The organism is Rhodanobacter ginsengisoli (genome assembly GCF_042657065.1).
Lineage (GTDB): Bacteria > Pseudomonadota > Gammaproteobacteria > Xanthomonadales > Rhodanobacteraceae > Rhodanobacter > Rhodanobacter ginsengisoli.
The window spans coordinates 113,191-168,161 of record NZ_JBHSNF010000002.1 but is presented as its reverse complement, the minus strand read 5'-3'; the positions used below and the strand labels follow the sequence as shown (position 1 = coordinate 168,161).

Genomic DNA, 54,971 nt, shown 5'->3' with positions numbered 1-54,971 from the left:
ATTGCATTATGGAGGAGCAAAAGAAGGCCTTTGCCGCTAAGCAGTTCCCGTCAGGAACCTTTTCAACCGATCAAACCGGGAAGGTGCTTCGCCTTCTCGGCGTGCGGGACCTACAAGGTATCAATGCCTTGGACCCTGCAGCCAAGCTCGACTTTGGCGATGCAGATATAACGATCGTCTATGGGCCGAATGGGTGCGGTAAGTCAGGCTTCGCACGGTTGCTTAAGCTGGCGACGGGCTCAAGAAAGAACACGCCCATCTTGCGAGACATCAACTCGAATGCTGAGGTGGACCAACAGGCTGTCTTCGAAATAGCAGAGAACGGGAACTCATTGACCCAGACTTGGACTGCTCTGTCGGGGCCGCTAGCCAAGCTAAAGCAAGTCCATGTGTACGACAGTGTCGTTGCGAGAAGCTATCTAGTAGATAAGGAAGAAGCTACTTATGAGCCTAGGCGCCTTCGGTTCCTGAGCGCTCTTTCTGATGTCTGCGACCAAGTCAGAGATGAACTGCGTGATCGCGAAAGTAAGCTCCTTTCGAAGCTTCCCACCATACCCGCCCATCTATCGCAAAGTAAGTTGGCATCGGTGCTCAGTACCTTGAGGGTGTCCGAGACGCACGAATCCTTCAAAAAGAAGGTCATTAAGAAGAAGGATCATGAGGAGAGGCGAGCGCGACTACAAGATGCGGTTAAGACCGCCGATCCGTCGGCTCGACTTCTTCAAATTGCCGCTTCCTTGAAGGTGGTTGAGGGGGGTGCTGCAAAGCTCAAATCGTTTGAAGAAGCGCTGTCTAAGGCATCAATATCCAAGGTATTGGACAGTCAGAAGAAATCACTAGATGCGCGCAAGGCAGCGGATGACCTCGCCAAATCAACGCTTACTGGATCGTCCTTGGAAGGCGTTGGCGGTAGCACCTGGAAGATTATGTGGGAGGCGGCGCGGGCGTTCTCCGTTACGCTGTCTCCGGTTCCTTTAGCATTTCCACCGACTGAGGGCGACCCCTGTCCACTTTGCCAAGCTTGCATCAGCAAGGAGACCGAGAGCAGGCTTGCGGCGTTCGAGGCCTTCGTTAAAGGCGAAGTTGAGAGCAACGCGAAGGCGGCAGAGCAAGAGCATGCGGACCTTATTAAAAAGCTCCCGGCGTTGCCTGCCGAAGCGGAATGGTTAGCAATGTTTCCTGTCGGTGAACAAGTCGTAGCATCCGTCTTTGCAATCATTAAAGGCGCCCTCGAAAAGGCTGGTGCTTCAAACTTTGAGGCGCTAAAAGAGGGCATTGACCGGGTGGGAATCGCCTCGCTTCACCAAGAGCTGGAGGCGTATAAGAGTCGCCTTCTAGAAGAGCGGGAGCTACTTAATGCTGCTTCGGACGCAGAAGGTCTCGCAAAACTTCTGGGTGAGTTGAGCGAACTTCAAATGGTGGATTGGTGCCACGACAACCTCCAGGCCATCTTGGACGAACTGGATCGGATCAAAAGAATTGACCTCATCAAGAAGGCATCTAAGCGCACTAACACTGCCGAGATAACGAAGAAGAAGACTGCCCTTGCTAAGGAAGAGCTTGTTGGCGGATATCAAGATAGGTTTGTCAAAGAGTTGAAATTCTTTGGAGCCAACCGCATTGCGGTTAAACCAAATGAGACGTCCGGAGCCAAAGGGAAGGTCAAATTCGTCCTCAACATTGCAGGCGCTGAGAAGGCCTCTCTTGAGGAGGTGTTGAGCGAGGGTGAGGCTCGGGTCGTCTCGCTTTCGAATTTTCTGGCGGACACGAGCATATCGCCTATAACATCTCCTTTTATTTTCGATGATCCAGTCTCATCGCTGGATATCGAATTTGAGGAGCGGGTGGCTCAACGTCTCATTGAGTTAGCAAAGATTCGACAGGTTATCGTGTTCACCCACCGGCTATCCTTGGCGTGCATCCTGCGAGATGCATACAAGCGGTATGCAGCGACTCAAAAGAGCACGGGAGACGGTAAGGCGATCTCCCTCAGGGAAGTCGTACTGTGCCGAATCGAGAAACGAATCGGACTTACTGCCGGATTAAATACGCTTAGTGGTTCCATCCCTCAGGGCCTTGAAAGTCTTCTTTCTCGCGTCAAGCAAGCCAAGGTTAAGGAGGAGGGTGGCGATTACGCTGGCTACCAGTCCGATGTGAAGAGCATCTGTAGTGATATGCGCATGCTCTGTGAGCGTTCCGTCGAGGAGGTCCTGCTCCTCGGTATTGTGACCCGCTTTAAGCGGGGCATAAACACTAAGGACAAACTTCACCCGCTCACGAAAATCAGTCCTGAGGACTGCTCTTTTGTTGATGATCTAATGACGAAGTACTCCGTCTATGAGCATTCGCAATCATCAGAGCTTCCTTCGACGCCACCTGCGCTAGACGAGCTGAAAGGTGATATCGAAGCGCTCAAGTCGTGGTCTGCCGAGTTCAAGAAAAGGACTGCCACTTAAAGCTATTAGAGCTAACGGGGCCAGGTTCACTTATCGGATGTAGAGGAAGACAGCCCGATGAAATAAGGGGTCAGGTTCATTTTCCGGCTGGGGATAAATGAACCTGACCCCTTTCTTATACAGGGTGACGTGAAGGGGAGTACCTGCAAGCCGGAGGTGCGGGCGACGTGGCATCCCCGCAAGCGTTCCGGCAGGCGATTGTCCGCGCAGCCGGTGGAGCGGGACGCCTGCGGAAGGGTTCCGCTTGGGGGGGGGGCTGTTAACTCCCTCTGTCCCTTTTAAAGCCTGCCGTCTACTAGTGCTGCCTAGGCATTTCAGGGCCACGATCACTCTCCCGTGAGCCCGTATCCCTCGGGCCGGTGTCTTTGGGTCCCGTATCCTTCGGGCCGGTGTCTCTGGGGCCAGTATCTTTCGGGCCAGTATCCCTGGGGCCGAAGTCGCGGAAGTCACTTGGGTGATCATGAGGTTCATGATCGCCGCGTGAGACGTTATTCGATTGATTTGTCGGGCTTGCCGGAGTGCTCGCTTTAGCTTTCGCGTTCGCTTCCGCGAGGGCCTTTGCAGCGGCCTTCTTTCTCTGAATATCAACGCGTGCCTGGATGATGGCCGCTTTCAGCTCGGACAGCCGCCCCCTCAGGCGCGAGAGCGAGCGGCGCTGGTCAGTTAATCGGCCCAGTTCATTGCCGCGGGTTACGTAGTCCGTGAAACTGTCCTCCAAGGACTGTTGTTCCTTCTTGCCACGTACTACGTCTTTTCCTTTTAGGCCAGCCTCGCTTTTCGATAGGTCGCCCGCTGACAAGGCTTTCGTAGCGCCTGATATAGCGTCCTTGACCATTTTCGCACCGAGCTTGGCGTGCTTCTCTCCTGTCTCCCTGGAGGCACCGGCTTCAATCTGCGCTGTTCTTGCTCGCGAATCTGCGAGCTGCTGGTCAACGCTCTTAATGGCGCGATCCGCGATTTTCTCAAGCTCCGACAACGTGGGAAGCCCCTGGCGCTGTGGGTGATCCACGCCTGCGGCATTCCCCACCACGGGAATGCCTAGTAGGGCGGCCAAGACTGCAATGCGGCAATAGGAGTACATGGTGACCATCCTCGGTGCCGCTACCCCAGCACTCGATTTGCCCGTGTTCCCCTGCTGAACCGAAGCATGCTCTCTTCTGGTCTTGGCACGCAAGAACTAGCAAAACAGGGGCGAAAACAGGGGTCAGAGTGCACTTTCTGGAAGTGATCGCCACCAAATAAAGGGGACGTGGCTAATTAAATCCGGTCGCCGTCTGGCAGGGCGGGCCGCCTGCCTGACTCCGGCTCTGCTCTTGCCTGGCGTCGCCATGACGCTGGCGGTACGCCCATGGATCGCTTGAAGGCGCGTGAGAACGATGCCTCGGATTCATAACCCACGTCCTGGGCCACGCTTAGGACGGTGGCCCCGGTGTCGCGCAGCAGCGCGGCTCCGGCCTGCATACGCCATTGGGTGAGGTATTGCATGGGAGTCTGCCCGATCATGTCCGCGAAGCGTTCGTGGAATGCGGAACGGGACAGCCCGACGCGCCGGCCAAGCTCGGCCACGTTCCAGGGTTCAGCCGGCTTGGCATGCATGAGCGCCAGCGCATGTCCCACGTGCCGGTCGCGCAGTCCGGCAAGCCAGCCGCTGCTTTCGTCCGGCAAGGTTCGCAGGTAGTGCCTGACGGCATCGATGAAGAGCATCTCGCTTAGGCGCTCCAGCATTGCATTGCCCCCCGGGCGGGGGCATGAAGCTTCGGTCGCCGCCTGACGCATGCATTGCAAGGCCCAGTCCTGACCGGAGCCGGAGCGCAGATGCATGAGCTGGGGCAGCGAGGCGATCAGTGGATTGAAGGGCCGCAGGTCGCAGCCCAGGAAGCCGCACACGAGGACCGTCCCCGGCGGATCTTCATGGAGTTTGCCGAGCCGTATTTCGCGGGCGTCCAGGTGCAGTTGGAAAGGGCGCGGCTCATCCACGCGCGCGAAATAGCCCTCCGGATTCGCGGGCGCACGCATGCCCGGCGCGCTCGAAATCACGTGGGGATTACCGTGCGGGAAGAGGATGACGTCGCCCGCATCCAGGCGAACCGGTTCACCGCCGACCACGGAACCCCAGCCCGATCCCGAGATCACCGCGTGGAATTCGATTACGTGCTCGGAGCCCGGCATGACGGCCGCCGCGATCTCGCGCGAGGGCGGAGCTTCGGCCGCCCACGCGCCCGTCCCGTTGACGTGGAAGTAGAGCGCGCCGCGCAACCGCACGCTGCGCAAGACGTCCGAGAGCAGATCCTGGTTCATGTCGTGTTGGCGGCCGGGCCGAGCTGACTGGGGCGATGGGTGACCATTGTGGACCCGTGATCAAGCGTCGGCGACTGCCTGCAGGGCGGTCGATCCGCCCCGGGCTGCAGGATGTCACCCGTCAACGTTGCCCGCGAAGCGTGGCCGTGACCCGGCTTGCCCATCGGTGGGCTGGCAGGTCCCTTGTGCCGAGAGGTCGATACAAGCATGAGTACATCATCATTCGTGGCGGAAGACGTCGTTCGCCGTCATTTGCGGGCTTTTCTGGAGCAGCGGGGCATCGACGCCATCGTCGGCGACTATGCCGACGACGCATGCTTCATCTCCGAGAGCCGGGTATACCGCGGCACCCGCGAGATACGGCAGTTCTTCGAGGATTTCATCGCCGGGCTGCCGCCGGATGTGATCGGACAGTTCCTGCTGCGCAGCGCCCGGTTCGTCGACCACGTCGCGTACATCACCTGGAGTGCTGGTACGGCCATGCCGCTTGGCACGGACACCTTTCTCGTGCGAGACGGGAAGATCGTGTTGCAGACGTTTGCCATGTACGCGTCGACGAACGCGTGACCGCCCATGAATCCGATCATCCTCAACAAGAAAGGTAAGCATATGAATGCGCGGGTTTCTTTTCTCTACGGCGTGGCTGTCTACGGCGCGTGCCTCCTGACCCTGCTTTACCTGATTGGCTTCACCGGCAACCTGTGGGTGCCTGCGTCGGTCGACCACGGACACGCCGCGCCATGGCCCGAGGCGGTCTGCGTGGATCTGTTCCTGCTCGTCCTGTTCGGAGTGCAGCACAGCGTGATGGCGCGCGGGTCATTCAAGCGATGGTGGACACGCATCGTTCCGCCTGCCGTGGAAAGAAGCACGTTCGTGCTCGCCACATGCCTGGTGCTGGCGTTGCTGTTCTGGCAATGGCGGACGCTGCCGGAACCGGTCGTGTGGCGGGTCGATCACCCGCGCGCGGCGGAGGTGCTGGTTGGCCTGTACTGGTTTGGCTGGGCGCTGGTTCTGCTCAGCACATTTCTCATCAACCACTTCGAGCTGTTCGGATTGCAGCAGGTATTTGCCGACCTGACCGGCCGCGACATGCCGGCCGCCCGGTTCAGGACGCCGTCCCTGTACCGCTACGTTCGCCATCCGCTCTACCTCGGGCTTCTGATCGCCTTCTGGTCGGTGCCGGTCATGACGGCCGGTCACGTACTGTTCTCGGCCGGAGCCAGTGCCTACATCTTCGTCGGAATCTGGTTCGAGGAGCGCGACCTGGTTGCACTGTTCGGCGGACGCTATCGGCGGTATCGACAGGAGGTCGGGATGCTGCTGCCGGTCCGCGGCCGCATGCGAATTAAAGGAATTAAAGGGGACGTGGCCAATTAAATCGGCTCGCGAAGGCTGGCTTGCCGGGGCCGTCCGCGGCGCCGGCAGGCGGCGGGGCGACCGAGCGTGGTTTCCACCATGTGCTGGAAGCGCTCATCGCCTAGCGCGCGTTCCTGGCTGGCGTATGCGCGCAGGCGCTGCAAGTCATCGGGCGCGATGCCGGCGTCCAGCCACTGTCGATAGGCATGGGCGCGCTCGTAGCGGTCGCTCCCCATCGCGAGGTAGAGCGGGTGGGGCGTGATGAGCGGATCGCGGGCGCGGGCCAGGTGCGTGTGCACGCTGGACCATCGGTAGTCCTGCGGCGCCTCGACCATGGCGGTGCGCACGGGGTTGAGTTCGATATAGCGCATGACGGTCAGCAGATAGCGTTCGCTCTGCACCAGGCAGGACTTGAAGCGCCCTTGCCACAGCGCGCCGCATCGCCTGTGCCGGAAATTGAATGCCTGCACGTAGGACTGGCCGATCCAGCCCATCGCACGTGACAGCGCTCCCACCGCGCCGGGCGTCACCAGCAGGTGGAAGTGGTTGTCCATCAGGACGAACGCATGCAGGGCAATGCCGTGATCGCGGAAGGCGCAGCGGAGCAGGCGCCTGAAGTGGTAGCGATCGTCCGCGTCGAGGAAGATCGCCCCCTTGTTGATGCCGCGTTGCGTAACATGCAGCGGGACACCTGGCAGTTCGAGACGCGGCCGTCGTGGCATGGCAATCACCGATGCGAGATCAGCTGCTACGGTGCTGCGTCGGAACGCTTCGAGAGTGCATTCTTGAAGCGACCATTGTAGAAAGCTCATTGTAGATTCGCGTTTCCGGTTTCCCATCGCCCCAGGCAGCCTGCCATGTCGATCGAATCCGCCGGCACCCCGTTCCTGTATGCGGCGTTCACGCTGCTGGTCCTCGTCTTGCTGGCGGTGGATTTTCTCGTGCTGCGAGCCGAGGGCGCCCATCGGGTGAGCGTGAAGGAGGCTGCCGCGTGGACGGTGGTGTGGGTGCTGGTGTCGCTCGCGTTCTGCGGCTGGCTCTGGTGGTACCTGGACGGGCGGTTCCCGCGGGAGGTGGCGAACAAGAAGGCGCTGGAGTACCTCAGCGGTTACCTGATCGAGAAGGCGCTGGCGACCGACAACGTCTTCATGTGGATCACCTTCTTCCAGTTCTTTGCCGTGCCGGCGGCTTACCAGAAGCGCGTGCTGTTGTATGGCGTGCTCGGCGCGATCGTCATGCGCGCGGTGTTGATCTTCGTCGGGGCGGTGCTGCTGGCGCGCTTCCACTGGGTGCTTTACGTGTTCGGCTTCATCCTGCTGCTGACCGGCGGCAAGATGCTGCTGTTCGCCGGCAAGCAGGTGTCGCTGGACACCAATCCGGTGCTGCGCTGGATGCGCCGCCACATGCGGATGACCGACGAGCACCACGGCGAGAAGTTCTTCGTGGTGAAGCAGGGGTTGCGCTACGCCACGCCGCTGTTCGTGGTGCTGATCCTGGTGGAGGTGACGGACCTGATCTTCGCGGTCGATTCAATTCCGGCGATCTTCGCGGTCACCAACGACCCGTTCATCGTGTTCACCTCGAACATCTTCGCGATCCTCGGACTGCGGGCGATGTACTTCCTGCTCGCCGACATGGCCGAGCGCTTCCACCTGCTCAAGTACGGCCTGGCGGTGATCCTGATTTTCATCGGGGTGAAGATGCTGCTGCTGGACGTGTACAAGATCCCGGTCGGCATCGCTCTGGGCGTGGTCGGGTTGATCCTTGCGGTGTCAGTGTCAGCGAGCCTTCTCACGTCCCGAATTAAAGGGGACGTGGCCAATTGAATTTCACCACTCGCCTACCGATGCGGGCTGGTTGTTCGGGCTCGATTAGCCACGTCCCCTTTATTGGTAGTGGCACTTGAGCGCACAGGCTCACGTCTGCAGCTGACCGAAACGGGCGAGCAGAAAATCGATCGCACTGCGCAGCTTGGCCGTCGGACGGTGGTTCTGTGCATAGATCAGGTACATCGGTGAGGGGGCAAGCGACCAGCCGGGTAGCACCGGCACCAGGCGGCCGGCGGCGAGATCGTCGGCCAGCACCGCTTCGGGCTGAAGCGCGATGCCGATCCCGTTCAGGGCGGCGATGCGCAGGGCGTTGCCCTGGTTTGCGGTGAACCGGCCCTGCACGGTGACGTTGCAGGTTTCGCCGTCGGGCCCGACCAGTCGCCAGCGATCGTGCCGTTTCCAGTACGACAGGCCCAGGCATTCGTGCGCGGCCAGTTGTTCGGGGCGTTCGAGCTGACCGTGGCGCGCCAGATAGTCCGGCGCAGCGGCGAGCTGTCGACGGTAGGGTTGCAGTGGTCGCGCGACCAGGCTGGGTTCGTCGATGTCACCGATATGAATGCCCAGCTCGAAACCTTCGTCGAGCAGGCTGGGCCGGCGGTTGTCCAGCGTCAGTTCGATGCTGACGCCGGGATGCAGGTCCATGTATTCGCGCAGTGCGGGCACCAGACTGTGGCTACCGAAACTCACGGGAGCGATCAGCCGAAGCCGGCCACGCGGAGTGGACTGCAGTTCCGATGCGCTGGCTTCCGCCAGTTCCACGTCGGCCAGCACGTGCTTGCAACGCTCGTAATAGAGCCGGCCAACGTCGGAGAGCTGTTGTCGACGGGTGGTGCGGTGAAGCAGGCGGGTACCCAGCCGATCCTCGATGGCACGGATGTGCTTGGCGACCATGGTCGCCGAGACTTGGCTGATCTCGGCGGCAGCACTGAAGCTGCCGCTCTCGACCACCCGAACGAACATCTCCATGCCGGCCAACTTGTTCATGATTGACAACCCATAGGTTCTATATAGGTCAAATAATCGCATGTTTATCAACTCAGGCGTGGGGCGCAACATGGCCGCCTTGCCTCCATCCGCGGGGCTTTATCGGAGAGTTGTCATGCCTACCTTGCACCTGGAAATGCACCCCGGCCGTACCGTGCAGCAGAAGCGCGCCTTTGTGCGTGAAGTGACCAAAGTCACGGCAGAGACGCTGGCCTGCCCGCCGGAAAGCGTGGATATTCTGATCAGCGAAGTGCCACGCGACGCCTGGGCCAAAGCCGGCAAGTTGCTGGCGGATGCGTGAAGCCAGCCACCGGAGGATCGAGATGACAGAGCAGGCCGCGCCGTACCACGCGCATCTTTATTACCTACCCGAAACGCGCGCCACGGCCGAGGCCACTCGTCGTCGCCTGATCGACAGCATGGAATCCGGTGCCATTCCCCAGCTGCTTTTCGTCGGCCGGCTGAAGGATGGCAAGGCCGGCCCGCATCCCATTCCCCAGTTCGAGATTCACTTCACGAAGGAAGCCTTGCCAGCCATTCTCCGTCTGATCGAGGAATCCGGGCTGACCGCGTTGGTCCATCCCCTCACGGACGATGATCTTGCGGACCACACCACCTTGGCCCAGTGGATTGGAACACCGATCGAACTCGATCTGAGCACGCTCGACCCGCCGGGCAGGAACCAGGGCGTCGCGCGTTTCGCAAAGTCGGACTTCTGAAGGGATTCCAAAGCGGAAAACAGGGGTCGGAAAACAGGGGGCAGAGTGCACTTCTTGGCTCGATACCGCGGAAAGTCTACGTTGATCCCTGTTTCGCTTTTCCCGAAAAAACGCACACCCCCAATGCATGGCTCTTGGCCTGGTACATGGCGGCGTCGGCGGCGCGCAGGTAGTCATCGGTGGTCGCGAAGCCGGCCTGGCTGCTGACCACCCCGATGCTCGCGCCGCAGGTCACGGTGTGCGTGCCGATCCGGTAGGGGGCCGCGAGGGCGGCGGCCATCTGTCGGGCCCGGTCGGCGGCGCCCGCGTGATCGACACACTCAAGCAGCACGGTGAACTCGTCGCCACTCATGCGGGCGACAAGATCGACGGCCCGCACGCTGGATTCAAGCCGGCGGGCCACCTGCTGCAACAGTTGGTCGCCCACATGGTGTCCAAGCGTGTCGTTGACGGCCTTGAACCGATCGAGGTCCAGCAGCAGCACGGCGAACGTGGTGGCGTCGCCTGGTGCCGGTGTGTCACCCCCTTTCGAAGCACCGTCCTGATGCAGCGCGATGGCGTGCTCGAGGCGAGCGTGGAACAGCGGCCGGCCGGGCAGGTTGGTCAGGGCGTCGTACGAACTGCCACGTTCCGCCAGGTCGCTCAGTGACCCGGCCATCCGCACGGCCATGCCGTCTTCGAATTGGGCGACCCCGCGCCAGTTGAGCCACACCAGTCGCCCCGATCCGTGACGAGCGCGAAAATCCACGGAAAAGTTCGGGCGCTGGCCCGACAGGTGCCTGCGGTACGCCGTCTGCACGCGCTCATGGTCATCGGGATCGATCAGCTGCTGCAGGAAGTGCCAGCCGTCTTCATGCAGGTTGCCGGTGTCGCTCAGCCCGACAATCTCGTTGAAGCGCTCGGACACATGCAGGACATCCGTCTGCAGGTTCCAGTCCCAGATGCCGTCATTGGATCCGCGGGTGGCGAGTGCATAGCGGTTGTCGGACTGCACCAGCTCGAGCTCGGTGTTTTTTTGCTGGGTCACGTCGATCATCAGGCCGACCATGCGATTCGGGCGGCCCGCGTCGACATCCACGCGACACAGGTCGCGCACCCATACGACCTTGCCGGATTTGGCGATCAACCGGTAACTCATCTCGTACGCATAACTGTGCGTTGCGTTGTACGCGGCATCGTCGACGACCAGCGCTTGCGGCAGGTCATCGGGATGCACATGCAGCCGCCAGAAACGCGGGTCGGCCCGCCACTCTTCCACGGTGTAGCCGAACAGGCGCTCGACCTGGGGGCTCAGGAACGTATTGCCCACGCCGAGCTCGGCTTCCCAGACGACGCCGTCGATGGTTTCCAGCAACCGCAGGAAGCGCTGGCGGACCTCCATCAATACCTGTTCGGTGATCTCGGTGATCTCGATCAGGACACCCTGGCGACTGATCACCCGATTCGCGGCGTCATTCTTCGGCTGCAGCTGCAGACGCATCCAGCGATAGTCCGAGTTCGCCAGGCGCAGCCGGAACACCGGCATGCCTGATCGCAAGGTTCCCGTGTCGTCCGGGTGCACGAAGTCAAGCAAGGACCGGCCGAGCGTCCCTTCCAGCGAATGGCCCGTGAGCTTGTGCCAGGCCGGATTCAGGTAGGTGATGTTCCACAGCGCGTCCGTCTGCACCACCGCCTCGGGCAGCAGCTGCAGCAGTTCTTCGGGCGGCGTGGAAGGGGCGGGCATGGGTCGTCCATGCTCACCGAAACGCTGCCATCCAGTCCAGCCCCTGAGCGTGATGCCTGGGTTGGGCTGATGCAGTCCATCGGGCGCCGCCACGTCGGTGGCTTCAACGCCCGGATGAAAGGAGACATGGCGAATCAAATTTCACCAGTCGCCAGCCGGCGCAGGCTGGTTGTCCGGGCCGATTGGCCACGTTGCCTATGTTGCGGGAATGGTTGCTGCAGCGAAGGGTGCGAGCACCGTCCAGCCAAGGTTCGCATAAAGGCTGTGGCCGTCTGCTGTCGCGACCAGAAGCTGCGGATTTGCGACGGATTTTCGCGCCGTCGCAAGAGCGGTCATCACCGCGACGCCCAGTCCTTTCCGTCGGTGGTCCTGCGCGGTTTCGATCCGATCATAAATGAAGGCGTCGGCCGTTTCCGCTGCGCACCCGCTTGCGGCCAGATCGCCATCCGGCGCGATGACGCAAGCGCGGGTGACAGGCCCGGCGTGATGCAACTCCATCCTGTACCCCGGGGGCAGGGGCAGGGGCTGGGTATCGAGGGTTGCCACCGCCGCCGTCATGAAATGGTTCGCGGGCTGGAGCTCCCAGCGAGCGGGCAGTGCATCTCGCAGTTCCTCGTCGGAGCCGCACAGCTTCAGGTAGTGTCGTGGAGCCGTCACGTCACGGGCGATGGCGCGCAACCCATCGCATGGCCGCGGGAACACCCAGCGTTTCACTTCCTTTTCCGAACGGGTATCTACCCGGAAGCCCCCGCGATCATGGACGGGTGGAGGGGAGCCCCGGGCGATGGAGTGCGCCGCTTGCCAGGCGAAAACGAGCTGTGGATCGACTCTGGACAGGGTCATGGCTGATCGTATGAGTTGCTCGGGTGGGTGCGCATTCTGCGGAGATTACACGTGCTGCGCAGAAACCGGGACGCAGGAAGTTAAGTCGCGTCAACTGCCCCTGTCCACTCTTTTGGCATGCGCGAAACGTCTCGCGACGACATGTCGATCTGCAGCCTTGTCGTTCGTCGAAGCCCTGAAAGCCGACATTCGGCCAGCCACGATGAACCCTGTCAACGTCACGGAGAAACCACGATGCGCCTTGTTCCTCTCACCCTGCTGTTGCTGCTGACGGCCACCACGGCCAGCGCCGCGCCCACGCCGGTGCAGTTCACCCTCGATCCGGACCACACCTACCCCAGCTTCGAAGCGGATCACATGGGTCTGTCGATCTGGCGCGGCAAGTTCGATCGCAGCACGGGTACGGCCACGCTCGATACGGTGGGCAAGACGGGTACGATCGACGTCACCGTCGACATCGCCAGCATCGACTTCGGCAACCCGGCGTTGAACAAGGTGATGCTTGGCGCAACCGCACCGATGTGCCAGACGCAGTGCGGCATGTTTTTCGCGGAGAAGTATCCGACTGCGCACTATCGCGGCCGGCTCACGGATTTTGTGGATGGGGCGCCGACCAAAGCCGTCGGTACGTTGACGATGCGCGGGGTGACCCAACCGCTGACGCTCACCATCGACAGGTTCAAATGCGTCCCCGATTTCATGCTCAAGCCACGGCAGCGTTGCGGCGCCGATGCGCTGGGGACGTTCGAGCGGGACGCGTTCGGACTGGATGGCGGCAAGTCGTTCGGGATGGATATGAAAGTCACCCTCCGCATTCAGGTCGAAGCAGTTCAGGACAAATGACAAGACCGGGGTCAGTTGGTGGGTGGAGTGGCCGAACGAGCCGGTCGGCCGAACTTGATCAGCGACGTCCCCTCCGTACCCTTGTCATTATCATGGCCTTGTCGGCGGGAATCCCCTCCCGTCATGCGCCCTCTCGAGGAGTCCACGTTATGCGGGGCAGTTGCCTGTGTGGCCAGGTCGGGTATGAAGTCAGCCAGCTCGACTCGCCGATCGAACATTGCTCGTGTCGCTATTGCCGCAAGGCCCACGCCTCGGCGTTCAACACCGCTGCCTGCGTGAAGCCCGGGCACTTCCGCTGGCTGCGTGGCACCGAGGTGCTCAAGTCGTACGAGTCGTCGCCGGGCAAGCGGCGCTATTTCTGCGGCCACTGCGGCAGCCCGCTCATCGCCCGGCGCGACGGGCTCGACGCGATCATTGTTCGGGTCGCCACGCTCGACGACGATCCGGGCCAGACGCCGCAGTGGCATATCTGGGCATCCGACGAGGTCCCCTGGCTTCAATACGGCCCGCAAGTTCCCGCCTACCCGGAGTGGGAACCCGGCCATCACTGACGACCCGGGAGATGGTGACCCGGTCATTATCGTTGCCGGCAGGCGTCGCGTCAGGCCGGCAGGCTGACGACCGGCACGAAACCGCCGAAGATCATGCGCTTGCCATCGAAGGGGCAGTCGCTGGCGTCGTCCATGCGTGGATCCTTCATGAATTTCTCCATGCCGGCATCGCGGGTGGCCTGGTCTGGCCATTCAATCCAGGAAAACACAACCGATTCGTCCTCCCTGGCCTGCACGGCGCGACGGAAATCGGTGAGCTTGCCCTCCGGCACGTTCTCGCCCCAGCATTCCACCACCCGGGTGGCGCCGACTTCCAGAAAAATGGCGTCAAAGGTCTTGGCGTGCGCAATGAATGACTCGCGGTTGGCGACCGGCACGGCGATCACGAAACCATCGACATAGGACATGGGCTTTCTCCTGGGCGGGCAGGGCGACCGGCATGGTCACCCCTCTCTCATGCGACGAACGAGTCCAGCCGTTATCGACATCGAGACCCACCGGGTCAGCGCCGCTTGCACCTGTTTGATTTGACGGCCGGGTCCTGTGGGCAACTGACGGAGCGGGAAGGGGCTCCAGCTGAGCCTGACCCGCGGACTGTCGATGCGCTTTCGTGGCGCTGTGGAAGCGGTAGGCAAGGTCAGTGGGCTCGCGTGCAAGCCACGAACCTTCGGGCGCAAGGCTGCCCAGCCTTGCGCGCAGCGTCCAGCGTGTCGCGCGCAACGCTCCGGACCTGGCGCGCAATGCCCGGACCTTCGCGCGGAGGTCCGCAACCTCGCGGCGGCAAACCCTGCAACCTTGCGCGCGATGCCCGGCGGCTTGCGTGCGAAGGTATCGGCCTTGCGCGCGACGGTTTTTGCCTCGCCGCCGATGCCGATGACCTTCGCGATCCGAGGCTTCGACCCTTGCGCCTGGAGGTTTTTCGCTTGCGCGAGGGGTTGGCGGGGCGATACGCAAAGGTCGCCGGTCTGCGCGCAAGCCACAAACCCTTGCGCGCGGGGGAGGTTGGATTGCGCGGGGGGCGACACGGACCGCCGGGCAGTTGGAACCAACTGGTCAGTGCTCCGAAACCGGGACGGAGTGAGCTGGCCCCGTTTGTTGGTGCAGTGCGATCGGGATTGGCAGTGGAGTCCCTGCGATTCACTCCACCACCTGGCGCTGGAGGGCGACTTCACCGCCGCAGTCGAACTGCTGGATGCGCTGTGGGAGGAGGTCGAAGATGACGAGGAGGACTACGATGACGAAGACATGGATGACGACTACAGCCGTCTGTGCAACTTCGTCCATGGCGCGTTTGCCGAAGCACTGCGCGAAGTAAGGACCGCCGGCATCTTCGGTGAGGAAGTCACGTTCAACATCCTGATGGGTGATCAGGGGGATGACGAGCGGCTGGAGAATGCGTCGCTGCTTAACGACACGGCAACCGTGGACCGGTTGCGTATTGATCTGGCTGGTTACATCCAGGTCTTGCCGTAATTTCCCCAAGAGGGCATTGGCAGGGGCGGAGCGCACTTTTCTCTTTCGCCTTAGCCCCTGACACCAGCCATGAGCATCGCTGCGACCCAAGGGTCAATTAAGGGGCGAATTAAAGGGGGCATGGCGAATTGAATTTCTCCAGCCGCCTGCCGCTGCGGGCGGGTTGTTCGGGCCTAATTGGCCACGTCCCTCTTGTTCGGCATCATCTGCTAGCCTGCCGGCTCCCGACCCGAGTTGCAGCATGCGCCCTGATGTCATCTCGTTTCATCGCCCGCTGGCGTTCTGGCTCGGCTGCGCCCTGCTGGTAGCCGGCGTGCTGGCCCACGTGCCGATGTTCCTGATGGGCGCGCCGATGCATTACCACCTCGCCGGCATGCCGATGGATGCAACCATGCTCACCGGCATGGCGATGATCCCGCTGGGCCTGGCGCTGGCGGCGTGGGGGCTGATGCCGCGCATCGAGCAGATGCGCCAGACGCTGCAGGGAACGCAGGATCATGTCTTCTTCCATGTCGCCGACGGCGTGCCGCTCAACCGTGAGCATTGGAACCTGGTGCTGGTGCTGGTGGTGGCGCTGGCGGTGGACGTGATGAAGCCGGCCACGCTCGGCTTCGTGATGCCGGGCATGACCGCCGAATATGCCATCAGCAAGCAAAGCGGCGCCTTTCTGGCCCTGGTGGCACTCACCGGCACTACGGTGGGTTCGGTGATCTGGGGACGCCTCGGCGACATGTTCGGACGCCGTGCGGCGATCCTGCTTTCCGCGTTGATGTTCATGGGCACGGCGATCTGCGGCGCGATGCCGTCGTTTGGCTGGAACCTGGTGATGTGCTTCCTGATGGGCGCCTCGGCCGGCGGGTTGCTGCCGATGGCCTTCACCCTGATGGCCGAGACCATTCCCGCCGCGCATCGCGGCTGGCTGCTGGTGGCGCTGGGCGGCATCGGCACATCGGCGGGCTACCTGCTGGCAGCCGGCTCGGCGGCGCTGCTGGAACCGCTGTTCAGCTGGCGCGTGCTGTGGCTGCTGGGCCTGCCCACCGGTGCCATCATCATCGTGTTGAACCGCTGGATTCCCGAATCGCCGCGCTTCCTCTCCAACGCCGGGCTGGAGGACGCCGCACGCGCCGTGTTGATGAAGTTCTCCGGGCGTGAGGGCGGCGCCATCGAACGGGACGACCCGCAGCATCCGGGCCCGCCGATCCTGGACGAGCAGCATCCGCTGACCGGCATGCGCCAGCTGCTGCAGGGACGCCACGCGCCGCTGAGCTGGGGATTGATCATCTGCGGGGTAGCGTGGGGGCTGGCCAACTTCGGCTTTCTGCTCTGGCTGCCGGTCAACCTGGCGAAGCTTGGCGTGGATGCGGCGGGTGCCAGCGCGTTGCTGGCGCGTTCGGCGATCATCGCGCTGCCGGGCATCGGCGGCGTGGTGTGGCTCTACCATCGCTGGAGCAGCGTGCGCTCGCTGGTGCTGTTCATCGCACTCACTACCGCCGCGCTGCTCGCGTTTTTCCTCATGGCGCAGCTGCAGCTGCGCTCCGCCGCGCTCACCACCGCCGCCACCGCCGCGTTGCTGATCAGCGTGAGCGGGGTCATCGCCATGTTGATTCCCTACGCTGCCGAGATCTATCCCGTGCACCTGCGCGGTACCGGCGCGGGCGTGATTGCCGCCAGTTCCAAGTTCGGCGGCATCCTGGGCGCCGGCCTTGGTGTGCTGGGCTGCTTCGAGCACCTCGCCCTGGCCGCGGCGCTGATCGCGCTGCCGATGGCGCTGGCCGGCGTGCTGCTGCTGTGCACCGGCATCGAAACCCGCGGCCTGCGGCTGGAGGAAATCCAGATTGCATTGGCCAGGCCGACCGGCCGCAGTTGAAAAAAAGTGTCATTTCGGCCTGGTCCTACAACGCGGGTGGCGACCACTTCGGAACGAAATGGTGACCCCGTTACCTGGTGTACTTGAGCGGGGCAGGCGGGGCGAGTGGGCCCGGCCAGCGTTCGAGCGGCTTGCAGGCCAGCACTTTTTGGCGGAGTTTTATCCCTTCCATACGCAGGAAACATCGTGGTGATGAATATGCTCGACCGGCCGGTATGGTCCAGCCTGAGTACGGCGCACGAGAGCTTGTCGGTGGGTGGCGAGCTGGCCCGGCGGTACCAGGCCGACATCAATCGTTTTGCATCCGCCCGTGATGACAGCGACGCGGCGCTGGAGGCCCTGACGCGCCTGGTGCCGGCGTCGGGCCAGGTGTTCATCCTGCAGGTGCCGGAGATCTCCATTCCCGCCGGGCTGACCGCCGTCAAACTGGCCAAGGGTGTGCAGATGGTCGCCCATGCTGCCGTGGCGCCGCCCGATGACGGGTCGGCCGACATCATCGCGCTGGGCGACGCCGATGCCGCCGAGATGCTGGCCCTGGCCACGCTCACCGAACCGGGTCCGTTCCTCGCGCGCACCCATCGCATGGGCAGCTTCTTCGGCGTGCGCATCGATGGTCGGCTCGCCGCCATGGCCGGCGAGCGATTCCGCTTTCCGGGCTACACCGAAGTCAGCGGCGTCTGCACGCATCCCGATTTTCGCGGACGCGGGCTGGCCAGGCGCCTGTCGCGCCACGTCGCCGCGACCATCGCGGCGCGCGGCGATACCGCCTTCCTGCATGCGTGGAAAAACAACGTTCCGGCGATAGCCCTGTACGAATCGCTGGGCTTCCAGTGGCGATGCGACGTCAACGTCGCCGTGCTTGAGCGTAGCCGGAACACCTGACAACCCCGCCGGTCGGTCCACCCGGCTGGCGCGCGCGTGCCCCTTCTCGACGTGGAAGCGACGGACAAGGGGACGGAGGGAATTCAGTGCGGGTCATTCCCTCCGACCCCTTGTCCGGGTCAGTGTCCAACCTCCGCAAACACGATTTCCGCGAACCCTTGCGTGGTGCCTTGCCGGTTCCAGTCCCGCTGCAGTTCGCAGGCCAACTGGATCCAGCTGACGGGAATGCCGCCCGCCTGGACGATGCGTTGCAGCCCGGCGCGATGGGCCTCCTCCGATGTGCCGCCGACGGCGTCGACCACCACGTAGACCTCGAAGCCTTCCTTCAGGGCATCCAGGGCCGGAAAGACCAGGCAGACTTCCGTCCACAGCGCGACCATGACCAGCTTTTTCCGGCCGGTCGCGTTGACGGCGGCGACGAAGTCGTCGTCTTCCCAGGCGTTGATCGAGGTGCGGTCGACAATGCCCTTGTCGCCCAGGACGTCGGTGATGGGACGGATCATCGGCTGGTTGATCCCGGTCGCCACGTTGACCGTGGAGAGCACGACGGGCATGCCGTAGAGCTTCGCGGTGCGCGCCACCGCCACCACGTTGGCGACGAGGAGGCGCTTGTTCATCGAGGCGATGGAACCGACCTGGACGGGCTGGAAGTCGATGATGAGGAGGGCTGCGTTCTTCGCGGTCAGCATGTGATCGGTGACGGGGTCGCGCGGGGTCTTCGGTGAGGTCATGGCGGGCTCCCATGGGGTGCTGAATGTGCCGTGGGCTGAATCTCATACCGCGTGTCGGTGGGACCGTCACCGGTGATGATGACGGTGACCGGCTCGTCGCCGGTGTGGGCGAAGTGCGGCATGTTGGCGGGCTCCGTGTAGAAACTGCCCGGACCAAGCAACCTGGCGCCGGCGTCGTTCGCGATGCGGCCATACCCCAGATGCCAGGTGCCGGAGACGACGACGGCGGTGCGATCGTCGCGATGCTCGTGGGCACCGATGCGCGTGTGGGCCGGCACCCGCAATTCGATGCTGTACATGCCCGGGCGTGTCGGCTCGCCCGCCAGGACGCGAGTGCGGATGCCCGTCAGTCCGGACGTGCCGGCGATGGCGCCGAGCGCCGGGCGTGCGGCTATCTCGCCGGCGGTCATGCGCCGGGCCGGCAACGGGGTCCGAAGCTCTTCGCCGCAGGTAGCCTGGACCAGCAAGGCGAGCTGGCATGCCAGGCCTGCTTTGAGGTACGGGCTCACGGGGCGGCGTCCACGAACGCGCGTACCGCGGCGATCGTGGCCTTGGGCTGCTCTTCCATCAACCAGTGGCCGGCATCCGGAATCACCAGCCCGGTGACGTTGGTGGCCGCCGCGCGCATCACCACGGCCATCGTCGGCCCGAACGATTTTTCGCCGCCGATGGCCAGCACCGGCATGGTCAGCTTGCCCTGCGCGAGGAATGCCTGGTTGTCCCTGGCATCCTGGTCGAACGCGGCGAACTGCGCGAAGCCGGCATGCATGGCGCCGGGCAACGCATAGAGACGTGCGTAGTGCCGGCGGTCCGCCTCGCTGAAGCGCCGCGGGTCGGCCGAGAAATCGTTCCAGAAGCGGTCGAGGTAGATCCGCTCGCGGCCCGCTACCAGACGCTCCATGTCCGGACCACCGAAGTGGAAATGCCAGAGCATGGGACTCTTCAGGATCTCGTCCCATGGACCGATCCCGGGGACGGGAGCGTCCATCAGCACGAAGCGCCGGACCCGGTCGCGGTGTTCGGCGACGAACGCGTAGCCGACCATGTTGCCGATGTCGTGGGCGACCACGTCGGCTCGGTCGACTTTCAAGGTGTCCAGCAGACCCGCGATGTCCTGCCCCTGGGTCTTCTTGTCGTAACCGGTGGCCGGCTTGCCGGACAGCCCCAGGCCACGCAGGTCGGGCACGATCACGCGGTGATCGCGCATCAGTTCGACGGCAAGCGGTTCCCACATGTCGCCGGTTTCGCCATAGCCATGCAGCAGGACGACGGCTGGCCCGGTGCCGCCGACACGGACGTGGAGGGTGACCCCGTTGGTGGCGATGTCCCGGGTCTGGAAGGAGGGTGGGAATGGCTTGACCTGGCCAACTGCGGCAGGCGTTGCCGCCGCCATCAACAAGAGGGCCAGGCCGGCCAGCACGAGCGGGTTTCGCATGGTGGATCTCCGGGGAGGGACGGTCGGCGGGCGACAGGGGAAAAAACGGGTGGACACGAGTTTTGCACCGGCGCAAAGTCGGCAGTAGCCGCCTGATGCCGGAACTGCCTTACGGTCATGCCGAACGATCTGAAGCTTCAGGGCCTCGCCGCGTTCATCGCCGCAGTGGAGGAGGGTTCGGTCAGTGCCGCTGCCCGTCGACTGGGTTGCAGCAAGTCGGTCGTCAGCGAGCGGCTGGTCGATCTGGAGCGCGCTCTGGGCACCCGACTCCTGCAGCGCACCACGCGGAGGATGTCGCTGACCGCGGACGGGGAAAGCTTTCTGCCACGGGCGCGCCGGATTCTCGCCGAAGCGAAAGAGGCCGTGGCCGAGCTGTCCGATCGCCGGTCCTCACTGATGGGCCCCCTGCGGATATCGGCGCCGGTGAGTTTCGGCGTGCTCCATCTGGGACCGGCGCTGTACGCGTTCCTCGCACAGCACCCGGGGATCGATCTCTCGCTCGAGCTGGATGACCGTTTCGTCGATGCGGCGTCCGACGGCTTCGACGCCGTGCTCCGGCATGGGCCGGTGACCGACTGCCGCCTTGTGGCAAAGCGGCTGGCCACGAGTCGTCGCGTGCTGGTGGCTTCCCCCGCGTATCTGGCAAGAGAGGGCCGGCCCACATCGCTCGATGAGCTCTGTCGCCGCAACGGCATCCTCTACATCAACCGCGAGACGGATTGGCGTTTTGCGGTTGATGGTGGCTGGCGTGTGGTGCACCCCCGCGCGAGTCTGCGCGTGAACAACGGCATGGTGATGCGCGATGCCGCGAAGGCGGGGTTGGGACTTACCTTGCTGCCTACGTTCTTCGTGCGCAGCGAACTGGAAAGCGGTGCGCTGGAACAGGTCGAAGTGGGCGCCGAGGCGGAGGGCGCCGAACTGTTCCTGGCCTATCCCCGCGAGGGTGTCGTGCAGGCGAAGTTGGCCGCTCTCGTCGATAGCCTGAAGCGCAGTTTCGGTGAGCCGCCTTATTGGGACGGTTAGCGAACGACAAAGCTGGAAACCGGGACGGAAGAAGCTGCGACGCACGGAGCCAACTGCCCCCGTCCCCTTTGTCTCCTCGGCCCGGTCGTCGGATTGTCGCCGTCTGGCGTTCGCCCACGGGCGGCGTGCTATGACAGCTTCAGGTCGTAGAGCATCACGGCCGGGTCATGTGGATCCTGGCGGCGTTCGAATCCCAGCCGCAGGGCGAGGTTGTGGCTGTCCTCGTCCTGTACCGGGGCAACGGCATGCATGTGCTGAATCCCGCGGGCTCTTGCCGCTTCGATCAGGTGGCGCATGAGGTGGGAGGCGACTCCGCGCTGCTGCCATTCCGCGCTCACCGTGACCGTGCAGTCGCAGCTGTCGCCTGGCGTGTCGACGCGGAAGTGTGCAGCGCCGATCTCCTGGTCCCTGCCTTCATTCGAGATCAGGGCGATCAGCGCCATCTCGCTGCGTGGATCGGGGTCGGTGAGTTCACGTATCACCTCGGGGCTTGCGTCCTGAACCAGGCCGAGAAAGCGCAAGCTGCGAAGCTCGGGCGACAGGCGGTTGAGGAATTCAAGCTCCAGTTTGGCGTCGTGCCTGTTGCTCGGTCGTATCCAGACAGGCGTGCCGTCGTGCAGCTGCTCGGTCCAGCCAGTCTGCAAGGGCGTTTTGGACTGCAGTTTGTGGACCATGTCGACAATCTCCGCTTCGCCAAGCTTCAGGGTCTCAGAAGCTATCACTTTGTTCATTGATGTTTTGTAGAGAAGGCGGCCGGGCTTCCCGGCAACCGGGATGGAGGACGTCGAGGCGCGCTGATGTCCCCTGGTTCCCGGCACAAGGGGACGGGGTAATCCAGCGGATATGGCGCGGGGCGGCCGCCGGGTCCTGGTCTGGGTCCGGGGCCGGGTGAATGGTGATGCTGGCGCTACGCGGTACGGGGCTGACGCCGCGGCTGCGGCACACGGGATGCGATCGTGCGTCCGATCGATCAGCCTGTCCCGTGGAGCTCGGCAAGAAACGCGCGTGGCGTCGCGCCGGCGATGGCGCGGAACTCGGCGATGAGATGCGCCTGGTCGTAGTAGCCGACGGCGGCGGCGATGCTGGCCCAGCTGGTCGCGCCTTTCTCCCGCGCGGCGCCCAGGGCGCGGTGGAAGCGTGTCAGCCTGGCGAACGTCTTCGGGCTTACCCCGACCGCTTCGCGGAACACGCGACGCAGATGCCGTTCGCTCACGCCGAGGTCGCTGGCGACGGTAGCCACGTTGGCGCTGCCCAGCCTTCCGGCGGCGTTGAAGGCGAGCTGTGTCCGGGCGCCGGGTCGATCCGCCCTGGCGGTGCGTTCGGCGATGGCGCTCTCCATGACCGCGGTCGCGGCGACCGCGTCGGGAGCGCGGGCGAGCCGATCGAGCAGGCGCTGGGCCGCGGCGTCGCCCCACAGGTCCTCGAGTGCGACGATGCGTCCGGCGGTATCCGCAGCCGGTACGCCGAGCACCGCTTCGTACGTGCCCAGGTGGAGGCGCGCGAGCACGGTGCGCTGCCCGCCGCGGATGAGCTTTCGATGGACCGTCTGCTGCACGCCGAGCGCATGGACGTCGAGGCCCTTGCGCGCCGATGGTCCGAAGCGGGCGACGAGACATATCTGCGGGCGCGGAAGGGCGATGAGTGGCAGGTCGCGTTCGCATTCGTCCACCAGGATTTCCGCAACGGCGGTCGATGTCGACGGACCCGGTCCCATTCGATGGCGGTTGAAGCTCGTGTGCATGGATCGATTCTGATGACAGGCGCGACGGCGGCGCAAGGCCTGGCCGCTTCTTCCAATGCCTGCCGTGCGCCGCCCGCTACGCTGCCCCCATGAAGAAGATACTCGTCACCGGCGCGACCGGAAAAATCGGAAGCCGGCTCGTCAAACGCCTTGCCCGGCGCGGGGATCATGTGCGCGCCCTGGTGCGTGACGAGGCGCGTGCTGACCACCTGCGCCACGATCGTGTCGAACTCGTCGTGGGCGACCTGCTTGTCCCTGAATCGCTCGAAGCGGCCGTGCACGGCGTCGATGCCGTGGTTCACTGCGCCGCATTCTTCCGTGGCGCCACGCCCGAGCAGGCGCACGCGGTCAATGATCTGGGCACGCACCACCTCGCGAGCGCCGCCCGCGCCGCGTCGGTCGGGCGCTTCGTGTTCACGAGCACCGGGTTGGTTTACGGGCCCAGGGACGGTCGCCTTGCCCGCGAGGACGACGCCTGCGCGCCGGTGGACGCGTATCCCTCGAGCAAGCTGGCCGCCGAGCGTTTCCTGCTGGCGATCGACGGTCTCGACGTGCGCGTGCTGCGCCTGCCTTTCGTCTATGGCGACGGCGATCCGCACATCGCGGAAGCGGTCCCGATGATGCGTGGCTTTCCGCCGGATCAACGCATGTCGATCGCCCACCACGCCGACGTTGCGCAGGCCATCGCCTGCGTGCTCGATGCAATCGCTCCGGCGCATCGCATCTACAACGTTGCGGACGACGAAGCTCCCGATCTAGCCGCGCTGTTCGCATCGGTGGGCGAGCCCGCGCCCGATGGCTCGCAGGCGGAGCGGGCGCGCGCTTTCGATGCGCCTCTCGACGGCAGCCGCATTCGCGAAGACCTGGGCTTCAAGCCCGCGTTTCCACGCCTTGCGGACGCGATCGAGGCCGATGCGCTGGGCTCGTGATCTCCGGCGGCCAGCTTGCACGGGGGTCAATGAACCCGACTCCTTGCACGGTTCGCCGTAACCCGCTTCAGCCTCATTGGGTCCACGCAAATGCCCGGCGAACGGCTTCGGCGGCATTGACGGTCAGGCAACGTCCGTGTGCCAGAACCACGCGTTCGGGCCGCCAGTCGATGAGCTTCCTGCCCGACGCGCGCACCGCGTCACGGTGGCCTCTGAAGTTGAGCCGCATGTCGAACGGCGCCTTGCCATGGGGATCGGTTACGCCGGCGAAGCGAAGAAGCCCGCGCAGCAGCGGGCGCTTCACCCTCGCGGGTTCGAAATTCTCGATGAGGTCGGCAAGAATCAGCGTGCTGCTGGGACGATGATGGAAATCGACTTCGGTCATGATCCTGCCGGGAAACAGGCACAGCTCGAACATGTCCTGCCAGGCGTCGGGAGGTGCTTCCCCCAGCGTCACATCGATGCGCAGTGGTCGTTTGGCGCTGGCTTCCAGCCCCGGCGGTCCATAGCTGGTCGCCTCGCGGAAGTGCGCCTGCCAGTCCGGGAGGTACCAGTAATGCATCGAATTGGGCGCAATCAGATGACGCACGGACCCGAGCTCGCGGAGCTGCGCGGCCAGGGCCTCGTTCCAGGCAATCGGCGAATGCACCCACAAGCTCCCGTCGGGCAGCTTGACGACGGTCATGCGCGTGGGAAAGGGCATTGAAACGGGGCCCAGGCGCATGCTGATTTCCGGACCGTCGGCGATCCACACGTCGTTCGCAAACGGTTTCAGCTGGTTGAGCGGCTCGTAGGGGACAAAGCTCGATCGGTCCATGGACAGGTTCATTCCGCTGGTCAGGTGGCAAACAAGGGGGTGATTTTCGCGCGTTCGAGGCTGATCTCAAGTATCGCTGTCGCGACTCCGGGGATGCCACGGCACCCGGCATGCCGGCATTCGCGAGATCTGCCGGTCGGCACCATGCCGGTGCGATGGCAAATGGCGGGGGCGCACCGCTGACCCGTCACGCCTCAGGCGGCGGCCTGTCCGCGCAGCAACGCCTCCATCGGCTGTGCGTGGCTGAACAACCAGCCTTGCGCATACTCGACGCCTTGTTCGCGCAGAAGATCGGCCTGCAACCGGCTTTCGATGCCTTCCGCGATCACGGTCAGGCCGAGCGAATGCGCGATGCGCACGATGTGCAGCGCGACTTCACTGGTGGCCGAGTCGGTGCCGATGGTATCCACGAAGACCTTGTCGATCTTGAGGTAGTCGGTCTTCAGCGTGGCGAGGTGGGAGAGGCCGGAAAAGCCGGTGCCGAAATCGTCAATGGCCACGCGGATGCCGAGCGCGCGGATCGCCGTGATGTTCCTGCTGGCACGCGTCGGGTCCAGGAACGAATGCTCGGTGATTTCCACGACAAGATTCCTCGCCGCGATGCCGGGCGTTTCGATCAACTGGCGCAACTGCTCGAGGATGTCCTCATCATGCAGATCGGACGGCGAGAGATTGATGCTGATGTAGCCATCCGGATGCTGGCGGATGAAGGCCGGAGCCTCGGTGGCCAGTTGCGCCAGTACGTAGACGGTCAGGCGCCGTATCAGCCCGCAGTCCTCGGCGACCCGGATCACGGCGTCCGGCCGCATGACCTGGCTGCCGTCGTGGCGCGGCCAGCGCAGCAGCGCTTCGGCTCCCACCATGCGGCCGGAGGCAAGCTCGACGATCGGCTGGTAGTGCAGCACGAACTCCATCTTCCTGAGCGCAGTGCGCAGCACCGCGGGCAACGATGCGCGTTTTCGCACCAGATAGAGACTCGCCAGCGCGCCAGCCCCGCCCAACAGCAGGCCGATCGGCACCAGGACGAGGGCAAACGCGACAGCGCGGGCATGCAGATAGGTCGCGGGAATGGCGCTGTAGCCGGCCAGATCGTAACGGCTCGACACGCGAATCGTCACCAGGTTGTCGCCGTCGACAAACGTCGCCTGATGGGCCTGGCCGAGCCGCTCCCGCCACGCTGGATCGAACGTGCCGTTTCCGGCGAGGCGCGGCCCGGCGCTCCTCCCGAACACGCCCGAGGAAATGTGGATTCGATTGAAAGGCAGATCGACCAGCACTTCGGGCAGGGCGGCCGCGACAAAGTCATCCTTTTCCAGAACCAGAAACCGTTTGCCCGTACCCAGGTCGGCCCGGGGTGCAATCCTGACGCCGGACATGCTGGTATAGGCAAACCCTCCAAGCCTGGATCCGTCGCCGCCAGGCGCGAAAGACGAGCACTCGACGCGGTCATCGGCAACGTGGCCCACCGCTTTCAGATAGCTGTAGTCCAGCGCGATGGCAATCATCTGCTGCCGGCCGGTATCCGAACACGGCGGGGTCGTCAGCGCCCGCATCCGTCGATAGGCCGCCATCGCCTGATCGGCCATGCCCTCGGCCCGGCCGAGCACTTCTCCGGCCATGAACTGTGTCTGTGCCGAAGCCTCGGACCTGCTCTCGCGATGGGCCAGCCATAACGCAGCGAGCACGGGCAGGCCGACGGCCAACAGGGTGATGGCGACGGCTATCGGAGTGGTCTTCCGGCTGCGCATCCGACTGGCCGATTCCCTGTGGCTGGCGCCGGTGATCGACCGGACATGAAGCATGATGCACGAACCCGTCCACGCGCGCACCATGCTCCCGAGGGGGATGGCTGCCGAGCGGGCAGAACGGGGGACGGAGTGCACTTTCCCCGGGAGCGGCCTCGGGGAGATCGACCCCGACCACGGGTCCGCGACGCAAGACGGACTTTCGTCAGCCAGTCGGAGGCGTGCCGGTGAACACAGCCAGCTGAGCTTCGAAAGCACGCTGGAAGGCGGGCCGTGCTTCGCCGCGGGCGACATAGGCGGCGAGGTTCGGATACTCGTCCAGCAGACCCGACGCTTTCAACCGGAGCAACACCCCCACGATCATCAGGTCGCCCGCGCTGAACTCGGCATCGAGCCAGTCGGCATCGCCAAGGCGAGCGGACAAGTCGCCCAGCCGGTTGCGGATGCGGTCCCTGACGAGCGGCAGGCGCTGCCCGGTCCAGGGCTTGTCGCCTTCCAGCAGCCCGGCGGTGGCGAGCTCAAGGATGGGTGGCTCCACCGTGTTGAGTGCGGCAAACATCCATGCGATCGCGCGCGCCCGGGCATTCGCCTCGTCCGGCAGCAGGCCCGCATGGCGCTCCGCGATATGCAACACGATGGCCCCCGACTCGAACAGGACGAGATCGTCTTCTTCATAGGTGGGAATCTGCCCGAAAGGATGCAGCGCCCGATGCGCGGGTTCCTTCATCGCGTGGAACGACACAAGACGAACCGCGTAAGCCTGGCCCACTTCTTCAAGCGCCCAGCGAACGCGCATGTCGCGGGCGAGTCCTTTGCCGCGATCGGGCGATCGTTCGAAGGCGGTGATGATGGGGGTCATGGGATGGCTCCGGATGAGGGTGTGACGCCATCGAAGACAGGGGGCGGAGTGCGCCTGTCCCACAGGCGACCCCGACCCTTGCTCCGCCACGGTGGCCGAGCGGGGCGGTCGTCAGCCGCGCCGCGCGGCCTCGATCGCGGCGATGTCGATCTTCGTCATCCCCATCATGGCCTCGAACGCGCGCTTGGCGGCGGCGGGATCCGGGTCGGTGACCGCGGCGATCAGGGCGCGCGGGGTGATCTGCCACGACAGGCCCCACTTGTCCTTGCACCAGCCGCAGGCGCTGGCCTGGCCGCCGTGGCCGATGATCGCGTTCCAAAGGCGGTCGGTTTCGGCCTGGTCGTCGGTCGCCACCTGGAACGAGAACGCCTCGTTGTGCCGGAACTCGGGCCCGCCATTCAAGCCCAGGCACGGGATACCCATCACCGTGAACTCGACCGTCAGCACGTCGCCCTGCTTGCCGGCGGGATAGTCACCCGGCGCACGATGGACGGCGCCCACGGTGCTGTCCGGGAACGTCTCGGCGTAGAACGTCGCGGCATCCAGGGCGGTGCCGTCATACCAAAGGCAAATCGTGTTCTTGCTGGCCATGTGGGTTCTCCTGGTTCCGGGCAGGGGAAGATGCCCTTCATTCCCATCGACGAACGACGGGTGCGCAGATCGACACGCCGCGCCGACACAGGGATGGGATACCACCATTTGGGCGTGGCGAGTGGAACCATCGGCACCGCCCCCCGGGTTTCCGGGCCGGGTGATGGCACGGGTGGGTGCCGAATCTGCCGAAGTCGGGACGGCGCCGGTGGGTTGGCTTGCTCCACCCCGTCCGGTGACCCTTTCGGTCCCCTTTGCCCACTGCCGATGATATCGACGATGTTGCACACTATCGCCGGCTCGGCACCTGGTTGGCGGAGGCGGCGTGTTCGAAATTCGAGAGGACGACCTGACGGGCGACCAGGTCCGCGACCTGCTGGCGCTCCACCTGGCATCCATGCATCGGAACTCGCCGCCGGGCAGTGTCTTCGCACTCGATCTGTCCGGTCTGCAGGTCGCCGAGGTAACCGTGTGGACCGCCTGGCGCGGCCCGAGGGTGGCCGGCGTCGGCGCATTGAAAATGCTTGCGGATGGCAACGGCGAAGTGAAGTCGATGCGCACCCATCCGGATTTCCTCCGCATGGGTGTTGCCGCGACGATCCTGGAGACCATCATCGCCGCCGCCTCGGCACGCGGTGCCCGCCGGCTCAGCCTCGAGACGGGAAGCGGCCCGGCTTTCGAGCCCGCGCTTGCGCTGTACCGGCACCGCGGCTTCCGGAATGGCGCGGCGTTCTCGGGGTACTGCCAGAGTGAATTCAACCAGTTCCTGCATCTCGATCTGACGCGGGCTTGATGCCGAAAAGGTGCCAGGAAAAAGGTGCCAGAGACAATTTCCGGAAAATCGGGGGGCAGTTCACGCTGACCCCGGTTCGGGCATGACAGGGCGAAGCCCGAACCGTTAGAGTGTGGCTGGTTTGCAGGGGAGCCCGAGGGAATGCATCGACTGGCCAGCATGCTGGTTCTAGCTGTGCTGGCATGCGCCGGCGTGTCGCTCGCGCATGCCCAGCAGGGTGACCCGCGCTTCCCGCCGCCGCCCGGAGGCCCGCCGCCGCCGCCGGGCGGTCGATTCGGGCCGCCGCCCCAGGGCCTGCCCCCGCCGCCGGGCGGTCGATTCGGGCCGCCGCCCCAGGGCTTGCCCCCGCCGCCGGGTGGCCGATTCAGGCCACCGCCACCGCCACCGCCTATTCTGGCGCCGAGCCCTGCGCCGGCCGCGACCTTGCCGGGGATCGTGCAGATCGCTCCCGCCCCGGCCGCCGTGCCCGCACCCTCCGCCATGCCTGTCTCGCCCGATCGCGGTGATGGTCCCGCGGCGCCGCCGCGGGCGGCGGAGGGCCTCTCTTCGGCACCGTCAAAGGGGCAGACACGCACGACTGCTGCGGCCCCGTCGGGCGTGGCCACGCAAGGGTCGGTCGAGCGGCCTGCCACCCATTCGCTGACCTGGTTGTGGCTGTTGGCGCTGGGCGGGTTGCTGCTGGCCTGGTGGACCGCCTGGCGGCACAGTCGCCGACTGAAAGAGGAAACCGAACGGCTGGCGCGCCAGCAGCGCGTGCTGAAGTCTGCGCATAGCCACCTGCAGCGCAAATCGGAAGAGCTGCAACACCTGTCCATGCATGATCCGCTGACGGGCACGCTCAATCGCCAGGCTTTCGGCAACGAACTGCGCGACCGCATCGATCACCTGGCGAAGTACAACCTGCCGCTCAGCCTGATCGTGTTCGACCTGGACCACTTCAAGCGGATCAACGATCAGCAGGGGCACCTGGTGGGCGACATGGCGCTGGCGCTGGTGGTCGGCCTGGCGCACGAGCATCTGGTCAGCGACGACTTGTTCGGCCGCTTCGGTGGCGACGAGTTCATGATTGCCTGTCCCGGCCAGGCGGTGCCTCATGCCTTGGCGCTGGCCGAAACCTTGCGCAAGGCAGTGGCTGCGCGCGCGCCGCTGGCCGATCCGCCGATTCCCGGCCTGACGCTCAGCCTGGGCGTGGCGCAGGCCGATCCGGAGCGGGGCTACGAGGTCGACGACCTGTTTGCGCGTGCGGACGCCGCGCTCTATGTCGCCAAGCAGGGCGGACGCAATGCCACGGTGGCGGCGGACGACGAGACGGCGGCACAAGTCGTGCCGAATTCGGTACGCCGGCATCTGTAGCGGCCCCGGGCGCCGGGACCTGGAAGGTCAGGTCGCGTCGACGAACCGGTCCTCGCCGCGGGGTGCCGCTCAATCCCGGGCTCTCTCTCAACCTGACTCAGTCAGCGCCGGCGAGGCATGCGGCATCGTCGGCGCCACGGTCAGGTGAACGGCCTTTCTTGCGCTACATCATGGATAGGACAGCACGCAGCCGCCGGCCCCACTGTTGAACGCGTTGCTCCACAACGACTGCACCGGGAAGGTGTTGCCGCCTGAAAACGCCACGTTGGCGGAGGCGCCCTGGCCGGACGAAATCCAGGCACACTTGTCGCCGTTTTCCGAGCCGTTGGCGTCCAGCCAGCCGGTGCTCGGGAACTGGTCGGACGCCGTCTCGGCGAGCTCGTGGCCCCCGACGATGGCGATGCCTGCATTGGGGCCCAGGCCGTTGAAATTGGCGCCGCAGCTCGAACCGGCGTCGGTGATGCAGGGCAGGTTGGTGTAGGCCACGTTGCCGTAGGACGAACTGGTCGAACTGTGCCAGGTGCCGGTCGATTGGGGGGCCTGTATGGCCGCTTTCGGGATGACGTCACCTGAAGCACGTCGCTGCCGAGATGGGGCGCGTGCCATCGTCTCGATCAGGACATCGAACACCGGTGCGCAGGGGGAGTCGAGGCTGACGCCTGCGTGCAGGTCAGGGCACCTGACCCAGCTGCCGGAAGGCGACATCCTGCAATGCCTCGGCCTGTTCCGGCGACAGACCGAGTTCGTCGGCCGCCGTTTCGTGCTTGCCAAGGCTGCGCGGATCCTTGCCGGTAATGCTTCCGAAATCCATCAACGCCTCGAGGTAATAGCCGTACGTGCTGGCGTGGTAATGGTCGTAGGCCCACAGATCGACCTGGTTGAAGTGGATGCCGTCGTACGGGTTGGCATCGGCCACGCCGGTGCGGATGGCGCGATTGAAGGCACTCCCCACCGCGATCACGCCGTTGATCGAGGGATTGCCGGCGGCGACCCGGGCGTAGGCCTTGTACAGGTCATCGCCCATGGCCTCGATCGGCTTTCCGTACCAGTGGCCACCGGTCCGATAGGTCTGGTCGGGACGTGACCATGTCGCCAGCAGCCGGATATCCACCGAGGGATTCTCCTGCCGGAACATCGTGGCGAGCTTGTCGGCGTACTGTTTGAACGTGGTCGGATCACCCGGCCGGTCGGGGCTGAGCGTGCTGTATTCCTGCATCACCACGTGATCCCACGCGCGATCGAGCCGCCCGCGTTTTTGCGTGTAGTGAAATTCGAGCGTCCTGCCGCCGGCCGTTTCCAGGCTGACGTCGTAGTTCAGGCCGGCTTCCCGGGTGAACAGCTTGAACAGGGCAGGCACACCACCGACGCCATCGCCATTGAGGTCATGCACCAGGTCGGCGTGATAACGCCACACGGGCGAATGCGCGCCGTAAGTGAAGCTGTTGCCGATGAACAGGACGGTCTGCGCGGGTGCCGGCAGCGTGGCGCGTGCGCCGCCTGTCGCGGTCATCGCGACCAGTGCAAGCAGCCAGTGGAAGCTTTTGATCTTTCGATGGCGGCGATGGCCCGTCCGGAAGAACTCCATGGGTGACGACTCCTCATGCGTGTTGATCGCATGATGCCGCGAAACATGGTGTCAGGGACAATGCTCGACGCCGGGTGGGCGCCTGCGGCCGACGCCGGGCGCGGCGGGTGCGGCGCTCGCGGTTGACGCACGCTTTCGTGCGCCACCGGGCGGCGGTGTCCAATGGCCGGCAAGGTCGTGCCGGGGCGCTGAATCGGCCCCGGCACCATTTGCTTTCACGGCAGCTCCGGTCCGGTCGTCGCGCCGCGATCAGCCAGCCATCCTGCGCAGCATGTGATCGATGACCTCACCGTGTTCATGCTGCGGACTGAACAGGATGACTTCGGCATCCTCGCCGACTTTGACGCTGTGTCCCGGCGGCCAGTAGAAAAGGTCGCCACCGGCAATCCTCTCGTCCTTGCCGTCTGCGTAGGTCACGGTGAGCTCGCCTTGCAGCAGATAGCCCCAATGCGGGGATTGGCAAAGATCGTTTTCCAGGCCCTTGAGCAGCGGCGCGATATCGGTACCGCTGCCGAGGGAAAAGTACTCGCCGCTGATCTTGCCGTAGCCGGTGGTGTCGCCGAAATCGGTCTTTTGGCGAGCCACGGCACCGGGAACATTCATCCTGACGGGTATGTCCTGCTTGGCAATGCGCATGGTTCGGTTACTCCGTGGCGGAATCGCGGGAGGCAGACGGGCCGGCTTCCGATCAGGCAGCGACGCCGGCGGCGAGCGCATGGACGTCGGAGGCCCTCAGCGCCTTGCCGTCAATGGCCCAGTCACCACCTTCGAATTCGTTGATACGCACCCAGGTGACGCCGCGCAGACTTTCGCCTTCGACCTCGACCATCGCGTGGGTGACCTTGGCGATCAGGTCCTGTTTCTGCTTGGGCGTGAAGACGTCCTTGATGACGTCGATGGTGACCAGTGGCATGTCGCGTCTCCCGTGGGGTCTGGATACCGGCGCCGAAACCGCGCTGGCGCCGTTGACCGCAGTTCAACACGCCCGGGAGGCCCATGCTTGAAGACCCCGTGGAGAAAACCTGGAGGTTGGCGGGAGATGGCGGAAGAGGGACAGGGGCAGTCAGGTTGCGCCGACTATCGCAGTCCCTTCGGCTGCCGGGACAAAGCTCACTCGGGCAGGGTATCGCCGGACCCACCCAGTTCGGCCGGGAAGTCCCTCATCTTGGGCAGGCCGTCCTTCATCCGCAGCACGGTCTCGGCGTAATTGACGTGGACACCGGGTGCGAAGGCGAGGGTCGGGATCGTTGCGGCGTAAACGTCGGTCAGGCCGAACGTCGGATGGGTGGTCATCAGATGTCCGCCGCACTGCTTGCAGAACTGGCGGTCGCTGGTCGCTGTTTTCTGGAAATGACCGACATATTCCGCGCCCCTGGTGACCTTGACGCTGTCGGGCTTCCACAACGTGAAGGCATTCACCGGACCGGCCGACCAGGAGCGGCAGGAGCTGCAATGACAGTAGCCCATTGCGTCGGGCGCACCAGTGACTTCGATCTCCACGGCACCGCAAAACCAGGTGCCCGCATGTTTGTCTGTCATGTCGATTCTCCCAGGCTGCGGGTGGTGCCGAGGTGCCCTGCTTTCGGTAGCAGTCGGCCTTGGAATTCGGGAGCCATCGTGGCTGCCTTCTCCGAATCGGGCATCAGGAGTCCAGATGCACTTTCCCTGAAGCCAGGGCGTCGGAAAGTCTACTCCGAGCCCGGGTTCGCCGGTTTCGGCAGCCGGAGCGGGGCAGTCGGGTCGCATGGGCTCCCTTCGTCTCCCTGGCCTTGCATTGGGATATATTGAACCGCCCGCTTCATGCTGCGGCGCGGCAGTGCTGCGCCAGCCTCGGGGGCGTCCGCGATACACAGGATCCGTGGGTTGCGCCGGGTGGCCACCTTTCGTTCGGGGAGACCACTCCGGGGAGATCGGAGGGTGTGCCGTGATTGAGTGGATCGAATACGCCAAGATGGCCGGTGCGTTCGTCGGTGCCCTGGGCATCGCCACGCTGGCCAAGCTGTACCACGACAAGGTGGTGACCGGAAAAGACACCGAGCTGGCGATAAAGGATGCCGAACTGGCGCGGGTGCGGGCCGACTTGGGCAAGGCCGAGGCGCGTGCGCAGAGCGCCGAGCAGGACGCTTTGCCGGCGCATCGCGATCTGGCCCGGCTGCGCAGCGAGCTGACCGAGATGGTCGAGCGGCTGGCGCAGGCCCTGCACGCGCAAGCCGCGTCGCTGTATATCCCGGTATTCAACGCAGGTGACGAGCGGGGCGTATCGCCACGCAGCTTTGCGTTCGTGGCGGCCTGCAACGTCGATCCGGCCGCGACCGCGGCGATCCTCCGGATGAAGCTGGTAGAGGCGTGGACGGTGGTCGGCGAATGCTGGGACAAGGGCGCCCTGATCGTCAGCAACGACCTGCAGGCGAATGCCCGGCACCTTCCGTCCTATGACAAGCAGTCCGGCTTCGTGCCGATCCACACGCTGGTCTCGCCGGTGCGCTGGCAGGGTCGGCAGGTCGGCATCGTGCAGCTGTTCAACAAGACCCGGCCCGGCGAGGCTTACGAGATCGACGAGCGCGGCTTCGGCAGCGACGACCGCAAGCTGTTGCTGGAGGCGCTGCAGGAGGCCAGCGACAGCGGCCTGGCGGGCAAGACGCATTACTTCCAGTCCAGCCCCGAAGCGCTGCGTTTCCTGGGGCTGCGCGACGAGCTCAATCTCGAGAACGCGGTGATAATGTATGTCGACCTGACACAGTCGTCGGTGCTGTTCCGCGAACTGCCGCTGGTCGACGTGGCGCGGTTGATCAACCGCTTCAGCCGCAACCTGTACCGGCGCGCGAGCCTGTCTGCCGGGGTCGTCGAGAAATTCAACGGCGACGGTGCGCTGGTGCGATTTCACTACGACGAGTTCGAGTCCAGCCTGCCGATGAGCAACCCGGTGATGCGCGCGATGTGCGTCGCGGCGGATCTGCTCGACGATTTCCGCGATTTCAAGTTGGTGCGCTGGCCGGGCGTCGCCACCGATATCGCCGCTGCGATCAAGTTGCGCATCACCATCGCGCTGGGGCCGGTGGTGTCGACCAACATGGGGCCGCAGCAATTCCAGACCCCGACGGTCATGGGGCAATGCGTGAACCGCTCGGCGAAGATGGTCGGCTACGCGCCGCGCGATCGCGACGTGCTGCTGATCGACGACAACGTGAGCAAGGTGCTGAAGCAGATCGACCCGGCCCACGCGGATGCGCTGACGGAATTCGACGACTGGAGCGACGTCAGTGCGCGCGATGCGAGCAGTCTCGCCGACCATCGCTATTTCGAGGTCGAGCGGGCGTATTTCCGGCGGGTCGCGGCGGGGCTGCGGCCGACAGGCTACGCCGGGCGAAGGGTCAGGGCCGACAATTGATCGGCGCGCCGGCGTCGGCGACGGGAGAGTCGAGGTGGGCGTCTCGCGAGCGAGAGCCTGCAGTCAACGTATCGGTGCCGCACCCTCGGCCGACAACCGGTACGGCGAGAGCCTGGCGTAATGCGGCCGGCACTGGTCGACCAGCCCGCGCTGGAACGCGGTCAGCCTGACCTCGCGCTCGCGCCAGGGGGCGAAGCCGGTGGAGCGCTCGACCGCGGCATACCAGTGTGGCGCCCATACGCCGTCGCTGGCGCGCGGACCCCGAGGCCACTGCAGCATGCGTGGGCTGAAGGGGATACTCAGGCGCGCGCACAATGCGGTCAGGATGCCCGCGGGGTCTTTCAGTACATCGCGGGCATCAATCACCGGCGGCGCCGTGCCGAGCCGGTCGCACACGTGATCGAACAGGCGGGCCTGCTGCTCGAAGCCGAGTTCCCACGCCGCGGCATCGGGACGCTGGATCGTGAACGAGGCGACCACCGCCTCGGGCTCGCGGATCAGGAAACAGCTGGTGACGTCGCCCAGCCAGCCCAGCGGCATGTCCGGCAGCATGTGCTGGGTCATGTGCTTCTGGTACCAGATCGGCCGGCCGTCGGGGATCGGGCCGGTCAGCATCGCGGCAACGGTCGCCGCATCCGTGCCCTGCGCGGCGATCACCTCGTCGCGCCCGGGATGCGGTGCGCCGGTGGCGAGCAGATAGTGCGCGTAGAACGGCTCATCGATGACGACGGTGTCCTCGCGGTTTTCCCACGCGCGCATCATCGCGGTGGAGATGTTGCGCGGCCCCGACCACATCGCGAGGCGCAGGCCTTCGCGCGACGGACTCACAGGCGGGGATCCGATCGGCACTCCGCCTTCACCAGATCCATGTAGTGCCGTTGCAGCCGCTCGACCATGGCGCCGCGCTTGCCGTCGCCCATGATGCGGCCATCGATCTCGTTGACCGGCACCACGCCGGCGAAGGTGCCGGTGACGAACGCTTCCTCCGCGCCGTAGACGTCGGTGAGGCTGAAGTTCTTCTCGAACACCGGAATGCCGTGCGCGCGGCACAGCCGGATCACGTTGGCGCGGGTAATGCCGCCCAGGCAGTAGTCGCCGCTCGAGGTCCACACCTCGCCGCGTCGCACGATGAAGAAGTGGGTGGAATTGCAGGTCGCCACGAAACCGTGCGGGTCGAGCATCAGCGCCTCGTCGTAGCCGGCCTTCTGCGCCTGGATGCAGGCGAGGATGCAATTGAGCTTGGAGTGGCTGTTGAGCTTGGGATCCTGCACGTCGGGCGCGCCGCGCCGCACATGCACGGTGAACAGGCGGATGCCTTGCTCGACCGTGGCCGGCAGCGGCTGCTTGTATTCGGGAATGATGACGATCGTCGCGTCGCCGATGACGAAGCGCGGATCCTGGTGCGGCGTGGCCTTGATGCCGCGGGTCACCATCAGCCGGATGTGCACGTCCAACCGCATGCCGTTGGCGCGCAGCGTGTCGACGATGCGCTGCGTCAGCTGCTCGCGACCGAGGCCGATGTCGAGGTCGATCGCCCGCGCGCCCTCGTACAGTCGGTCCAGGTGCTGGTCGAGAAAGGGCAGGCCGCCGTCGTGCAGGCGCAGGCCTTCCCAAACGCCGTCGCCCAGCACGAAGCCGCTGTCGAACACCGACACGCGTGCTTCGTCCCGGGGAAACAGCTCGCCGTTGACGCTGATCAGGATGGTTTCGTTGCGCGGATCGCTCGGGTAGTCGTGGGTGCCTTTGCTCATCGGGGTGCCTTGTCGAAACAGACGTCAGATTACCTTTTCTGCGTGGATGCCGTCGTGTTCATCGGAGTAAAATGCGGCTCCCTGCGATGCCGGCCCATCCCTCCCAACCCTTGGAGCGTGCCATGCCTCGATTGACCAACGAACAGCTGAAGTCCTGGGCCCTGCCGTACTCCACCCGCGACAAGGGCGATTGCGCCGGTGTGACAAGGCAGCTTCTCGAGGCGCCTTTCGGCAACTACGCCGGCGACGAGCCGACCGAGCGGGCAAAGAAGGCAGTCCGCATACCGTTGCGGGAAAAGACCTCTCACGTGGGCGTGCTGCTCCGTTGGCACGCTACCGGCGACGAGGTGATCGTGGACGCCACGATCCAGCAGTTCGGCGGTGACGAGCGCGTCTTCGTCGGCAGCTACGACGACTGGGTGGCCCGCCTGCAAGTGCTGACTGGTACGGATCACGTGGAGCGTGTCGATGCGGACTTCGGCTTCATGTACGACGTGCTCGATACCCTCGATACGATGCCTGCCATGGAAAGGAACGACTTGCGCCGAAGCAGGGGCAGCGCAAGCGCCGAAACCCACCGGGCCGAGACACTCAGGAAGGGCTGCGGCTGTACGCTGCTGTAAGGGAAGCGGGGCAGGGCAAGTCGCATCGCGTTGACGCCCCGGCCCCTCGCCGAGGCCAGTCGTTTCCCGGATGCCGTGCCGGCGTGCCCGTCGCGGAAGCGGACTACACTGCGTGGCAGGTATGGGGATCAGGGAGCGCAAGGTGGCGAATGCATCTTCCATTACGATCCGGTCCGGCGAGCTGGTTGCGCTGCGACTGTTCGACATTGCCTATGCGATCGATCTTCCCGGCGCCGAAGCGGCATGGCTTGCGCACGTCGGCGGGGCGAGCAGTCGCAGCCGGCTGATCAATACGCCGCCCAAGGCGCTGGCCTTCGACGTGCCGCCGCTGCAACTGCTGATGGAACCGCTCCCGTTGATGCTGGATGGCGTGGCGGTGACGGCGCAGGCCAGCGTGCGGCTCTATGACTTCGGGGTGGCTGCGCTGGCCGTGCGCGTGGCCGTGGTCGATGCCGCCTGGTCGCGGTTCGTGGCGCAATTCAACGCGCTCGACCGCGCGGTGGGACCGTCGTCGCCCGCCGGGTTCTGGACGGCGCTGCGCGACCAGGTGTGTGCCGTGATCGCTCCCGCGCTGGATCGTCCCGCGGCGGATACGGCGTTGCAGGAGGACTATCTGCTCGGCAAGGTGTTCACGCTTGATGAGCCGCTCGATGCGGCCGCACTGCGCGAACGGGTGGACCTGACCGGACTGCTGTCGGGCGAGACGCGTCCGCTGTCCGACGGCGCGCGCCGCGATCTGCTGACGCACAGTTACTCCTACTATGCCGACGACCTTGTCGTGCTGACCTGGGATCGGGCGTTCATCTACGAGCCGCGCGGGGATTCGGACGTGGCCGACGTGATCGAGGTGGCCAACGCGCAGCTGGTCGAGTTCCGCTATTACGACGCGTTGCTGGATGACGAGTTGCCGCGGATGTACGACCGCGTCAAGGAAGCGCGCGGCGCGGTGTCGCTGCTGGCGGCGCGTCGCTTCGCCCACCTCGCACGCGGCCTGTACATGCTGGTGGCGGAGGCCACCGAGTTGACCGAGAAAGTCGACAACGCCCTGCAGGTCACCGAGGACGTCTACCTGGCGCGGGTCTACAGCGCCGCCCTGGGGCTGTTCCGCGTGCCCTCGTTGAGTGCGTCGGTCGACCGCAAGCTGGCGATCATCCGGGATACCTATGCGGCGCTGTACGAAGAGGCCTCCAGCCGGCGCGCCGAATTGCTGGAGATCGCCATCGTGCTGCTGATCGTGCTCGAGGTGCTGTTGAGCCTGCTGCGGCACTAGCCCCTTGACGGGAACAGGCGATCAGGTCGGGCATCGATCCGGCACGAGAAAAGCAGAGGCGTCCTGGAAAGCCGGGACGGAGACAGCTGAATCGTATTGGCTGCCGCGGCCCCATGGCCCGGGCGGATCATGACAGCGGGCACCGCCGCCGGCGCTCTTTTCCCCGGTGATGGGCGCCCGAAGCCGGCTGCCTTGCGCTGCGCCTTTCATCGATCAGCTTGGGCCTCTTGCGCGCGATATTTACCGTCGTCGTGGTCGCCGGATTCAGCGTGTTCAACCCGGACCAGCGCCGGACGCGCGTGGTCTGTGCGGGTGCGGTCGCCGCGTACCGGTTGTGGAGCAGGGGAGACACAGGGGACGGATTGTTCCTGCTGCGTACTCTTTCCGACTTCGCGGCTGATGATGTTGATGGCGTTGATGAGGGGCGTGACTTATCGGCACCTCATTGCGGCTCCCGTGGATTGCTGCGAGGCCCCGGTGGGTGGCCCCCCGCGGCATCGGATGAGTCGGCAGGACCGATCTGTTTGCGCAGGCGACGCCACTCCCACAGCAGATAAGCCGCCGGAATCACCAGCATGGTCAGGATCAGCGCACTGACCATGCCGCCGACCATGGGGGCGGCGATGCGGCGCATGACCTCCGAGCCCGTGCCGCCACCGAACATCACCGGCAGCAGGCCGGCGATGATCGCCACCGCGGTCATCGCGATCGGCCGCAGGCGCAGCAAGGCACCATCGCGCACGGCGTCGCGCACGCCCTCGAAGCTCGACGAGCTGCCCGTGGCCTTGCATTGCTCAAGATAGACGCCCACCGACTGATTGAGATAGACCACCAGCACCACGCCGATTTCGGTGGTGACGCCTGCCAGAGCGATGAAGCCGACTGCCACGGCCACGGACAGATTGTAGCCGAGCAGGTGCAGCAGCCAGACGCTGCCGGCCAGCGCCAGCGGCAGCGTGCCCAGGATGATCAGGACATGGGCGACATTGCGGAACGCCAGGTACAGCAACAACGCGATGAGGGCGATGGTCAGCGGCAGCACCAGCGCCAGATTCCGGTTCGCCTTCTGGATGTATTCGTATTGCCCCGACCAGGTCAGCGAATAGCCGGTCGGCAATTTGACCTGTTGCGCGACCAGCTTCTGCGCCTCGGCAACGTATGAGCCGACGTCGCGGCCGGCGATGTCGACATAGGTCCAGCCGGTGAGCCGGGCCGCCTCGCTCTTGATCATCGGCGGACCGTCCCCGATCGCGATTTCGGCCACGTCGCCCAGCACCACGTGCCCGCCGCGGGCGGTGACGATCGGCAGTTGCCGCAGGCTCGCCACCGAATTGCGCCAGTCACTGGGGTAACGCAGGTTGACCGGGTAACGCTCCAGTCCCTCCACCGTCTCGGTGACGTTCATGCCGCCGATCGCGGTGCGCACCACGTCCTGCACGTCGCTGATGTTGAGGCCGAGCCGAGCCGCCCGGCCGCGGTCGATGTCGATGTTGATGTAGCGGCCACCGGCCGCCGGCCGTTCGGAGTACACCGACAGCGTGCCGCGCACCTGCGGCAGGATTTTCTCCAGCTGCGCCCCGACGCCCTGGATCACCTGCAGATCGGGTCCGCCGACCTTGATCCCCACCGGCGTCTTGATGCCGGTGGAGAGCATGTCGATGCGCGTCTTGATCGGCATCACCCAGGCATTGGTCAAGCCCGGCAACTGCACCCGCTGCTCCAGCTCCCGGCGGATGTCGGCCCGGGTGATGCCGGGACGCCACTCGGATGGCGGCTTGAACTGGATCACTGTTTCGTCCATCGACAGCGGCGCCGGATCGGTGGCGGTCTGTGCACGGCCCATCTTGCCGAAGGCGGATTTCACTTCCGGCACGCTCATGATCAGCTTGTCGGTCTGCTGCAGCAGCTGCTGGGCCTTGCCGGCGGAGACGCCGGGGCGAACCGACGGCATGTACATCAGGTCGCCCTCGTCCAGCGGCGGCATGAATTCCGAGCCGAGCCGGCTGGCTGGCCAGAGGCTGATCAGTACCACCACCACGCTGGCCAGCACGACCAGCCACGGTTTGCGCACCACGCCGTTCACCAGTGGACGGTAGAGTCCGGTCAGCAGACGGTTGACCGGATTGGCGTGTTCCGGGGTGATGCGGCCACGGATGAAATAGCCCATCAGCACCGGCACCAGGGTGATCGCCAGTATCGCCGCCGCGGCCATCGAATACGTCTTGGTGTACGCCAGCGGCTTGAACATGCGGCCGGCCTGTTCGCCCAGCGTGAATACCGGCATGAACGACACCGCGATGATCAGCAGCGAGAAGAACAGCGGCGGGCCGACCTCGACCGTGGCGTCGGCCACCATCCGCCATCGGTTGGCCGCGGTGACCGGCTCCCGCTCCATGTGCTTGTGCAGGTTCTCGATCATCACGATCGCGCCGTCGACCATCGCGCCGATCGCGATCGCGATGCCGCCCAGCGACATGATGTTGGCATTCAGTCCCTGCAGTCGCATCACGATGAACGCCATCAGGATGCCGATCGGCAGGCTGACCACCGCCACCATCGCCGAGCGGAAATGGAACAGGAACACGAGGCAGACCAGGGTCACCACCAGGAATTCCTCGAACAGCTTCCCGCGCAGGTTGCTGATGGCGGAGCGGATCAGCTGCGAGCGGTCGTAGGTGGGCACGATCCGCACGCCGGCCGGCAGACCGCCTTTCAGGGAGGCCAGCCTGGCCTTGACCCCATCGATGACCTTTTGCGCGTTCTCGCCGTAACGCATCACGATGACCCCGCCGACCGCCTCGCCCTGGCCATCCAGATCGGTGACGCCACGGCGGATCTGCGGGCCGATCCGCACGTCGGCCACGTCCTTGAGCTGCACCGGGATGCCGTTGCTGTCGGTCAGCAACGGCACTTGCAGCAGATCCTTGATGCCCTCGAGGTAGCCGCTGGCGCGCACCATATACTCTGCTTCCGCCAGCTCGACCACGGCGCCGCCGGTTTCCTGGTTGGCGTGCTGGATCGCCGATTTCACCTGCGCCAGGGTCAGGCCGTAGGCGCGCAGCTTGTCCGGGTTCACCACCACCTGGTACTGCTTCACCATGCCGCCGACCGTGGCCACTTCGGCCACGCCCGGCACGGTCTGCAGCTGGTACTTCAGGAACCAGTCCTGCAGGCTGGTCAGCTGGGCCAGGTCGTGGTCGCCGGTCTCGTCCACCAGTGCGTATTCGTAGACCCAACCCACCCCGGTGGCATCCGGACCCAGGCTCGGGCGGGCATCGCCCGGCAGGCTGGCGGCCACCTGATCGAGGTACTCCAGCACCCGCGAGCGGGCCCAGTAGAGGTCGGTGCCGTCCTTGAAGATCACGTAGACGTACGAATCGCCGAAGAACGAATAGCCGCGCACCACCGTCGCGCCCGGCACCGCCAGCATCGCCGTTTCCAGCGGATAGGTGACCTGGTCCTGCACCACCTGCGGGGCCTGCCCGGGATAAGGCGTCTTGATGATCACCTGGATGTCGGAAAGGTCGGGGATCGCGTCCACTGGCGTGTGCTGTATCGAATACAGGCCGGCGAGGACAACGAAAGCCAATGCCAGCAGCACGGCACCACGGTTGCGCAACGACCAGCGGATGATGGCGGCGATCATTGTGGCTGTGCCCCGTTGTCGCGCGTCCCGGCTGGCATCGACTGGCCCGACTTGTCCATGCCGGCCATGCCCGAAGCGGCCCGGGTTTGCCCGGTGGTTCCCTTCCCCGCGGAATGGGGTGGTTCCTGACAACCGGGCCGACCCGCGCCCAGGCGCAGTGCGGCGGCATCGATGTTGGCTTCGGAATCGAGCATGAACTGCGCCGAAGTCACCACGTGCTGGCCTGCTCGCAAACCCTTGAGGATTTCCACCTTGTCGCCGGATGTGATCCCGGCTTCCACCGGACAGACGTCGAAGCGACCGTCGCCGAGCGCCACGATCACTCGCTGGCCATGACCCGTGCGAATGAGCGCCTGATCGGGAATGAAAAGAGCATTTTGTTGCGGGGTCGCCTGCAGCGTCACATGGGCGTACATGTTGGGTTGCAGACGCCTGTCGGCGTTCGCGAAGCGAAGCCGGGCCTTGACCGTGCGGGTCATGCTGCTGATATCCGGATAGACGTAATCGACCACGCCATTCCAGTGCTGGCCGGGAAACGCGTCGAAATCGGCAACCGCCTTCTGGCCCACATGCAACAGCGCCGCCTGGCTTTGGTCTATTTCCGCGAGCACCCACACCGTGCTCAGGTCGGCCAGCGTCATGACCTGGGTCGCCGGCATCACGTAGCCGCCTTCGTGCACGCCAAGACTGGTCACGACCCCCGAAGATTCGGCATACCGCGATACACGCTCGCTGGCCTTGCGGGTGCGTTTGAGCTGGGCAATCTGTGCATTGCTGAAGCCCAGTGATCGCAGCCGTTCCTGGGACGCGGCGATCAGCGATGGACTACCGCTGGCCAAAGCGACCAGGTACTCGCGCGCGGCCGTCGCCAGCTTGGGGGAAAACAACTGGTAAAGCAGCTGACCCCGCTTGATCGACTCACCCACGTTCTTGACCGCCAGTTTTTCCACCCAACCATCGGCGCGGGTATTGATGCTGGTGATCGTGTCTTCGTCGTAACCGACGTATCCGACCAGCTCAAGGCGATGGGAGAACATGCCCTGTTCGACCTCGGATGTACGTACGCCGAGGTTGTTGACCACGTCCGGGGATATCTTCACGTCGGCAGGTTCGGCGGAACTACCTTCATCAGCGTAGACGGGCACCAGATCCATCCCCATGGGCGATTTTCCTGGCCTGTCGCTGTGAAAGCTGGGGGTCATGGGCCCCTTCCAGTAAAGAATCTTGCGTTCCGGCGTCGCAGTCGCCGAGCGGGAGGCCTTGTCGGAATTTTCCGCCGAGTGCTCGCGCTTGCCGAGAAAAAAGCCGGACACGAGCGCAAGCAGCGCGACAATGACGGCGAAGGGAATCCATCTTGATGTTTTCATGGCGTCGTATTTCGCGAAGTGGCAGGCAGCGGGGAGGGCCAGATCGCACCGCCCGTCTGATAGTTGAGGGAGGCCAGCTGGGTATAGAAATCCGCACGCGCGCGCGCCAGCTCCAGTTCGGCCATCAGGTACTGCTGCTGGGCGGTGATCAGTTTCAGGAAATCGCCCGTACCCGAACCATTGCTGTAGTCGGCCTCGGCTGCCTGCATGTTGAGCCTGATCAACGGCAGCATCTTGCCGTTGTAAAGCTGGATAGTGGCGACCGCCTGGACCGCGGTCGCGCGAGTCTGCTCGAGATTGCTCAGTAACTGGTTGCGCGCATCGGCCCGTCTTGCTTCGCTCTCGTGCAGGCGTGCATTGGCCTCGCTCACCTCGCCGCGATGGTTGCCGCCGAACGGAATGTTGATCGCGACACCGACCGTCAGTCGCTTGGCCGGCATGTCCATCAGGCTGTTGTAGCCGGCCAGCAGGCTGACGTGCGGCAGGGCGTTCTTGTGCGCCAGATCGACCTGGCCACGGCTCGCGTCGACACGTGCATCGAGGCTCCGCAGCATCGGGTAACGCGCCAGCGCCGCATCCTGGAGTGCGGCGGAAGTCGGCAGCGGCGCCTCCCGCGGCAGCTCGACCGGCGCGGGCACGGCGGTGTCCGGATCGAGGTTCTGCAGGGTGTTGATCTTCGCCTGTACCGTGCGTTGCAGGCGCTTGAGTTCCAAGGCCTGGTTCTGCAGGCGAACCAATCCCACTTCCGCCTGCAGGACGTCCTGTTGCGGCGATTGCCCGGAGGCGTAGGCCGCTTCCGCAACTCCACGCAGATGCGTCACCAACCGCGTGTTCTCGGCATTGATGGCGAGCGCGCGATGCACGTAATACCACTGGGCGTAATCCGCTCGTGCCAGCGCGGTCAGCCGCAGGCGCAGGTCGGCCACCTGCTGGTCGGCCGACTCCGCTTCGGCCGTCGCCACTCGAGTACGCAAATCCAGGGTGCCCGGCCAGGGGAAACGCTGGCTGATCTGCACGTTCTGGTTGAGTCCCTGACGCGGGCCGCCTGCCGTGTCGGGTGCCACCGCATAGCTGACCATCGGGTCATCCAGCGCGCCGGCGGACTCGATCCGGGCGCCGGCCGCATCGGCAGCGGCCTGCATCGCCTCGATGCCCGGGTTGCGTTGCAGCACGTGCTGCACCAGCACGTCGGCCGAGAGCCCTGCGGCAGATGTCTGTGCCGCGCCTTCGGGAGGGCTGCTGCCCCTGGCGGGGCGCACGGCAACGGTGGCTTCGACATGAGCCATCGGCACCATCGCCGTGACTCCCGCCAGGAGCACAGCAAGCGCCGGCGTCTGCAAACGCCGGATAGAAAAAATCGACAACATGAGTGAACACTCCCGCCATCTTGCGAAGTTCGCCGCACCCTCACGGGCGCGAGCCCGACACGATGAAGATGGCGAGTGCTAGATCAGCAGGGAGCAGAACAACAATCTGAGCGGGGGGCGAAAGACATGCCCCTGATCCACCGAGGCAAACGACGCCCCGGTGCGTGGCAACATGACGACGGCCAGGGCGACCGGCGCCAGCGGCGGAAGCAGCGAGCCCGGCACGTTCGGCGATCGTGCATCGGACTGGACCGGGGTGCCCCCTGTGCAGTGCTGGGCACACATGAGCCGGTCGGCATGCCCCGGCATGCCACTCATGCAGGCCGGCTGCGACGCCGACGTTTCGGCTGCAACCATGTCGGGCACGGACATGGCGCAGGCGCTTGCCGCCAATGCCATCTGCTGCCACAGCAACACCACCACCACCAACCAGAACAGGTAGTGGCGCGGTGTGCGAGGCATGTGGAAGGTCCGTGGCATATGAGAAAGCTTATTCCGCGATATCGCCGTTCGTCTTGACCTCGATCAAGGCCGGGGCATCCGTATCGAAGCGGTCTGAGTGCACTTTCCCCTCCACTGGATCCCCACACAAGTCGACCCTGACCCAGGGGGGCGCCGCAACCAGGAATTGCCCGCATGCACCATGTCTGTGCTTCTACGCATTTGAGCACCAGGCGGCGCGATCGGGCAGGTGAGCGGACCGATCGGGAATCGGGACGCGCCGACCCGGATCGGAGCTGGCAGGACGGCTCGGTCCGCAGCTCCAGTCCGAATCGTGTCGAGCGCGCCGGGAGCACGTTTCCCAGCGGACCCGGCTCCGCTGCGTCGCTACCGATTGATGATCTTCGGATCGCACGGGATCGAGCAGTCGGCCTTGGTCGAGTCGTCCACCATCACTTTGTAGCTGGCCGTCTGCACGGCATCATTCGTGTCGTGAATCACCCCGCTGGTCGGGGCGCTGCCCGACCAGGAAAGCTGGTCATTGTCGTCTCCCTCGAACATGACGTCGCCAAAGGTGTAGCGTCGATTGCTTGGCGATGCGTCATTCAGCTTGAGCACGATGGTGACTTTTCCGCGTTTGGTGAATATCACGTCGCCACCCCTGCCGCTGCCACCGGAATACCTGTAGCTGTAGGTCATGCCGCAGGCGTCGACGTCGGTGTAACCATCCGGGCCATTCGAAGGCGTGTCACGCACGCTCAGGTTGATGATCGGACTGCCCTGCGCGAATGCACTTCCCATGGAGGAACCGATCAGGACTGCTGCCGTCAGGATGATCTTTTTCATGGCGCGTCTCCCTATGTCGTCGTGGTGGCTTGGTGGTGGAACATCGATGAGGTGGTTCATTCCCTCGTGTCATTTCAGGTAACCGGTCTGGCCCCGGGAGGCCATCGCATCGTGCGGACGGGGGTCTGCACGCCATTCATCTTTCGCTCTTCAAGCCGCTCTCGGGTCCTGCCCCGGGCCACGGCATCGACGGCACATAGCCGAAGCCAGTCAGTTGCGCCTGGACTCGCGTACCTTCGGCCGGGTCCCCGGCAAGCAGCGAAAGGCGTGCCCAGGGGTCGAGCACGCGCCAGTAGCGCGAGCCATGCACCCGCGGTGTCAGCAGCCGGCGGGCAGCGCTGAAATGGGCGGTTGCATCGGCCGGCCGGCCGGCATCGGTCGCGGCCATGCCGATCAGCACCTCGGCCAGTGCATGGCGGCCCACCGCCTCGGGAGAATCGAGCGGCGACTGGCCCTGGGACTGCGCCTGCAAGGCATTGGCGGCGGCGAGGGTGGAGGCGTGATCGCCGCCTTGCAAGGCCAGCATGGCGCGCAACGTCAGTACGTCGATGATGTCCCTGCGGACGAACCGATTGGCGCTCTTGACATGGGCCACGGCGTCCATCAGCGGCTGCGCCAGCGCCAGGTCGTCGCGAGCCGACGCCGGCTTGCCCCCGGCCATGCGCGCCACGGCCCGCAGCGTGAGCGCATGCAAATGCGTTTCGGCCCAGTCCTTGTTGGCCGGGTCGCCGGCCGTGAGCCGGCGCATGCGCCCCACCGCATCCGAGGCGACGGCTTCAGCCCGGGCGTAATCGCCCAGGATCCGCAACCGTTCGGATTGCATCGTCTCGGCAATCGACAATTGCGCCTGCCAATTCGGATCGCTGGGCTGCGAGGCCACCAGATCCTGCAGCATTCCCGATTTCGTGGCGGCCAGCACCAGGGCCTGCTGGAGATGCCCGGACTGCTCCTCCACGTTGCCCTGCCATGAGATCTGATCGGCGACCTCCATGAGCAGCTGCGGGTCGTCGGGTGTCCTGGCAAGAATCGTCTCGAGCATGCCGAGCGAGCGCAGGAAACCTTCGCTCGCCTGTTGCAGCTGCCCCCGATCGAGTTCCAGCACGGCGAGATTGCTGTCCCCATACGCCAGCTCGTGCTGCCATTCGACCCGCTTGGGATCCATCGCATACACCGTCCGGCAGGTATCGCGGTAACGGGTCAGCCACGTCTGCGCGGCCTCGAGATCGCGACTTTGCCAATAGACGTAACCCACCCAGTATTCCGCCTGGCCCCGGTCGAACAGACGATCCCCGTTTCCCGGATGCCTGTCGGCCAATGCCTTGCTGCGCCGGTAGGCATTCTTGAAGCTGGCCAGCGCCTCCGGGTAGCGCGCCTGGCGCAATCGAACCTGGCCGATCTGGGTCAGCGCCTGCGCCTGCTGTGTCAGGACTTCATCGTTGAGATCGCGTGGATCGAGGCTGGCGAAATAGCCCAGGAGCTTGTCACTGACGCTGTCCATCGACGCGACCTGGCTGCTGTCATCAAGCTTCTGGCGCAAGTCGCCCAGCATGTATCCGAGCAGGCTCTCGGCCTGCATCTGGCGACGCTGTGCATCGTTGCGCGCGATCCATGCCATGCCCGCCAGCGCCAGCGCGATGGTCATGCCGGTCATCGATGCCGCCACGATCGCCAGCATGCGTCGATGTCGCCTTTGTGCCTCACGTTTTCGGAGCTTGTCGAGATCGATGCCGAGCAAGCCGGCGAGCAGCTTGAGCCGAGCCAGGCCCTTGCCATCCTGGCCCGGCCGGATGTCGGCGGCAATCGGCTCGGCGGAGCGTTGACCGAGTCGACCGTCGGGTTCGATTTCGAACCGCAAGGCCGGAGGAAAACATTCGCGTGCGTCGCCGGCATTCGGTTCGCCGGCAACGATCAGGCAGTAGATGCGATCACTGCGGCCAAGTCGCTTGAACGCCAGGATTTCTTCGTTGACCCAGTGCGAACACGCCGCATCCGGCGAGCAGATGACCAGCAACGCCTCCGACTCGGCCAGCGCCTGTTGCAGTCGCTCCCCCAGCGCACCGGCACTGGCGAGCTCTTCGCGATCGCGAAAGATGGGCTGCAGCCGATCCGGCACCGTACCGAACTCGCCCATGCTGCCGCGCAGGAATTTCGGGACGCGGTAGCCTTCCAGGCTGCGATGGAGCCAGCCTGCCACCGGTGCATCGCTGTGGCTATAGCTGATGAACGCGCGGTAGCGTCCGGCCGCGTTCATGCACGACAGCCCGCTATCAATCTGGGCATGACTGCGCTCAACTCCTCAAGACACGACGCAAAGCCGCTCAGTGCTTTCGCATCGCCATCGCCCTGGTGGCTCGAATCCGTGTTGGCCCACCGAGATTGTCATCGCCCCTGACGATCGGTACATCATCCTCACGCTGCGGTGGTTTTGCAATGGCATACCCAATTCCAGTTCGACCCGGGATGTCGTGCAGATCGCCGGTGGCGGCGCACTGCTTTCATCGACCGAAGCGCACCTCGTGGTCCAGGCAGCGGGAAACCGGGCTTCGCCATGCGTTCGATGCCGCCACACGATGGAGCGGGAGGCCTCGACGGCCGTCGGCCGGGAAGATGTCAGGGCTGCTCGGCTGAAGGAGCCCGATACACCTCGCAATCGAAACCGGTACCCGCGCGCTTGCAGATGGTGAACAGGATGCTGCGACCGTCGGGTGTCCATTTCGGCGCGGTGCCACGACCGTCGGATTCGGCCACCAGCCTGACGCCGGAACCGTCGGCCGCCATGACGTAGATCTTGTAGACCTGTGGCCCACCCGCGCGATTGGAGGCGAAGGCGATGTGCTGCCCATCCGGCGACCACGCGGGCCAGCCGTCGAATGCCGGATTGCGGGTCAGGTTTGCCGCGTGGCTGCCGTCGCTGTCGGCAACGAACACCTCGGAATTCGTCTCGCCGAGCATGCGGCGAAACACGATGTGCCGGCCATCCGGCGACAGGTTCGGGTAAGTATTCACGCCGCCACTGATCACCGGCCTGATCGCGCCGGTCGCGACATCGGCTGCGTAGATTTCCGATGTGTTCTTCTTCGGCGGGTGCAGGTCGTCGTCGGTGCAGTAGAACAACTGTTTCGAATCGCGCGACCAGCTCGGATGAATGGCCCGTCGCGAGGTCGGCGAGATACGCACGAGGTGATGGCCGTCCGGATCGATGGTGACGATGGTTTCACCGCCGCCCTGTCTGGACACCAGCGCGATGCGTCGGCCATCCGGCGACCAGGCGGGGTCTTCGTGATCCCACGCGCCGTGCGTGATCTGCACCGCATGGGATCCGTTCAGTGCCGTGATGAACAATTGTTCCTTGCCTTCGACCATGCCGATCACCACCATGCGCCGGCCATCCGGCGCGGGCGATGGGTCGAACAGGTTGCCGGTCGTCATCCGGACTGCCTTCGGTGTCGGTGTCGCTGCCGGTGAGGCCAGGACCGTACCCAGCAGCAGAACGAACACCACCCGTTTCGCTTTCATGTCGATGCCTCACCAAGGAAGCCGCACGGAGGTTGCGGGTGGATTATTGCGCCAAGGGAGCGCAAGGAGCGGGATGAACCCTCCTGGGTTTGATGGCTACGGACCCGGCGGGTTGCTCATCGCTTTCCGCCGGGGCTGCCGACCGGCAGCGACGTCTCCCTTCGTTCCGCCGACGTCGCTGCTGTCGTTCTACCTTCGCTGATGCACGGGACTCGGAGGCCCTGACCGAACTCCATGGGGCGGGCGCACAATGAAGGGCGCCCGGCGTTCGCGGTCAACTCGCGCGGCAGGTCGGCGTCAGCGCATTGCCGCTAGCGCTGGCGCTTGGCTGCATACATCGCGCGGTCGGCGTGCGCGAGCAGGACGGCCGGGTCGCTTCCGTCCTCCGGAAAGCAGGCGATCCCGACGCTGGCATCCAGCCGGAACAGACCGTCGGGCAGCACGTAGGGTGGACTCAGACGGGCGCGCAGGCCATCGGCGACTCCGCCGGCTGCCGCTGCATTGCGGCAGCCGGGCAGCAACACGACAAACTCGTCACCACCCACGCGAGCGACGAGGTCGCCCTGCCGAAGGCCTTGCTGCAGGCGTTTTGCGACCTCGCGCAACACATGGTCGCCGGCGTCGTGCCCGCCGCGATCGTTGGCACCCTTGAAGCCGTCAAGATCCAGGTAGAGCACGGCCAGGCCCTCATCCGCCTGCATCGCATGCGCGATGGCGGATTGCAGCGCTCCCTGCAGCCGGTGGCGGTTGGGCAATCCGGTCAACGGATCGTGGCTCGCGCGGTGCTCGAGTTCGCGCTCGACGCGGCGCAGCTCGGTCACCTCGCGGCCCACCCCGATGCGCACGCCGTGGTCGGGCAGCCAGTGGGCCGACCACTGGATGTCCAGGCTGTGACCGTTCTTGTGGACGTAGCGATTGCGGAAATGGCGCTGCAGCGCGCCGGTCATCACCTGTTCGGCCTGCTGCACGGTCGCGGCGCGGTCATCGGGATGGACCAGTTCGAATATTGGCCGGCCAAGCACCTCCTCGGGGGTGTAGCCGAAGATGCGCTCGAAGCTCGCATTGACGAGCAGGAAACAGCCCTCGGCATCGACGACGCAGATCGCATCGGGGATCAGGTCGAGCATTTCAGCGAGGGGAGGCAGCTTGGTGATCATGGTATTCCCGGATTCTTGGCGCCCGGTCGTTGTGCTGTGCAGGTGCAGTTCCCGCATGGTAGCCCCTTGGGGAGCAAGGGGAGATCGGGGTCATCCGGCACCGGCTTTGGGACGGGCAGGGGCTTGATTGGCCGGCATGACCCGCGGGTCGCTATGCGCGACAACGACAATCTGGCATGGCGTAACCGTCCGCCTCTGCCTGAAATTGCCTTGGCGTATCTCCGGGCTTTATGGTTGGGAAGCGATTACCATCGGTCAGGGGGACGAGTATGAATGTGGCAAACGCTGAAGAGCGCGAGATGACGGGGCTTTCAACCGGCGGCGCCGATCTCGCTGCGGGTCCTGCCAAAGGTTCCTACAAGCTCTGGATCGAAAAGCCGGTGGGCAGGTTCTGTGTCGGCTTTTTCGTGTTTGTGTTTGCCGAAGTGCTCGTGCTGGTCACGCTGCACTGGATCTTTCACATCATTTGACGGGGCAGCCTCCGAACGATTCGGTCGGGTGGATTCAGATTTCCGTCGGTGACGCGATCGCCGGGCTCGCGTCTGCGCGCTTCGTCCACTCCGTGACGTTCACGCCTTTCAGCATCAGCCACAGGGCGAACGACGGCTCCGCGATGAGGCAGGGCAGCAGGATCGCCGGGAAGATCCCGCCTTCGAACGCGGGGGCAGGCAGCAGGGCAAAGCTGTTGATCGGGTAGCAGGCTGCCGCGAGCTGCATCGGTGCGCCGATGAGCCTCGCCAGGTAGTTCGACTTGCGGATCGGAGCGCCGGTATTGCCTCCGCACGACGTCGGCGTAAAGTGCCGGCTACCGGCCGGCGCCCCCGACCCACAGTGGATTACCCATGGGAGCTCGTCATGAAGATTCGTATCCCCCGTCGTTGGGCCGGCCTGTGCCTGCTGTTCGCCATCGCCTCGGCCTGGGCGACAGAGCCCGGCAGCATGATGAAGATGAGCACCACGGTGCACATGCAGATGGCCGGACTGCCGGCCATGCCGACGACGACGCATACGAGCGAGGTGTGCAGTCCGGCCAAATTGCCCGATCCGGAGCAGTGGATGCAGCACCGCAAGGATTGCGCCGTCAGTAACGTGCGGCACAGTGGTGGCACCGTGAGCTACCACATGCAATGCAGCGGGGCGATGTCGATGAGCGGGGACGGAAAGTTCCACATGTCGGCCAACGGGGATGTGCATGGTTCGTTCCACATGGTCGGTCTGGAACGGGGGCACTCGATCACCCTGGACTCGCAGATCGAGGGCGAACGCGTGGGTGCCTGTGACTACACCCCGCCGGCAATGCGGGGCTGAGTCATGTGGCGGGGTTGCCGCAGCGGCACGCGCGATGACGCCGAGGCGGCGCGCTTCGCCAGTGGGTGGGAGCGTGTTCGCCGGTGGTGGGCCCGCACGGATATCCAAGCCACTCACCATCGACAACGGAAATACTTCCCGTGGCCTGCGGGTGCGGGTCGTTCTGATGGCAGGCTCGACACGCTAGCCGGCAGCGACGCTGATCCGTTCGGCGCAGTTGCAGGCTGACCGGGCGGCAGCCGCTGCTGCCAGTCTCATTGCAGGAGAAAGTCGATGACGCAACACTCCACCAGGCCGCAGCATCCCGAACTGGACACATCGTTCATCGAGCAGCAACGCCTGCGACTGCAGGCCTTGCGCGACGAATTGCTCGGCAGTGAACGGCGGACCATTGCCGCCGATCGCACGCACGAGGAAGAGCATCCCTCCGAAGCTGCCGAATTCGAGGACGACGCGCAGGACATGGCGCGGCGCGAAGTCGACCAGGCCCTTCATGACGTGAATGACAGACGGATCAGACATATCGAGCGGGCACTGCAGAAGATCGACGACGGTACTTACGGCTTTTCCGACGAAAGCGGTCAGCCGATCGCCCGGGCGAGACTGGAGTCCACACCCGAGGCGATTTTCACCATCGAGGAGGAGCGCAAACGCGAAGCGGGTGGCTGACCGGCCTGGCCCGGATTCATCCGACGTTGCCCCACGCGAGCTCGCGCTGACGCCGTATTCCATGTCGATGCCCGCAGCGGGAGGCACGCGAGGGTCGCTTCGTTCGAAGTCACGGCGTTCCCGGTGCAACTTCGGCGGCCTTGATCGAGCCGATGGCCAGCGTCTCGCCTGCATGGTCGGTATCGATGCGGGTCGTTCCGGGGTATTCGACAACTCAAGACAAGCGCGAGGACATCACCATGAAAAAGCCCACCAGAAAATCCGCCGCGGCGAAGGGCGCCACGCTCAAAGGGAAGCAGCATGCACCGCTGGCAACCCCGACCGACCTGGACGCCCGCGCGACTCGCGACATCTCCGGCGTCATGAACGCGATCCTCGCCGACGTGTTCGCGCTCTACCTCAAGACCAAGAATTTCCATTGGCACATGAGCGGCCCGCACTTCCGGGACTATCACCTGATGCTGGACGAGCAGGCCGACCAGCTGTTCGCCATGACCGACCCGATCGCCGAGCGGATACGCAAGGTGGGTGGCGACACACTGCGTTCGATCGGCCACATCGCGCGGCTCCAGCGCGTGTCCGACAATGACGCGGAGTACGTCGAGCCGTCGGACATGCTGGCCGAGCTGCGCGAGGACAACAAGACCCTGGCGGCGCGCCTGCGCGAGGCGCACGGTGTCTGCGACGAGCGCCACGATCTCTCCACTGCCAGCCTGATCGAGGTCTGGATCGACGAGACCGAACGGCGCACCTGGTTCCTGTTCGAGAGCAGTCGCCGCGGCGATTCCAGCGGGCATTGAGCCAGCCACGGCGTGCCGTGGCTCCGTCCATGGACGGGCTCCCTGCAAGGTGCGCCGATGAGCGGCGACCCGCCCCGGTGCGCCGTCCGCCGTTGCTGTCCGGACATCCTCTCCAGCGTCCGCGGACAGCGGGCGGGTCCCGTGGCCGAGGCAGGAAATGGCCAAGCCGTGAGCTTTTCCGTTCCTGTGTCCGGTTGGCACGGTGATTGCTCTTCCTCTCGCGAAAGCTTCATTTCCCTGCCTGAGGAGAGCCATCATGAAATTCGAGAACCTGATGCTGCAAAGCCTTTTTGCCGCCTGCCTGCTGGTGTGCGTGCTGGTCATGGGCGCCATGCTCACGTCGCATGTGATCGTGGCATGACGTCGGCGTAAAGTGTCGGGCATGCCAGCGAGGTGTGCAGTCCGGCCACGCGGCCCGATCCAGAACGGTTGATGCGGCACGGCAAGGATTGCGCCGTCAGTGACGCGCGGCACAGCGGCGGCAACGTGAGCTGCCACATGCCATGCAGCGGGGCGATGTCGATGAGCGCGGACGGACAATTCCACATGTCACCGAACGGAGACGTGCATGTGGTTCGTTCCGCATGGTTGGCGTGGAACGGAGCACTCGACCACGCCGGACTCGCAGGTCGAGGGCGAGCGAGTTGGCCAGCCCCATCCCGTGAATGGAATCGCCGGAACGGGGCCGATCAGATGGAGGTGCCCAGTCATGAAACGTCTGTTGCTTGCCGCGGGCCTGTTGCCGGGACTGTTGCCAGCCGCCGGTGCCGGGCTGTCCGGGCTGGGGCAAATGCCGATGCCGATGCACGGGCGCATGGGCGGAATGATGCATGCATCGGATGCCACGCCGACTGGCACGCCGGCTGCGCTCGATCGCCTGGGTTGCATGAACTGCCATCAGCAACATGAGGGTCTGGTGGGGCCGGCGTTTGCCTGGGTGTCCTGGCGTTACCGCGATCAACCGGACGCAAGGACCATGCTGGCCGCCTTCATCGAGCACGGTGGGCAGGGCCCCTGGTCGGGTGTGATGCCGGATCTGAATGTGCCCCCTGCCGATGCCGACGCCATCGCGGCCTGGATCCTCAGCCTGCCGCCCGAGACACCACCGCGATCTGCTGGCGGTGGTTGAGCGCAAGGGCGAAACGGAGCGGCGAGGCTGGCTGCAGTTCTTCCGAGGCGACCGCTGTGCCCTTGTCCCGCTGGTGGGTCGGAATCCGTGCATCGGTTCCAGTGCGCCGAGTCCGGATGCCGCGCTGCGCGTCCGCGGATCAGGTGTCGAGCGCGTCGGACAGCCATGCGCCGGTGGCTGCCGCATCGGAATGAAAGGCGAGGGTTGGAAACGGCTTGCCAGCGGTCCGGGCCAGCGCGAGACTGCAGCGCAACTTCCCGCACGAGC

The 54,971-nt window shown here is 64.8% G+C and carries 55 protein-coding genes (1 of these 55 running past the window's edge); 23 read left to right on the top strand and 32 right to left on the bottom strand.

What is annotated here, in order from left to right:
- Positions 1-2,456: the 3' portion of an AAA family ATPase gene (locus ACFPPA_RS09960; protein ID WP_377319615.1), read on the top strand. It extends 115 nt beyond the left edge of the window; the window shows 2,456 of its 2,571 coding nt (coding positions 116-2,571); its start codon lies off the left edge, out of view; its stop codon occupies positions 2,454-2,456.
- Between the two features lie 295 nt (positions 2,457-2,751).
- On the opposite strand, the gene ACFPPA_RS09955 is transcribed toward ACFPPA_RS09960, so the two are convergent.
- The gene (locus ACFPPA_RS09955; protein ID WP_377319614.1) at positions 2,752-3,537 is read right to left on the bottom strand and encodes a hypothetical protein; all 786 of its coding nucleotides are present in this window, start codon (positions 3,535-3,537) and stop codon (positions 2,752-2,754) included.
- 176 nt (positions 3,538-3,713) lie between these two features.
- A complete protein-coding gene (locus ACFPPA_RS09950) occupies positions 3,714-4,754 on the bottom strand; it encodes an AraC family transcriptional regulator (protein WP_377319613.1) in 1,041 nt (346 codons plus the stop codon).
- Between the two features lie 225 nt (positions 4,755-4,979).
- On the opposite strand from ACFPPA_RS09950, the gene ACFPPA_RS09945 reads away from it, so the two are divergent.
- Together ACFPPA_RS09945 and mddA are read left to right on the top strand one after the other, a co-directional pair.
- Positions 4,980-5,321: a hypothetical protein gene (locus ACFPPA_RS09945; protein ID WP_377319612.1), complete on the top strand. Its 342-nt coding sequence runs from the start codon at positions 4,980-4,982 to the stop codon at positions 5,319-5,321.
- Positions 5,322-5,327: 6 nt separating this feature from the next.
- Positions 5,328-6,131, top strand: coding sequence for a methanethiol S-methyltransferase (gene mddA / locus ACFPPA_RS09940; protein ID WP_377319611.1), 804 nt, complete (start codon positions 5,328-5,330; stop codon positions 6,129-6,131).
- On the opposite strand, the gene ACFPPA_RS09935 is transcribed toward mddA, so the two are convergent.
- A complete protein-coding gene (locus ACFPPA_RS09935; protein ID WP_377319610.1) occupies positions 6,128-6,832 on the bottom strand; it encodes a transposase in 705 nt (234 codons plus the stop codon). The two genes, mddA and ACFPPA_RS09935, sit on opposite strands and share 4 nt — an antisense overlap.
- A 141-nt stretch (positions 6,833-6,973) precedes the next feature.
- Here ACFPPA_RS09935 and ACFPPA_RS09930 point away from each other — a divergent pair, with 141 nt between their 5' ends.
- A complete protein-coding gene (locus tag ACFPPA_RS09930) occupies positions 6,974-7,936 on the top strand; it encodes a TerC family protein (RefSeq protein ID WP_377320671.1) in 963 nt (320 codons plus the stop codon).
- A gap of 90 nt (positions 7,937-8,026) precedes the next feature.
- Here the strand turns inward: ACFPPA_RS09930 and ACFPPA_RS09925 are convergent, their stop codons facing one another.
- Positions 8,027-8,923, bottom strand: coding sequence for a LysR substrate-binding domain-containing protein (locus tag ACFPPA_RS09925; protein ID WP_377319609.1), 897 nt, complete (start codon positions 8,921-8,923; stop codon positions 8,027-8,029).
- Between the two features lie 40 nt (positions 8,924-8,963).
- Between ACFPPA_RS09925 and ACFPPA_RS09920 the strand changes: the two genes are divergently transcribed.
- Together ACFPPA_RS09920 and ACFPPA_RS09915 are read left to right on the top strand one after the other, a co-directional pair.
- A complete protein-coding gene (locus ACFPPA_RS09920; protein ID WP_465269301.1) occupies positions 8,964-9,224 on the top strand; it encodes a 4-oxalocrotonate tautomerase in 261 nt (86 codons plus the stop codon).
- Positions 9,225-9,246: 22 nt separating this feature from the next.
- Positions 9,247-9,642 (top strand): DOPA 4,5-dioxygenase family protein, encoded by a 396-nt coding sequence (locus tag ACFPPA_RS09915; RefSeq protein ID WP_377319607.1) that lies wholly within the window; start codon positions 9,247-9,249, stop codon positions 9,640-9,642.
- 76 nt (positions 9,643-9,718) lie between these two features.
- Here ACFPPA_RS09915 and ACFPPA_RS09910 read toward each other — a convergent pair whose 3' ends face one another.
- Both ACFPPA_RS09910 and ACFPPA_RS09905 read right to left on the bottom strand, forming a co-directional pair.
- Positions 9,719-11,365: a PAS domain-containing protein gene (locus ACFPPA_RS09910; RefSeq protein WP_377319606.1), complete on the bottom strand. Its 1,647-nt coding sequence runs from the start codon at positions 11,363-11,365 to the stop codon at positions 9,719-9,721.
- Positions 11,366-11,560: 195 nt separating this feature from the next.
- Complete coding sequence (locus ACFPPA_RS09905) at positions 11,561-12,208, bottom strand: GNAT family N-acetyltransferase (RefSeq protein WP_377319605.1); 648 nt, start codon at positions 12,206-12,208, stop codon at positions 11,561-11,563.
- Between the two features lie 141 nt (positions 12,209-12,349).
- Between ACFPPA_RS09905 and ACFPPA_RS09900 the strand changes: the two genes are divergently transcribed.
- Both ACFPPA_RS09900 and ACFPPA_RS09895 read left to right on the top strand, forming a co-directional pair.
- Positions 12,350-13,051 (top strand): YceI family protein, encoded by a 702-nt coding sequence (locus tag ACFPPA_RS09900; protein WP_465269300.1) that lies wholly within the window; start codon positions 12,350-12,352, stop codon positions 13,049-13,051.
- A gap of 149 nt (positions 13,052-13,200) precedes the next feature.
- On the top strand, positions 13,201-13,602 hold the full coding sequence (locus ACFPPA_RS09895) for a GFA family protein (RefSeq protein ID WP_377319604.1): 402 nt from the start codon (positions 13,201-13,203) through the stop codon (positions 13,600-13,602).
- A 50-nt stretch (positions 13,603-13,652) separates the two neighbouring features.
- Here ACFPPA_RS09895 and ACFPPA_RS09890 read toward each other — a convergent pair whose 3' ends face one another.
- Positions 13,653-14,009, bottom strand: a complete 357-nt coding sequence (locus ACFPPA_RS09890; protein ID WP_377319603.1) for a DUF1428 domain-containing protein — start codon at positions 14,007-14,009, stop codon at positions 13,653-13,655.
- 670 nt (positions 14,010-14,679) lie between these two features.
- Between ACFPPA_RS09890 and ACFPPA_RS09885 the strand changes: the two genes are divergently transcribed.
- The 3 genes from ACFPPA_RS09885 to ACFPPA_RS09875 all read left to right on the top strand — a co-directional run bounded on the left by ACFPPA_RS09885 (position 14,680) and on the right by ACFPPA_RS09875 (position 17,824).
- The gene (locus tag ACFPPA_RS09885) at positions 14,680-15,075 is read left to right on the top strand and encodes a hypothetical protein (RefSeq protein WP_377319602.1); all 396 of its coding nucleotides are present in this window, start codon (positions 14,680-14,682) and stop codon (positions 15,073-15,075) included.
- A 241-nt stretch (positions 15,076-15,316) separates the two neighbouring features.
- The gene (locus tag ACFPPA_RS09880; protein WP_377319601.1) at positions 15,317-16,942 is read left to right on the top strand and encodes an MFS transporter; all 1,626 of its coding nucleotides are present in this window, start codon (positions 15,317-15,319) and stop codon (positions 16,940-16,942) included.
- A 192-nt stretch (positions 16,943-17,134) separates the two neighbouring features.
- On the top strand, positions 17,135-17,824 hold the full coding sequence (locus tag ACFPPA_RS09875; RefSeq protein WP_377319600.1) for a GNAT family N-acetyltransferase: 690 nt from the start codon (positions 17,135-17,137) through the stop codon (positions 17,822-17,824).
- A 119-nt stretch (positions 17,825-17,943) separates the two neighbouring features.
- Here ACFPPA_RS09875 and ACFPPA_RS09870 read toward each other — a convergent pair whose 3' ends face one another.
- The 3 genes from ACFPPA_RS09870 to ACFPPA_RS09860 are packed head-to-tail and all read right to left on the bottom strand — an operon-like array spanning position 17,944 to position 19,990.
- Complete coding sequence (locus tag ACFPPA_RS09870; RefSeq protein ID WP_377319599.1) at positions 17,944-18,555, bottom strand: hydrolase; 612 nt, start codon at positions 18,553-18,555, stop codon at positions 17,944-17,946.
- Positions 18,552-19,064, bottom strand: coding sequence for a cupin domain-containing protein (locus ACFPPA_RS09865; RefSeq protein ID WP_377319598.1), 513 nt, complete (start codon positions 19,062-19,064; stop codon positions 18,552-18,554). Before ACFPPA_RS09865 ends, ACFPPA_RS09870 begins: the two co-directional genes overlap by 4 nt.
- A complete protein-coding gene (locus ACFPPA_RS09860) occupies positions 19,061-19,990 on the bottom strand; it encodes an alpha/beta fold hydrolase (protein ID WP_377319597.1) in 930 nt (309 codons plus the stop codon). Before ACFPPA_RS09860 ends, ACFPPA_RS09865 begins: the two co-directional genes overlap by 4 nt.
- A 117-nt stretch (positions 19,991-20,107) precedes the next feature.
- On the opposite strand from ACFPPA_RS09860, the gene ACFPPA_RS09855 reads away from it, so the two are divergent.
- Entirely contained in the window at positions 20,108-21,013 is a 906-nt protein-coding gene (locus tag ACFPPA_RS09855) for a LysR family transcriptional regulator (protein WP_377319596.1), read from the top strand.
- A 128-nt stretch (positions 21,014-21,141) separates the two neighbouring features.
- On the opposite strand, the gene ACFPPA_RS09850 is transcribed toward ACFPPA_RS09855, so the two are convergent.
- Positions 21,142-21,744: a GNAT family N-acetyltransferase gene (locus tag ACFPPA_RS09850; protein ID WP_377319595.1), complete on the bottom strand. Its 603-nt coding sequence runs from the start codon at positions 21,742-21,744 to the stop codon at positions 21,142-21,144.
- 239 nt (positions 21,745-21,983) lie between these two features.
- Positions 21,984-22,754 carry a helix-turn-helix domain-containing protein gene (locus ACFPPA_RS09845; protein ID WP_377319594.1) on the bottom strand — a complete coding sequence of 257 codons (771 nt, stop codon included), beginning with the start codon at positions 22,752-22,754 and terminating at the stop codon, positions 21,984-21,986.
- Between the two features lie 89 nt (positions 22,755-22,843).
- On the opposite strand from ACFPPA_RS09845, the gene ACFPPA_RS09840 reads away from it, so the two are divergent.
- Positions 22,844-23,683: an NAD-dependent epimerase/dehydratase family protein gene (locus ACFPPA_RS09840; RefSeq protein ID WP_377319593.1), complete on the top strand. Its 840-nt coding sequence runs from the start codon at positions 22,844-22,846 to the stop codon at positions 23,681-23,683.
- A 73-nt stretch (positions 23,684-23,756) separates the two neighbouring features.
- Here ACFPPA_RS09840 and ACFPPA_RS09835 read toward each other — a convergent pair whose 3' ends face one another.
- The 4 genes from ACFPPA_RS09835 to ACFPPA_RS09820 all read right to left on the bottom strand — a co-directional run bounded on the left by ACFPPA_RS09835 (position 23,757) and on the right by ACFPPA_RS09820 (position 27,695).
- The gene (locus ACFPPA_RS09835) at positions 23,757-24,512 is read right to left on the bottom strand and encodes a DUF4336 domain-containing protein (RefSeq protein ID WP_377319592.1); all 756 of its coding nucleotides are present in this window, start codon (positions 24,510-24,512) and stop codon (positions 23,757-23,759) included.
- Positions 24,513-24,694: 182 nt separating this feature from the next.
- Positions 24,695-26,332: an EAL domain-containing protein gene (locus ACFPPA_RS09830; RefSeq protein ID WP_377319591.1), complete on the bottom strand. Its 1,638-nt coding sequence runs from the start codon at positions 26,330-26,332 to the stop codon at positions 24,695-24,697.
- Between the two features lie 118 nt (positions 26,333-26,450).
- Complete coding sequence (locus tag ACFPPA_RS09825; protein WP_377319590.1) at positions 26,451-27,104, bottom strand: glutathione S-transferase family protein; 654 nt, start codon at positions 27,102-27,104, stop codon at positions 26,451-26,453.
- A 111-nt stretch (positions 27,105-27,215) separates the two neighbouring features.
- Complete coding sequence (locus tag ACFPPA_RS09820) at positions 27,216-27,695, bottom strand: VOC family protein (RefSeq protein ID WP_377319589.1); 480 nt, start codon at positions 27,693-27,695, stop codon at positions 27,216-27,218.
- A 325-nt stretch (positions 27,696-28,020) separates the two neighbouring features.
- On the opposite strand from ACFPPA_RS09820, the gene ACFPPA_RS09815 reads away from it, so the two are divergent.
- Both ACFPPA_RS09815 and ACFPPA_RS09810 read left to right on the top strand, forming a co-directional pair.
- Positions 28,021-28,488 (top strand): GNAT family N-acetyltransferase, encoded by a 468-nt coding sequence (locus tag ACFPPA_RS09815; protein WP_377319588.1) that lies wholly within the window; start codon positions 28,021-28,023, stop codon positions 28,486-28,488.
- Positions 28,489-29,085: 597 nt separating this feature from the next.
- Positions 29,086-29,841: a GGDEF domain-containing protein gene (locus ACFPPA_RS09810; RefSeq protein WP_377319587.1), complete on the top strand. Its 756-nt coding sequence runs from the start codon at positions 29,086-29,088 to the stop codon at positions 29,839-29,841.
- Positions 29,842-30,009: 168 nt separating this feature from the next.
- On the opposite strand, the gene ACFPPA_RS09805 is transcribed toward ACFPPA_RS09810, so the two are convergent.
- The 5 genes from ACFPPA_RS09805 to ACFPPA_RS09785 form a co-directional block, all read right to left on the bottom strand.
- On the bottom strand, positions 30,010-30,447 hold the full coding sequence (locus ACFPPA_RS09805; protein ID WP_377319586.1) for a hypothetical protein: 438 nt from the start codon (positions 30,445-30,447) through the stop codon (positions 30,010-30,012).
- Positions 30,448-30,511: 64 nt separating this feature from the next.
- Positions 30,512-31,426, bottom strand: coding sequence for a DUF4886 domain-containing protein (locus tag ACFPPA_RS09800; RefSeq protein WP_377319585.1), 915 nt, complete (start codon positions 31,424-31,426; stop codon positions 30,512-30,514).
- 249 nt (positions 31,427-31,675) lie between these two features.
- Positions 31,676-32,062 (bottom strand): cupin domain-containing protein, encoded by a 387-nt coding sequence (locus tag ACFPPA_RS09795; RefSeq protein ID WP_377319584.1) that lies wholly within the window; start codon positions 32,060-32,062, stop codon positions 31,676-31,678.
- 52 nt (positions 32,063-32,114) lie between these two features.
- Positions 32,115-32,339, bottom strand: a complete 225-nt coding sequence (locus ACFPPA_RS09790) for a tautomerase family protein (protein WP_377319583.1) — start codon at positions 32,337-32,339, stop codon at positions 32,115-32,117.
- A gap of 197 nt (positions 32,340-32,536) precedes the next feature.
- Positions 32,537-32,965 carry a GFA family protein gene (locus ACFPPA_RS09785; protein WP_465269299.1) on the bottom strand — a complete coding sequence of 143 codons (429 nt, stop codon included), beginning with the start codon at positions 32,963-32,965 and terminating at the stop codon, positions 32,537-32,539.
- A gap of 385 nt (positions 32,966-33,350) precedes the next feature.
- Here ACFPPA_RS09785 and ACFPPA_RS09780 point away from each other — a divergent pair, with 385 nt between their 5' ends.
- Complete coding sequence (locus ACFPPA_RS09780; RefSeq protein WP_377319581.1) at positions 33,351-34,814, top strand: GAF domain-containing protein; 1,464 nt, start codon at positions 33,351-33,353, stop codon at positions 34,812-34,814.
- Positions 34,815-34,877: 63 nt separating this feature from the next.
- Here ACFPPA_RS09780 and ACFPPA_RS09775 read toward each other — a convergent pair whose 3' ends face one another.
- Both ACFPPA_RS09775 and ACFPPA_RS09770 read right to left on the bottom strand, forming a co-directional pair.
- Entirely contained in the window at positions 34,878-35,642 is a 765-nt protein-coding gene (locus ACFPPA_RS09775) for a sulfotransferase-like domain-containing protein (RefSeq protein ID WP_377319580.1), read from the bottom strand.
- Complete coding sequence (locus tag ACFPPA_RS09770; protein ID WP_377319579.1) at positions 35,639-36,565, bottom strand: aminotransferase class IV; 927 nt, start codon at positions 36,563-36,565, stop codon at positions 35,639-35,641. The genes ACFPPA_RS09775 and ACFPPA_RS09770 overlap by 4 nt, the downstream gene beginning before the upstream one ends.
- 122 nt (positions 36,566-36,687) lie before the next feature.
- On the opposite strand from ACFPPA_RS09770, the gene ACFPPA_RS09765 reads away from it, so the two are divergent.
- Both ACFPPA_RS09765 and ACFPPA_RS09760 read left to right on the top strand, forming a co-directional pair.
- Positions 36,688-37,188, top strand: a complete 501-nt coding sequence (locus ACFPPA_RS09765; protein ID WP_377319578.1) for a hypothetical protein — start codon at positions 36,688-36,690, stop codon at positions 37,186-37,188.
- 121 nt (positions 37,189-37,309) lie between these two features.
- Positions 37,310-38,458: a hypothetical protein gene (locus tag ACFPPA_RS09760; RefSeq protein ID WP_377320667.1), complete on the top strand. Its 1,149-nt coding sequence runs from the start codon at positions 37,310-37,312 to the stop codon at positions 38,456-38,458.
- 442 nt (positions 38,459-38,900) lie between these two features.
- Here ACFPPA_RS09760 and ACFPPA_RS09755 read toward each other — a convergent pair whose 3' ends face one another.
- The 8 genes from ACFPPA_RS09755 to ACFPPA_RS09720 form a co-directional block, all read right to left on the bottom strand.
- A complete protein-coding gene (locus tag ACFPPA_RS09755; RefSeq protein WP_377319577.1) occupies positions 38,901-42,104 on the bottom strand; it encodes an efflux RND transporter permease subunit in 3,204 nt (1,067 codons plus the stop codon).
- On the bottom strand, positions 42,101-43,471 hold the full coding sequence (locus ACFPPA_RS09750) for an efflux RND transporter periplasmic adaptor subunit (protein WP_377319576.1): 1,371 nt from the start codon (positions 43,469-43,471) through the stop codon (positions 42,101-42,103). The genes ACFPPA_RS09755 and ACFPPA_RS09750 overlap by 4 nt, the downstream gene beginning before the upstream one ends.
- On the bottom strand, positions 43,468-44,757 hold the full coding sequence (locus ACFPPA_RS09745; RefSeq protein WP_377319575.1) for a TolC family protein: 1,290 nt from the start codon (positions 44,755-44,757) through the stop codon (positions 43,468-43,470). The genes ACFPPA_RS09750 and ACFPPA_RS09745 overlap by 4 nt, the downstream gene beginning before the upstream one ends.
- 159 nt (positions 44,758-44,916) lie before the next feature.
- On the bottom strand, positions 44,917-45,300 hold the full coding sequence (locus tag ACFPPA_RS09740) for a hypothetical protein (RefSeq protein WP_377319574.1): 384 nt from the start codon (positions 45,298-45,300) through the stop codon (positions 44,917-44,919).
- A gap of 366 nt (positions 45,301-45,666) precedes the next feature.
- Positions 45,667-46,185, bottom strand: a complete 519-nt coding sequence (locus tag ACFPPA_RS09735; RefSeq protein WP_377319573.1) for a hypothetical protein — start codon at positions 46,183-46,185, stop codon at positions 45,667-45,669.
- Between the two features lie 76 nt (positions 46,186-46,261).
- Complete coding sequence (locus ACFPPA_RS09730; protein WP_377319572.1) at positions 46,262-48,376, bottom strand: TIR domain-containing protein; 2,115 nt, start codon at positions 48,374-48,376, stop codon at positions 46,262-46,264.
- A 359-nt stretch (positions 48,377-48,735) separates the two neighbouring features.
- Positions 48,736-49,641 carry a TolB family protein gene (locus ACFPPA_RS09725; protein ID WP_377319571.1) on the bottom strand — a complete coding sequence of 302 codons (906 nt, stop codon included), beginning with the start codon at positions 49,639-49,641 and terminating at the stop codon, positions 48,736-48,738.
- A 311-nt stretch (positions 49,642-49,952) separates the two neighbouring features.
- A complete protein-coding gene (locus ACFPPA_RS09720; RefSeq protein ID WP_377319570.1) occupies positions 49,953-50,798 on the bottom strand; it encodes a diguanylate cyclase domain-containing protein in 846 nt (281 codons plus the stop codon).
- 269 nt (positions 50,799-51,067) lie between these two features.
- Between ACFPPA_RS09720 and ACFPPA_RS09715 the strand changes: the two genes are divergently transcribed.
- Positions 51,068-51,268: a hypothetical protein gene (locus ACFPPA_RS09715; RefSeq protein ID WP_377319569.1), complete on the top strand. Its 201-nt coding sequence runs from the start codon at positions 51,068-51,070 to the stop codon at positions 51,266-51,268.
- Between the two features lie 34 nt (positions 51,269-51,302).
- Here ACFPPA_RS09715 and ACFPPA_RS09710 read toward each other — a convergent pair whose 3' ends face one another.
- Positions 51,303-51,515 (bottom strand): hypothetical protein, encoded by a 213-nt coding sequence (locus tag ACFPPA_RS09710; RefSeq protein ID WP_377319568.1) that lies wholly within the window; start codon positions 51,513-51,515, stop codon positions 51,303-51,305.
- Positions 51,516-51,653: 138 nt separating this feature from the next.
- Between ACFPPA_RS09710 and ACFPPA_RS09705 the strand changes: the two genes are divergently transcribed.
- From ACFPPA_RS09705 to ACFPPA_RS09690, 4 genes are all read left to right on the top strand, one after another.
- Positions 51,654-52,106 (top strand): DUF3617 domain-containing protein, encoded by a 453-nt coding sequence (locus ACFPPA_RS09705; protein WP_377319567.1) that lies wholly within the window; start codon positions 51,654-51,656, stop codon positions 52,104-52,106.
- Positions 52,107-52,379: 273 nt separating this feature from the next.
- Positions 52,380-52,775: a TraR/DksA family transcriptional regulator gene (locus ACFPPA_RS09700; protein WP_377319566.1), complete on the top strand. Its 396-nt coding sequence runs from the start codon at positions 52,380-52,382 to the stop codon at positions 52,773-52,775.
- A 239-nt stretch (positions 52,776-53,014) separates the two neighbouring features.
- Positions 53,015-53,575 (top strand): Dps family protein, encoded by a 561-nt coding sequence (locus ACFPPA_RS09695; RefSeq protein WP_377319565.1) that lies wholly within the window; start codon positions 53,015-53,017, stop codon positions 53,573-53,575.
- Between the two features lie 709 nt (positions 53,576-54,284).
- Entirely contained in the window at positions 54,285-54,704 is a 420-nt protein-coding gene (locus ACFPPA_RS09690) for a c-type cytochrome (protein ID WP_377319564.1), read from the top strand.
- The last annotated feature ends 267 nt before the right edge of the window (positions 54,705-54,971 follow it).

Excerpts from the sequence above, each read along its gene's own strand:
- ACFPPA_RS09955 (WP_377319614.1), bottom strand. The coding sequence starts at position 3,537 with ATGTACTCCTATTGCCGCATTGCAGTCTTGGCCGCCCTACTAGGCATT.
- ACFPPA_RS09920 (WP_465269301.1), top strand. The coding sequence starts at position 8,964 with ATGTTTATCAACTCAGGCGTGGGGCGCAACATGGCCGCCTTGCCTCCA.
- ACFPPA_RS09895 (WP_377319604.1), top strand. The coding sequence starts at position 13,201 with ATGCGGGGCAGTTGCCTGTGTGGCCAGGTCGGGTATGAAGTCAGCCAG.
- ACFPPA_RS09710 (WP_377319568.1), bottom strand. The coding sequence starts at position 51,515 with ATGCAGCTCGCGGCAGCCTGCTACCCGATCAACAGCTTTGCCCTGCTG.
- ACFPPA_RS09690 (WP_377319564.1), top strand. The coding sequence starts at position 54,285 with ATGAAACGTCTGTTGCTTGCCGCGGGCCTGTTGCCGGGACTGTTGCCA.
- ACFPPA_RS09705 (WP_377319567.1), top strand. The coding sequence starts at position 51,654 with ATGAAGATTCGTATCCCCCGTCGTTGGGCCGGCCTGTGCCTGCTGTTC.
- ACFPPA_RS09890 (WP_377319603.1), bottom strand. The coding sequence starts at position 14,009 with ATGTCCTATGTCGATGGTTTCGTGATCGCCGTGCCGGTCGCCAACCGC.
- ACFPPA_RS09910 (WP_377319606.1), bottom strand. The coding sequence starts at position 11,365 with ATGCCCGCCCCTTCCACGCCGCCCGAAGAACTGCTGCAGCTGCTGCCC.
- ACFPPA_RS09900 (WP_465269300.1), top strand. The coding sequence starts at position 12,350 with ATGTCGATCTGCAGCCTTGTCGTTCGTCGAAGCCCTGAAAGCCGACAT.
- ACFPPA_RS09715 (WP_377319569.1), top strand. The coding sequence starts at position 51,068 with ATGAATGTGGCAAACGCTGAAGAGCGCGAGATGACGGGGCTTTCAACC.
- ACFPPA_RS09845 (WP_377319594.1), bottom strand. The coding sequence starts at position 22,754 with ATGCACACGAGCTTCAACCGCCATCGAATGGGACCGGGTCCGTCGACA.
- ACFPPA_RS09850 (WP_377319595.1), bottom strand. The coding sequence starts at position 21,744 with ATGAACAAAGTGATAGCTTCTGAGACCCTGAAGCTTGGCGAAGCGGAG.
- ACFPPA_RS09825 (WP_377319590.1), bottom strand. The coding sequence starts at position 27,104 with ATGACCCCCATCATCACCGCCTTCGAACGATCGCCCGATCGCGGCAAA.
- ACFPPA_RS09915 (WP_377319607.1), top strand. The coding sequence starts at position 9,247 with ATGACAGAGCAGGCCGCGCCGTACCACGCGCATCTTTATTACCTACCC.
- ACFPPA_RS09830 (WP_377319591.1), bottom strand. The coding sequence starts at position 26,332 with ATGGTGCGCGCGTGGACGGGTTCGTGCATCATGCTTCATGTCCGGTCG.
- ACFPPA_RS09790 (WP_377319583.1), bottom strand. The coding sequence starts at position 32,339 with ATGCCACTGGTCACCATCGACGTCATCAAGGACGTCTTCACGCCCAAG.
- ACFPPA_RS09905 (WP_377319605.1), bottom strand. The coding sequence starts at position 12,208 with ATGACCCTGTCCAGAGTCGATCCACAGCTCGTTTTCGCCTGGCAAGCG.
- ACFPPA_RS09760 (WP_377320667.1), top strand. The coding sequence starts at position 37,310 with ATGGGGATCAGGGAGCGCAAGGTGGCGAATGCATCTTCCATTACGATC.
- ACFPPA_RS09730 (WP_377319572.1), bottom strand. The coding sequence starts at position 48,376 with ATGAACGCGGCCGGACGCTACCGCGCGTTCATCAGCTATAGCCACAGC.
- ACFPPA_RS09695 (WP_377319565.1), top strand. The coding sequence starts at position 53,015 with ATGAAAAAGCCCACCAGAAAATCCGCCGCGGCGAAGGGCGCCACGCTC.
- ACFPPA_RS09770 (WP_377319579.1), bottom strand. The coding sequence starts at position 36,565 with ATGAGCAAAGGCACCCACGACTACCCGAGCGATCCGCGCAACGAAACC.
- ACFPPA_RS09755 (WP_377319577.1), bottom strand. The coding sequence starts at position 42,104 with ATGATCGCCGCCATCATCCGCTGGTCGTTGCGCAACCGTGGTGCCGTG.
- ACFPPA_RS09750 (WP_377319576.1), bottom strand. The coding sequence starts at position 43,471 with ATGAAAACATCAAGATGGATTCCCTTCGCCGTCATTGTCGCGCTGCTT.
- ACFPPA_RS09875 (WP_377319600.1), top strand. The coding sequence starts at position 17,135 with ATGAATATGCTCGACCGGCCGGTATGGTCCAGCCTGAGTACGGCGCAC.
- ACFPPA_RS09805 (WP_377319586.1), bottom strand. The coding sequence starts at position 30,447 with ATGGCACGCGCCCCATCTCGGCAGCGACGTGCTTCAGGTGACGTCATC.
- ACFPPA_RS09735 (WP_377319573.1), bottom strand. The coding sequence starts at position 46,185 with ATGAACCACCTCATCGATGTTCCACCACCAAGCCACCACGACGACATA.
- ACFPPA_RS09935 (WP_377319610.1), bottom strand. The coding sequence starts at position 6,832 with ATGCCACGACGGCCGCGTCTCGAACTGCCAGGTGTCCCGCTGCATGTT.
- ACFPPA_RS09765 (WP_377319578.1), top strand. The coding sequence starts at position 36,688 with ATGCCTCGATTGACCAACGAACAGCTGAAGTCCTGGGCCCTGCCGTAC.
- ACFPPA_RS09855 (WP_377319596.1), top strand. The coding sequence starts at position 20,108 with ATGCCGAACGATCTGAAGCTTCAGGGCCTCGCCGCGTTCATCGCCGCA.
- ACFPPA_RS09785 (WP_465269299.1), bottom strand. The coding sequence starts at position 32,965 with ATGACAGACAAACATGCGGGCACCTGGTTTTGCGGTGCCGTGGAGATC.
- ACFPPA_RS09840 (WP_377319593.1), top strand. The coding sequence starts at position 22,844 with ATGAAGAAGATACTCGTCACCGGCGCGACCGGAAAAATCGGAAGCCGG.
- ACFPPA_RS09700 (WP_377319566.1), top strand. The coding sequence starts at position 52,380 with ATGACGCAACACTCCACCAGGCCGCAGCATCCCGAACTGGACACATCG.
- ACFPPA_RS09925 (WP_377319609.1), bottom strand. The coding sequence starts at position 8,923 with ATGAACAAGTTGGCCGGCATGGAGATGTTCGTTCGGGTGGTCGAGAGC.
- ACFPPA_RS09950 (WP_377319613.1), bottom strand. The coding sequence starts at position 4,754 with ATGAACCAGGATCTGCTCTCGGACGTCTTGCGCAGCGTGCGGTTGCGC.
- ACFPPA_RS09880 (WP_377319601.1), top strand. The coding sequence starts at position 15,317 with ATGCGCCCTGATGTCATCTCGTTTCATCGCCCGCTGGCGTTCTGGCTC.
- ACFPPA_RS09745 (WP_377319575.1), bottom strand. The coding sequence starts at position 44,757 with ATGGCTCATGTCGAAGCCACCGTTGCCGTGCGCCCCGCCAGGGGCAGC.
- ACFPPA_RS09860 (WP_377319597.1), bottom strand. The coding sequence starts at position 19,990 with ATGCGAAACCCGCTCGTGCTGGCCGGCCTGGCCCTCTTGTTGATGGCG.
- ACFPPA_RS09820 (WP_377319589.1), bottom strand. The coding sequence starts at position 27,695 with ATGGCCAGCAAGAACACGATTTGCCTTTGGTATGACGGCACCGCCCTG.
- ACFPPA_RS09800 (WP_377319585.1), bottom strand. The coding sequence starts at position 31,426 with ATGGAGTTCTTCCGGACGGGCCATCGCCGCCATCGAAAGATCAAAAGC.
- ACFPPA_RS09725 (WP_377319571.1), bottom strand. The coding sequence starts at position 49,641 with ATGAAAGCGAAACGGGTGGTGTTCGTTCTGCTGCTGGGTACGGTCCTG.
- ACFPPA_RS09720 (WP_377319570.1), bottom strand. The coding sequence starts at position 50,798 with ATGATCACCAAGCTGCCTCCCCTCGCTGAAATGCTCGACCTGATCCCC.
- ACFPPA_RS09795 (WP_377319584.1), bottom strand. The coding sequence starts at position 32,062 with ATGCGCATTGCCAAGCAGGACATACCCGTCAGGATGAATGTTCCCGGT.
- ACFPPA_RS09740 (WP_377319574.1), bottom strand. The coding sequence starts at position 45,300 with ATGCCTCGCACACCGCGCCACTACCTGTTCTGGTTGGTGGTGGTGGTG.
- mddA (WP_377319611.1), top strand. The coding sequence starts at position 5,328 with ATGAATCCGATCATCCTCAACAAGAAAGGTAAGCATATGAATGCGCGG.
- ACFPPA_RS09835 (WP_377319592.1), bottom strand. The coding sequence starts at position 24,512 with ATGAACCTGTCCATGGACCGATCGAGCTTTGTCCCCTACGAGCCGCTC.
- ACFPPA_RS09870 (WP_377319599.1), bottom strand. The coding sequence starts at position 18,555 with ATGACCTCACCGAAGACCCCGCGCGACCCCGTCACCGATCACATGCTG.